This is a genomic window from Selenomonas sp. KH1T6 (genome assembly GCF_900108415.1).
GTDB classification, from domain to species: domain Bacteria; phylum Bacillota; class Negativicutes; order Selenomonadales; family Selenomonadaceae; genus Selenomonas_B; species Selenomonas_B ruminantium_A.
Window position 1 is genome coordinate 1 of sequence record NZ_FNWN01000024.1, and the last position, 46,787, is coordinate 46,787.

Annotated in this window: 59 protein-coding genes; 54 read left to right on the forward strand and 5 right to left on the reverse strand. The window is 55.0% G+C overall.

The annotated features are described in order from the left end of the window. From BLW59_RS12545 to BLW59_RS12555, 3 genes are all read left to right on the forward strand, one after another. Positions 1 to 567, forward strand: a 567-nt coding sequence (locus tag BLW59_RS12545) for a hypothetical protein (protein WP_217634619.1), incomplete at its 5' end; no start/stop codon positions are given. Positions 568 to 727: 160 nt separating this feature from the next. Beyond that, the gene (locus BLW59_RS12550; protein WP_175463437.1) at positions 728 to 2,392 is read left to right on the forward strand and encodes a ShlB/FhaC/HecB family hemolysin secretion/activation protein; all 1,665 of its coding nucleotides are present in this window, start codon (positions 728 to 730) and stop codon (positions 2,390 to 2,392) included. Positions 2,393 to 2,519: 127 nt separating this feature from the next. Next, the gene (locus BLW59_RS12555) at positions 2,520 to 2,906 is read left to right on the forward strand and encodes a desulfoferrodoxin family protein (protein ID WP_029540514.1); all 387 of its coding nucleotides are present in this window, start codon (positions 2,520 to 2,522) and stop codon (positions 2,904 to 2,906) included. A gap of 73 nt (positions 2,907 to 2,979) precedes the next feature. Here the strand turns inward: BLW59_RS12555 and BLW59_RS12560 are convergent, their stop codons facing one another. Continuing rightward, a complete protein-coding gene (locus BLW59_RS12560) occupies positions 2,980 to 4,038 on the reverse strand; it encodes an AI-2E family transporter (protein WP_074698076.1) in 1,059 nt (352 codons plus the stop codon). Between the two features lie 15 nt (positions 4,039 to 4,053). After that, a complete protein-coding gene (locus tag BLW59_RS12565) occupies positions 4,054 to 5,139 on the reverse strand; it encodes a M48 family metallopeptidase (RefSeq protein ID WP_413778193.1) in 1,086 nt (361 codons plus the stop codon). 131 nt (positions 5,140 to 5,270) lie between these two features. Between BLW59_RS12565 and BLW59_RS12570 the strand changes: the two genes are divergently transcribed. After that, positions 5,271 to 6,311 (forward strand): nucleoside/nucleotide kinase family protein, encoded by a 1,041-nt coding sequence (locus BLW59_RS12570; RefSeq protein WP_074698078.1) that lies wholly within the window; start codon positions 5,271 to 5,273, stop codon positions 6,309 to 6,311. Here the strand turns inward: BLW59_RS12570 and BLW59_RS12575 are convergent, their stop codons facing one another. Next, on the reverse strand, positions 6,312 to 6,602 hold the full coding sequence (locus BLW59_RS12575; protein ID WP_029540509.1) for a hypothetical protein: 291 nt from the start codon (positions 6,600 to 6,602) through the stop codon (positions 6,312 to 6,314). A gap of 236 nt (positions 6,603 to 6,838) precedes the next feature. Here BLW59_RS12575 and rny point away from each other — a divergent pair, with 236 nt between their 5' ends. The 49 genes from rny (at position 6,839) to glyS (ending at position 43,857) form a co-directional block, all read left to right on the forward strand. Beyond that, positions 6,839 to 8,383: a ribonuclease Y gene (rny, locus tag BLW59_RS12580; RefSeq protein WP_074698079.1), complete on the forward strand. Its 1,545-nt coding sequence runs from the start codon at positions 6,839 to 6,841 to the stop codon at positions 8,381 to 8,383. Positions 8,384 to 8,466: 83 nt separating this feature from the next. After that, positions 8,467 to 9,027, forward strand: a complete 561-nt coding sequence (locus BLW59_RS12585; RefSeq protein ID WP_139283671.1) for a hypothetical protein — start codon at positions 8,467 to 8,469, stop codon at positions 9,025 to 9,027. Positions 9,028 to 9,043: 16 nt separating this feature from the next. Next, the gene (locus BLW59_RS12590) at positions 9,044 to 9,823 is read left to right on the forward strand and encodes a TIGR00282 family metallophosphoesterase (protein WP_175463438.1); all 780 of its coding nucleotides are present in this window, start codon (positions 9,044 to 9,046) and stop codon (positions 9,821 to 9,823) included. Between the two features lie 129 nt (positions 9,824 to 9,952). Next, positions 9,953 to 10,213 (forward strand): stage V sporulation protein S, encoded by a 261-nt coding sequence (locus BLW59_RS12595; protein ID WP_029540503.1) that lies wholly within the window; start codon positions 9,953 to 9,955, stop codon positions 10,211 to 10,213. A gap of 29 nt (positions 10,214 to 10,242) precedes the next feature. Beyond that, positions 10,243 to 11,067 (forward strand): PHP domain-containing protein, encoded by an 825-nt coding sequence (locus tag BLW59_RS12600; RefSeq protein ID WP_029540502.1) that lies wholly within the window; start codon positions 10,243 to 10,245, stop codon positions 11,065 to 11,067. A gap of 14 nt (positions 11,068 to 11,081) precedes the next feature. Next, a complete protein-coding gene (locus tag BLW59_RS12605) occupies positions 11,082 to 11,912 on the forward strand; it encodes an Asp23/Gls24 family envelope stress response protein (protein ID WP_029540501.1) in 831 nt (276 codons plus the stop codon). Between the two features lie 91 nt (positions 11,913 to 12,003). Further along, complete coding sequence (locus BLW59_RS12610) at positions 12,004 to 13,248, forward strand: efflux RND transporter periplasmic adaptor subunit (protein WP_318258567.1); 1,245 nt, start codon at positions 12,004 to 12,006, stop codon at positions 13,246 to 13,248. After that, positions 13,245 to 16,343 carry an efflux RND transporter permease subunit gene (locus tag BLW59_RS12615; RefSeq protein WP_074698081.1) on the forward strand — a complete coding sequence of 1,033 codons (3,099 nt, stop codon included), beginning with the start codon at positions 13,245 to 13,247 and terminating at the stop codon, positions 16,341 to 16,343. Before BLW59_RS12610 ends, BLW59_RS12615 begins: the two co-directional genes overlap by 4 nt. Positions 16,344 to 16,649: 306 nt before the next feature. Further along, on the forward strand, positions 16,650 to 16,895 hold the full coding sequence (locus tag BLW59_RS12620; RefSeq protein WP_029540496.1) for a ribosomal L7Ae/L30e/S12e/Gadd45 family protein: 246 nt from the start codon (positions 16,650 to 16,652) through the stop codon (positions 16,893 to 16,895). A gap of 78 nt (positions 16,896 to 16,973) precedes the next feature. Then, entirely contained in the window at positions 16,974 to 17,351 is a 378-nt protein-coding gene (rpsL, locus tag BLW59_RS12625; protein WP_029540495.1) for a 30S ribosomal protein S12, read from the forward strand. 39 nt (positions 17,352 to 17,390) lie between these two features. After that, positions 17,391 to 17,861 (forward strand): 30S ribosomal protein S7, encoded by a 471-nt coding sequence (gene rpsG, locus BLW59_RS12630; protein WP_029540493.1) that lies wholly within the window; start codon positions 17,391 to 17,393, stop codon positions 17,859 to 17,861. A 39-nt stretch (positions 17,862 to 17,900) separates the two neighbouring features. Beyond that, entirely contained in the window at positions 17,901 to 19,979 is a 2,079-nt protein-coding gene (fusA, locus tag BLW59_RS12635; RefSeq protein ID WP_029540491.1) for an elongation factor G, read from the forward strand. Positions 19,980 to 19,994: 15 nt separating this feature from the next. Next, on the forward strand, positions 19,995 to 21,182 hold the full coding sequence (tuf, locus tag BLW59_RS12640) for an elongation factor Tu (protein ID WP_029540489.1): 1,188 nt from the start codon (positions 19,995 to 19,997) through the stop codon (positions 21,180 to 21,182). Between the two features lie 248 nt (positions 21,183 to 21,430). Continuing rightward, entirely contained in the window at positions 21,431 to 21,742 is a 312-nt protein-coding gene (gene rpsJ / locus BLW59_RS12645; protein ID WP_029540488.1) for a 30S ribosomal protein S10, read from the forward strand. A 20-nt stretch (positions 21,743 to 21,762) separates the two neighbouring features. Beyond that, complete coding sequence (rplC, locus tag BLW59_RS12650; protein ID WP_074698082.1) at positions 21,763 to 22,416, forward strand: 50S ribosomal protein L3; 654 nt, start codon at positions 21,763 to 21,765, stop codon at positions 22,414 to 22,416. 23 nt (positions 22,417 to 22,439) lie between these two features. Continuing rightward, a complete protein-coding gene (rplD, locus tag BLW59_RS12655; protein ID WP_029540486.1) occupies positions 22,440 to 23,063 on the forward strand; it encodes a 50S ribosomal protein L4 in 624 nt (207 codons plus the stop codon). Further along, positions 23,063 to 23,344: a 50S ribosomal protein L23 gene (rplW, locus tag BLW59_RS12660; protein ID WP_029540483.1), complete on the forward strand. Its 282-nt coding sequence runs from the start codon at positions 23,063 to 23,065 to the stop codon at positions 23,342 to 23,344. Before rplD ends, rplW begins: the two co-directional genes overlap by 1 nt. A gap of 25 nt (positions 23,345 to 23,369) precedes the next feature. Continuing rightward, the gene (rplB, locus tag BLW59_RS12665) at positions 23,370 to 24,200 is read left to right on the forward strand and encodes a 50S ribosomal protein L2 (RefSeq protein WP_029540482.1); all 831 of its coding nucleotides are present in this window, start codon (positions 23,370 to 23,372) and stop codon (positions 24,198 to 24,200) included. A gap of 16 nt (positions 24,201 to 24,216) precedes the next feature. Then, positions 24,217 to 24,498, forward strand: coding sequence for a 30S ribosomal protein S19 (gene rpsS / locus BLW59_RS12670; protein ID WP_029540481.1), 282 nt, complete (start codon positions 24,217 to 24,219; stop codon positions 24,496 to 24,498). A 17-nt stretch (positions 24,499 to 24,515) separates the two neighbouring features. Further along, positions 24,516 to 24,851 carry a 50S ribosomal protein L22 gene (gene rplV, locus BLW59_RS12675; RefSeq protein ID WP_029540479.1) on the forward strand — a complete coding sequence of 112 codons (336 nt, stop codon included), beginning with the start codon at positions 24,516 to 24,518 and terminating at the stop codon, positions 24,849 to 24,851. Positions 24,852 to 24,867: 16 nt separating this feature from the next. Then, positions 24,868 to 25,536, forward strand: coding sequence for a 30S ribosomal protein S3 (rpsC, locus tag BLW59_RS12680; RefSeq protein WP_029540477.1), 669 nt, complete (start codon positions 24,868 to 24,870; stop codon positions 25,534 to 25,536). Beyond that, on the forward strand, positions 25,536 to 25,970 hold the full coding sequence (gene rplP, locus BLW59_RS12685) for a 50S ribosomal protein L16 (protein ID WP_029540476.1): 435 nt from the start codon (positions 25,536 to 25,538) through the stop codon (positions 25,968 to 25,970). The genes rpsC and rplP overlap by 1 nt, the downstream gene beginning before the upstream one ends. Then, entirely contained in the window at positions 25,970 to 26,164 is a 195-nt protein-coding gene (rpmC, locus tag BLW59_RS12690) for a 50S ribosomal protein L29 (RefSeq protein ID WP_029540475.1), read from the forward strand. The genes rplP and rpmC overlap by 1 nt, the downstream gene beginning before the upstream one ends. A gap of 41 nt (positions 26,165 to 26,205) precedes the next feature. Then, on the forward strand, positions 26,206 to 26,463 hold the full coding sequence (gene rpsQ / locus BLW59_RS12695) for a 30S ribosomal protein S17 (RefSeq protein WP_029540474.1): 258 nt from the start codon (positions 26,206 to 26,208) through the stop codon (positions 26,461 to 26,463). A gap of 29 nt (positions 26,464 to 26,492) precedes the next feature. Continuing rightward, complete coding sequence (rplN, locus tag BLW59_RS12700) at positions 26,493 to 26,861, forward strand: 50S ribosomal protein L14 (RefSeq protein WP_029540473.1); 369 nt, start codon at positions 26,493 to 26,495, stop codon at positions 26,859 to 26,861. A gap of 19 nt (positions 26,862 to 26,880) precedes the next feature. Further along, positions 26,881 to 27,213 carry a 50S ribosomal protein L24 gene (gene rplX / locus BLW59_RS12705; protein ID WP_029540472.1) on the forward strand — a complete coding sequence of 111 codons (333 nt, stop codon included), beginning with the start codon at positions 26,881 to 26,883 and terminating at the stop codon, positions 27,211 to 27,213. A 21-nt stretch (positions 27,214 to 27,234) separates the two neighbouring features. After that, positions 27,235 to 27,774, forward strand: a complete 540-nt coding sequence (gene rplE / locus BLW59_RS12710; protein ID WP_029540471.1) for a 50S ribosomal protein L5 — start codon at positions 27,235 to 27,237, stop codon at positions 27,772 to 27,774. Positions 27,775 to 27,791: 17 nt separating this feature from the next. Next, positions 27,792 to 27,977, forward strand: coding sequence for a type Z 30S ribosomal protein S14 (locus BLW59_RS12715; RefSeq protein ID WP_029540469.1), 186 nt, complete (start codon positions 27,792 to 27,794; stop codon positions 27,975 to 27,977). 31 nt (positions 27,978 to 28,008) lie between these two features. Continuing rightward, complete coding sequence (gene rpsH / locus BLW59_RS12720; RefSeq protein WP_029540468.1) at positions 28,009 to 28,407, forward strand: 30S ribosomal protein S8; 399 nt, start codon at positions 28,009 to 28,011, stop codon at positions 28,405 to 28,407. 26 nt (positions 28,408 to 28,433) lie between these two features. After that, a complete protein-coding gene (gene rplF / locus BLW59_RS12725; protein WP_029540466.1) occupies positions 28,434 to 28,985 on the forward strand; it encodes a 50S ribosomal protein L6 in 552 nt (183 codons plus the stop codon). A gap of 30 nt (positions 28,986 to 29,015) precedes the next feature. Then, positions 29,016 to 29,375 carry a 50S ribosomal protein L18 gene (rplR, locus tag BLW59_RS12730; RefSeq protein WP_029540464.1) on the forward strand — a complete coding sequence of 120 codons (360 nt, stop codon included), beginning with the start codon at positions 29,016 to 29,018 and terminating at the stop codon, positions 29,373 to 29,375. Positions 29,376 to 29,395: 20 nt separating this feature from the next. Continuing rightward, positions 29,396 to 29,902 (forward strand): 30S ribosomal protein S5, encoded by a 507-nt coding sequence (gene rpsE / locus BLW59_RS12735; protein WP_029540463.1) that lies wholly within the window; start codon positions 29,396 to 29,398, stop codon positions 29,900 to 29,902. A 15-nt stretch (positions 29,903 to 29,917) separates the two neighbouring features. Further along, the gene (rpmD, locus tag BLW59_RS12740) at positions 29,918 to 30,103 is read left to right on the forward strand and encodes a 50S ribosomal protein L30 (RefSeq protein ID WP_029540462.1); all 186 of its coding nucleotides are present in this window, start codon (positions 29,918 to 29,920) and stop codon (positions 30,101 to 30,103) included. A 24-nt stretch (positions 30,104 to 30,127) separates the two neighbouring features. Further along, positions 30,128 to 30,577: a 50S ribosomal protein L15 gene (gene rplO, locus BLW59_RS12745; RefSeq protein ID WP_029540460.1), complete on the forward strand. Its 450-nt coding sequence runs from the start codon at positions 30,128 to 30,130 to the stop codon at positions 30,575 to 30,577. 1 nt (position 30,578) lies between these two features. Beyond that, complete coding sequence (gene secY, locus BLW59_RS12750; RefSeq protein WP_074698083.1) at positions 30,579 to 31,835, forward strand: preprotein translocase subunit SecY; 1,257 nt, start codon at positions 30,579 to 30,581, stop codon at positions 31,833 to 31,835. A gap of 27 nt (positions 31,836 to 31,862) precedes the next feature. Further along, a complete protein-coding gene (locus BLW59_RS12755) occupies positions 31,863 to 32,507 on the forward strand; it encodes an adenylate kinase (RefSeq protein ID WP_029540458.1) in 645 nt (214 codons plus the stop codon). A 182-nt stretch (positions 32,508 to 32,689) separates the two neighbouring features. Then, positions 32,690 to 32,908, forward strand: a complete 219-nt coding sequence (gene infA / locus BLW59_RS12760; RefSeq protein WP_009645081.1) for a translation initiation factor IF-1 — start codon at positions 32,690 to 32,692, stop codon at positions 32,906 to 32,908. 119 nt (positions 32,909 to 33,027) lie between these two features. Then, positions 33,028 to 33,141, forward strand: a complete 114-nt coding sequence (gene rpmJ, locus BLW59_RS12765; RefSeq protein ID WP_014423857.1) for a 50S ribosomal protein L36 — start codon at positions 33,028 to 33,030, stop codon at positions 33,139 to 33,141. A gap of 30 nt (positions 33,142 to 33,171) precedes the next feature. Next, positions 33,172 to 33,543, forward strand: coding sequence for a 30S ribosomal protein S13 (gene rpsM / locus BLW59_RS12770; RefSeq protein ID WP_029540456.1), 372 nt, complete (start codon positions 33,172 to 33,174; stop codon positions 33,541 to 33,543). A 17-nt stretch (positions 33,544 to 33,560) separates the two neighbouring features. Continuing rightward, the gene (gene rpsK / locus BLW59_RS12775; RefSeq protein ID WP_029540455.1) at positions 33,561 to 33,953 is read left to right on the forward strand and encodes a 30S ribosomal protein S11; all 393 of its coding nucleotides are present in this window, start codon (positions 33,561 to 33,563) and stop codon (positions 33,951 to 33,953) included. 19 nt (positions 33,954 to 33,972) lie between these two features. After that, a complete protein-coding gene (gene rpsD / locus BLW59_RS12780) occupies positions 33,973 to 34,566 on the forward strand; it encodes a 30S ribosomal protein S4 (protein WP_029540454.1) in 594 nt (197 codons plus the stop codon). A 56-nt stretch (positions 34,567 to 34,622) separates the two neighbouring features. Next, on the forward strand, positions 34,623 to 35,582 hold the full coding sequence (locus tag BLW59_RS12785; protein WP_029540452.1) for a DNA-directed RNA polymerase subunit alpha: 960 nt from the start codon (positions 34,623 to 34,625) through the stop codon (positions 35,580 to 35,582). Between the two features lie 18 nt (positions 35,583 to 35,600). Beyond that, entirely contained in the window at positions 35,601 to 35,939 is a 339-nt protein-coding gene (gene rplQ / locus BLW59_RS12790; protein WP_029540451.1) for a 50S ribosomal protein L17, read from the forward strand. A 137-nt stretch (positions 35,940 to 36,076) separates the two neighbouring features. Beyond that, positions 36,077 to 36,646 (forward strand): YSC84-related protein, encoded by a 570-nt coding sequence (locus BLW59_RS12795; RefSeq protein ID WP_074698084.1) that lies wholly within the window; start codon positions 36,077 to 36,079, stop codon positions 36,644 to 36,646. Positions 36,647 to 36,704: 58 nt separating this feature from the next. Continuing rightward, positions 36,705 to 37,301 (forward strand): hypothetical protein, encoded by a 597-nt coding sequence (locus tag BLW59_RS12800; RefSeq protein ID WP_074698085.1) that lies wholly within the window; start codon positions 36,705 to 36,707, stop codon positions 37,299 to 37,301. 281 nt (positions 37,302 to 37,582) lie between these two features. After that, complete coding sequence (locus BLW59_RS12805; protein WP_074698086.1) at positions 37,583 to 39,625, forward strand: clostripain-related cysteine peptidase; 2,043 nt, start codon at positions 37,583 to 37,585, stop codon at positions 39,623 to 39,625. A 73-nt stretch (positions 39,626 to 39,698) separates the two neighbouring features. After that, positions 39,699 to 40,646, forward strand: coding sequence for a hypothetical protein (locus tag BLW59_RS17790; protein WP_074698087.1), 948 nt, complete (start codon positions 39,699 to 39,701; stop codon positions 40,644 to 40,646). 263 nt (positions 40,647 to 40,909) lie between these two features. Beyond that, complete coding sequence (glyQ, locus tag BLW59_RS12815; RefSeq protein WP_029540411.1) at positions 40,910 to 41,794, forward strand: glycine--tRNA ligase subunit alpha; 885 nt, start codon at positions 40,910 to 40,912, stop codon at positions 41,792 to 41,794. Continuing rightward, positions 41,791 to 43,857, forward strand: coding sequence for a glycine--tRNA ligase subunit beta (glyS, locus tag BLW59_RS12820; RefSeq protein ID WP_074698088.1), 2,067 nt, complete (start codon positions 41,791 to 41,793; stop codon positions 43,855 to 43,857). The genes glyQ and glyS overlap by 4 nt, the downstream gene beginning before the upstream one ends. 84 nt (positions 43,858 to 43,941) lie before the next feature. Here the strand turns inward: glyS and BLW59_RS12825 are convergent, their stop codons facing one another. Continuing rightward, positions 43,942 to 44,484 carry a cytochrome c3 family protein gene (locus tag BLW59_RS12825; protein WP_074698089.1) on the reverse strand — a complete coding sequence of 181 codons (543 nt, stop codon included), beginning with the start codon at positions 44,482 to 44,484 and terminating at the stop codon, positions 43,942 to 43,944. A 219-nt stretch (positions 44,485 to 44,703) separates the two neighbouring features. Between BLW59_RS12825 and BLW59_RS12830 the strand changes: the two genes are divergently transcribed. Further along, a complete protein-coding gene (locus tag BLW59_RS12830) occupies positions 44,704 to 46,404 on the forward strand; it encodes an FAD-dependent oxidoreductase (RefSeq protein WP_074698090.1) in 1,701 nt (566 codons plus the stop codon). 136 nt (positions 46,405 to 46,540) lie between these two features. On the opposite strand, the gene BLW59_RS12835 is transcribed toward BLW59_RS12830, so the two are convergent. Next, on the reverse strand, positions 46,541 to 46,787 hold a 247-nt coding region (locus BLW59_RS12835), incomplete at its 5' end, for an IS3 family transposase (RefSeq protein ID WP_139283672.1).

The window sequence follows — 46,787 nt, forward strand, 5'->3', positions numbered from 1 at the left end:
CCAGAGCCGACGCCGACGCCAGAGCCGACGCCGACGCCAGAGCCGACTCCAACCCCAGAGCCGACTCCGACCCCTGAGCCGACCCCGACCCCTGAGCCTATGCCAAAACCAGAGCCAACCCCTGCAGATAAGCCAAAAGCTATTGAAAAGAAGTTGGAGGAAAGTGGCGTGACAACCCAGCAACTGGAAGCAGCCACTAACGCTACCACGCCCAATGTCCAGAGCAATGCCGCCTCGGCCACACCTGTCACCAATCCCCAGACGGAAAATCTGCAGCCCGCCGCCACGCCGGAGGCCCCGGCCAACGCCGGCCTCCCCATGGCCTTGTCTGGCAATGGCATGCTCACCATGGAAAACAAGGGCGTGAACGCACCTGTTTCCATGAACGCAGAGAATTTAGCCGCGCCGTCCCATAGCAATGCTTCAAGCGAGGCACCGGCTGCCAGCCCGCAGGGAACGCTGCAAAATGACAACAGCGCTGCAGGGGAGCAGGAAACTGCCCAGGGAGATAATGGCGAAAACGCCCAAGAAGACAATGAACGTCAGAACAACGAGGAAAACGAATAACTCACAGCAAAAGAACTCCCCCTGTCAGCTTCGCTGACACCCCCCTCCCGGAGGGGGGGCAAAAAAGCCTCCCTCCCAGAGGGAGGTGCCCCGAAGGGGCGGAAGGAGTTTGGCAGGGAAACTTAACGGATTCACTTCACAGAAATCGAGGTAGATGAATTTGAGGCAGACAAGAGCAAGACACATCAGAAAAAACCGCAGCAACCAAGTGGCAGCCTCCATCCTGGCCGCCGCCTTTATGAGCGTTCCCCTCACGGCTGGGGCGGCTCCTGCCGTCCCCAACCCCGGGGAGGAAATCCGCCAGCCGGCAGAGCAGGGCAGGACTGATATCGAAAGCAGCCTGCCCGATACGGAGGGAAGGCAGGCAGCGGCCAGCAGGTTTACCCTCACCGACATTCGTGTGGAACATGAGGGCATGAAGCTGGACGAAGCAGGACTTGCTTCCATCACCAAGCCCCTGCTGAAGCATGAAATCTCCGCCGCCGAGCTGAACGACGCCGTGGAGCAGCTGACCCAGTACGCAAGGCAAAAGGGCTACCCTGCCGCCATTGCCTATATCCCCGAGCAGACGGCCCAAAATGGGCAGCTGCTGATCCGCTTCGAGCCGGGCCGCTTTGACAATGTAAAAATAGGGGAGGGCAGCGCCCTCAAGGAACGCATTGCCAAACGTGCCGTGGCCGGGCTGAAAAATGGCGAAATCATCGAGGCCGGGAAGCTGGAGCAGTCCCTGAGAAATCTCCGGGACATTCCCGGTATTCAGGCCAATGCCGTCCTTTCCCCGGGCTCTGAGCAGGGCACCAGCGAACTCACCGTCAACATTAAAAAAGATGACCCTGCAACCTATGTGCTCTACGCCGAAAACTACGGCAGTAGAGCCGCAGGCCGCTACCGCTACGGCTTTCAGGGGGACTGGAAGAACCTGGGCGGCAATGGCAGCTGCCTGAATGTGGGGGCCCTGATTTCCAACGGCAAGCAGCACGGGGGCAATATCGCCTATGAGATGCCCGTAGGCCACAGCATGACCACTCTGGGCTTGGCCTACAGCCACTCCGACTACGAGTTGGGCAGCATCTGGAGCCAACTGGGGGTAGAGGGCAAATCCGACACCGTGAGCCTTTACGGCAGGACACCTCTGGTGAACCACTATGACAACGCCGTGAGCCTGACTTATGCGGTGAACTACCGCAAGCTGAAAGATGAATTCAATGGCATGGACATCGGCCACCGCCATTCCACTTCCTTCAGCATCGGTCTTGATGGCACCAAGCGGTCCTCCCGGAATGTCCTCCATTACAGCACCGCCTTCCATGCAGGCACCGTCAGCCCTGACTCTGAAATATCCCAGACCATGGCAGATTTGAATGGTACAAAAGGTTCCTTCAGCAAAGGCACCTTCGACCTCACCTCCGTCCAGCAACTGGGCGGTCCCTTCGATGTCATGCTGAAGCTCTCCGGCCAGATAGCTGGCAGCAATCTGGACAGCTCCGAGCATATCTATCTGGGTGGCGCCCGGGGTGTGCGGGCCTATCCTCAGGGCGAGGTCTCCGGTGACGAAGGTGTGCTGGGCACCCTGGAATTCCGCTACCACACCAAAGTCCCCGGCCTGAGCCTGAGCCTCTACTATGATGCCGGCACCGTAAGGCTGGAGAAAACCCGTGGCGGCAGCCAGACCCTTCAGGGCTGGGGTGTAGGCGTCACTTACACCAAGCCTGATGACTGGTTTGCCCGTCTTGACTACGCCAGGAGAATCGGCCTTGAAGACGGCCTCTCCGATGATGCCAATAGCAGGCAGAGGATGTGGTTTATGCTGGGGAAGGTATTCTAAATAGCAACATGCAAACGTTGCCCGGGGGAATTTCGTCCCTCGGGTACGTTTTACTTGTGTTTCACCTGGGTTTTAGGTACAATGGAGGTATGAATTTTCTGTGTGTTGTGAATACGGAGGGAGAGTTATGGCAAGCAGATTTTTCCGTTGCAGCCGTTGCGGCAATCTGGTGGGACTGATCAATGAGGGCAAGGGGACCATGATGTGCTGCGGAGAGGCCATGGCGGAGCTCACCGCCAATACCACCGATGCGGCCCAGGAAAAGCATGTACCGGTGGCTGAATTCGATGCCGGGACAGGGACTCTGAAGGTGGCGGTAGGATCGGTGTCTCATCCCATGACGCCTGAGCACCTGATTGAGTGGATTCATGTGCAGACGGAAAAAGGCGGCCTGATGTGCAAGCTGACGTCTGAGGACAAGCCTGAGGCGGTGTTCAGACTGGCCGAGGGAGACAAGCCTGTGGCGGTGTTTGAATACTGCAACCTGCATGGCTTGTGGAAGGCTGAACTCTGAAAATAGGCAGACGGCATAAATAAAAGCTGTGAAGCGATGGATGCTCAGATCCAATTGCTTCACAGCTTTTTTCTTATGGTCTGTCTTCCTCTGTTGGCTTGGAGAGCCAGCGGGAGGTCTTCATTTTTTCCTGTTCCTGCTGTCTGGCCAGATAGATGTCCTCTATCACCAGCTTGCAGATAACGATGACGGGCACCGCCAGGAACATGCCGGCGGCCCCCAGCAGTTCCCCGCCCAGCACCACCCCAAGAATGATGGCGATGGGGTGGAGGTTCAGGGATTTGCCTATGATATTTGGGGTTACCAGATTGTGGTTGATCTGGGTGAGCACCAGATAGAAGCCCGCCGTCTGGATGGCTGTCCAGGGGCTGGTGGTGGCGGTGAGCAGGACCCCGAAGGCAGAGGCTACCGTGGGGCCCAGCACGGGTATGAACTCGGCTACCCCGGACACCACGGCGAATACTGAGGCGTAAGGCAGATCCCGGATGGTGAAGTACAGGAACACCACCAGGGCCGTGATGCAGCAGATGATCATCTGCCCGCAGATGTAGATGCGCAGGGCAGAGAGAATCTTATTGAAGAGCTTTATGATGCGGCGGTTGTCCTGATGGGGAAAGAGCCCTGCCAGGTAGCCCTTGATGGTCTCTCCGTCCTTCAGCAGGTAGAAGGTCACGAAGAAGATGATGACCATGTCTATGAATTTGCTGAAGGCGGAAAACATAAGGGTCATGGAGGATTTCAGAGCCAGGACACTGGCATCTTTCATCCCCTCCCAGAGGGTGTCCATTTCCTCTTTCAGAAAGGAAGGCCCGGACAGCAGCCAGGTTTCCTGCATCCTGCCTGCAATGTGGGGGAACTCTCTGATAAAGCGGGTGAAGGTGGGCAGGAAATTGCTGGACACCAGGGTGAGAACCCCAAGGGAAACCAGCAGGAAAAGCACCATGACTATTGCAGCTGCCGCCCCCCGGGTCATTTTCTTTGCCAGCTTGTCCACCAGGGGATTCAGCAGCAGATTCAGCAGCAGGGACAGGAAGACGATGAAGGCCAGCTGCTGGGTATACCAGAAAGCGGACAGCAGCACCGCTGACACCAGCCCCAGGATGATGGAAGTCCGATAGGCACGAATCTGCATGGAAATGCTCCTTGTTTATTTTATGGCATTGAGCCTGTCTGCCAAAGCCTGGGCGCTTTCGTCCCCATTCAGGCACTGCATGATGGGCTGTGCGCCCAGCATGACTACATCGCCGTTTACGGCAGCGGCAGATTTGTTGTGGCCGTTATGGAAGGCGGCAGCGAGGTTGCCTGCTACGAAGTAGGAACGCTCGGCGCCGCTCATGCCAGCACCAGCGGCGGGAACGACAAAGTCCTTGCCGTTGATCTGCACCTTGCCGTCCTGCACAGTGACGTGCTTGTTGCTGTATTCATTGAGTTTCTTGGCATAATTGTCCCGACGGGAGGAATGGGAGGGATGGTCGGAACCGCCAGCCATGAAGCGGGCGAAGCCTCCGTTCTTGTTGTCGCCTCCCTTGTCGATGACCCGCTGCCAGACGGCGGCGCAGGCACCAGGGTTATAGGGGGAGTGGGTCATGTACTCAAAGGCCAGGTTGTCTGCTTCCCATTCCATGGGCTTGGTGATGCCCTGGTTGTTCCAGGTGTTGGCCAGGAGGTCTCCCAGGATGTTATTGGTGGCGCTGGCCAGAATCTGGGGGAGAATGGAGCGCTTGATGCCTTTGGCGGGATGGTCTTTCTGGCCGTGGCCCATTTCGTGGCCCAGCACCACGGCGATTTCATCGTCATTGGTGATGACGTTGAAGAGGCCGCTGTTGACGCTCATGTTGTGGCCCATGGCACAGAAAGCGTTGAAGCTCTGGTCATTGTTGATGAAATAATTATATGGTTTATCATAAACTGTGGAGTCAACTGAGCCGATGGCTTTGGTGAGGTTGGTCATAATGCCTGACAGGCGTTCATTGAGGTAAGAATCGTTGTTCACACCGTACTGCTGCTTCATGCCCTGGAAGTATTCCTGGCGTCCCTGCTCGGTGTTGTTGTAATACTTGATGTAACTGTTGGCCTGGGAAGCAGCTGCTGCTCCTCCGAGGACAGCTCCAATGACGGAGCCGGTGGACAAAGCTTCTGCTGAGGCCGGAAGCATAGCTCCCTGGAAGCCTGCGGCGAGGGTGCCTGCCAGGCAGGCTGCTGCGATTTTTGTTTTTAGTGTTTTCTTGTTCAAAGTAAATCCCTCCTTGTCTACCATGATACTCCTTGAAAGGAAAGCTGGCAATAGAAGCAGGATTATAGTACAATGAGAAATAAGAAAAAAACGGCTGAAATAAGTTGAATTGCGGCCAAGGAGGCTGAAATATGAAAGAGAAACAGTGGCGCAGCTGCCGCTTCATGATCAACGGCCTGGCTCATAAAGTGCAGTATAATGAGGCTGCCATACAAGAGCTTTTCCTGCCTTTCCTGAGGCAGATGTCGAGAAAACAGAAAGCGGTGGGAAGAAGGCTGATAGTTCTTCTGGCAGCTCCGCCGGGCACAGGAAAGTCCACCCTCTGCCTGCTGTTGGAGAAGCTGTCCCAATCAGTGGAGGGGCTGGTGTCCCTGCAGGCGCTGGGACTGGACGGCTTTCACCACACCGCAGCTTACCTGCGCACCCACAAGACAGAGCGGGAGGGCAGGATGGTACCCATGACCGCCATCAAGGGGGCGCCGGAGACTTTCAATCTGGAGCATCTAAAAGAAAAACTGGCCCAGGTGCGGACGGAAAACATCCGCTGGCCAGTCTACGACCGCAGCATTCACGATGTCATAGAGGATGTCATCACCGTCCGTCAGGACATTGTGCTCCTGGAGGGCAACTGGCTGCTTTTGGGCAGCGGCGGCTGGCAGGAACTGCGTGAATACGCGGATTATACGGTTTTCATCGAGGCCAGGGCAGAGGACCTGAAGGAGCGCCTGGTCAGCCGCAAGGTGCAGGGAGGCAAATCCCGGCAGGAGGCGGAGAAGTTCTATCAGCAGAGCGACAGGGTGAATGTGGAGCGGGTCCTGAATGACTCCTGGCCTGCCGATGAAACCTGGCAGATGCTGCCTGACGGGGACTACCGCCTGCTGAAGCGCACCCCCAAGGTGAAGATGGTGGACAGAGAGTCTCTCTGGAAGAAGCCTGATGTGATGCTGGGAGATTCGCCCCTCCTGAATTCACTGGCCCGCCGTATGTCCCAGCTTACCCCCCAGGAAAAGGCAGAAGGCAAAGGGGCCTATGAGAAGGGGTTCGTAGAAGGCCTTCTCATGGCCCGGGATGACATCATCCGCCGTCTTTACAAGGGGGGCATGGGAGAGGCGGAGCTCTGTGCCCGCTTTGACCTTAAGCCAGAAGCGGTGCGCCGGATACTTTCCCTGTGATTATTTTGCCTTGCTGGCGAAAATGTAGACTAAAATGGTAAGGATAATGCCCAGGCCTCCATACAGGGGGCCTTTTTCCATAAAGGCGTAGATGGTGGCCGCCAGGCAGAAGAGCACTGCAAAGAAGGTCTGCTTGGCGTTTTCCTTGCGGAAGGCAAAGGTCTGGTAGTCAACGCCGGTTGCCTCCTTGAAGCAGTCGTGGCAGATGATGTGCTGGTTGCCCTCGGGGTCCTTGTGCACCAGAGCATCTTTATCCTCTAAGGTTTTGCCGCATTTGCTGCATTTGAGCATATTGTGTTCCTCCAAATTACATAAGTCAACCAAATCCAAACATGTTACATTGTACCGCAAAGCGGGAATTTTTGCCACCCATCAGCGAGCATTAAATGAAATTCACATAGTGTTTTCTAAGACTCGCAGACGGTATGTTTCCTTGACAGAGACAGGGAAAAACATTAGAATATATACGTATGGGTGTGCCATACACACAGATGAAAATTAAAGCATGAAAAAAAAAGAAAAGGGGGGTGAGTATTATCGTTACAGTAATATTAGCGGTAATAGTTGCACTAGTTATCGGCGCAGCCGCAGGCTATACGGCTCGCAAACGCACCGCAGAAGCACAGATTGGCTCGGCAGAGACAGAAGCCCAGCGCATAGTGGCAGAAGCCAGGCAGCAGGGAGAGACCAAGAAGAAAGAAGCTTTGCTTGAGGCCAAAGAAGAGATACATCGCCAGCGTCAGGAACTTGACCGTGACACCAAGGAGCGCAGGAGTGAAATCCAGCGCCAGGAGCGGCGGATTGTCCAGAAGGAAGAGAATCTGGACAGGAAGCTGGAGTCCCTGGAGAAGAAGGAAAGCACTCTGTCCCGCAAGGAAGAGCGGCTGGACAAGACCCAGGCGGCGGTTGATGAACTCCATGCCCAGCAGAAAGCGGAGCTTGAGCGTATCTCAAGCCTGACAACTGAGGAAGCCCGCACCATGATCATGGCTGAGACGGAGGAAGAGCTCCAGCACGAAAAGGCCATGAAAATCAAGGAATACGAGCAGCAGACCCGGGATGAAGCAGACAAGAAGGCACGCGAAATCCTTTCCACTGCTATCCAGCGCTGCGCTGCAGACCATGTGGCTGAGACTACTGTTTCGGTAGTGGCTCTGCCTAACGATGAAATGAAAGGCCGCATCATCGGCCGCGAGGGTCGCAATATCCGTACCCTTGAGACCATGACGGGCATTGACCTCATCATCGATGATACGCCCGAGGCTGTGATTCTCTCCGGCTTTGACCCGGTGCGCCGTGAGATTGCCCGCATCGCTTTGGAGAAGCTCATCCAGGACGGCCGCATCCATCCTGCCCGCATTGAGGAAATGGTGGAGAAGGCCAAGCGGGAGGTTGACCAGCGCATCAAGGAGGCCGGCGAGCAGGCTACCTTCGATACTGGTGTCCACGGCATCCATCCGGAGCTGGTGAAGCTCCTGGGCCGTCTGCGCTACCGCACCAGCTATGGGCAGAACGTGCTGAATCACTCCATCGAGGTTTCTCATCTGGCTGGTGTCATGGCGGCAGAGCTGGGCTGTGACGTAATGCTGGCCAAGCGGGGAGGTCTCCTCCACGACATCGGCAAGGCCATTGACCACGAGGTGGAGGGTTCCCATACCGCCATCGGTGCAGACCTTGCCCGCAAGTTCCGCGAGTCCAAGGATATCATCAACGCCGTGGCTTCCCATCATGGGGACTGCGAGCCCACCTGCGTGGAATCCGTGCTGGTGGCAGCAGCTGACGCCGTGTCCGCTGCCCGTCCCGGTGCCCGCCGTGAGAGCCTTGAGTCTTACCTCAAGCGCCTCAAGAGCCTGGAGGAAATCGCTGAGTCCTTCGAGGGCGTGGAGCGTTGCTTCGCCATCCAGGCAGGCCGCGAGATCCGCGTCATGGTGAAGCCGGACAAGGTGGATGATGCCGAGGCTGCGGCTCTGGCTCACAATATCGTCAAGCGCATTGAAGATGAGCTTGAGTATCCTGGCCAGATCAAGGCTACGGTCATCCGCGAGACCCGCGTGGTGGATTACGCCAAGTAAGAATTCAGTAAATCATAAAAGGAGGGTGCAAGAGATTTTTCTCCGGCGCCCTCCTTTTGCTTTTGGAGAAGGGAGTGAGGCTCATGTTTGGATTTAAGCAGTTTTTCAAGCAGGAGGACAAGGGCAGGAACCCCCGACAGAACCAGATGCAGATAGGAGTCCAGCTTTTAGGCTCGCTCCTGGTCTGCTATCCCGAGATTGCGGCGGTCACTTATGACCCCGGGAGGGACAGGCTGGAACTCACCTTCATGGTGAAACAGCCCCTTCCTCCGGGCAGGGAAGTGGATAAATTTGCAAGTTTCCTGCAGGAAAGCCTGGATGCCTATCATGATATTGAGGAAGGCGTGTATGTCTGGTCTTCGGTAGAGTCAGAGGAGCAGGGAGACACCCTGCTTATCCATGTGTCCAGGAATCTCATAGACCTGTCCCGGGGCGAACTTGAGGTCATGGCAGAGCTCATGCTGGACAGATTCGGTGAGAGCCTGCTGGTGGACAGCCATACGGAAGCTAATCTGGAGCCGGACTTTGCCGCTATGCACAGCGAGCTTTTGGACCAGCTGCTGGATCAGGCTCCGGATATCATCATCAAGGAGCGCATGGCTGCCGTCCGGGAAAATGACCGGGTGGTGGTGTATAACAGGTAGTTTAAGGAGAAAGAATTTGCGAGTCATGTTAGTGGGGGACGTCATCGGCCGGCCGGGCCGCCGGGCGTTCCGTGAATATGTGCAGAAGCTGCGCAAGGAAAAAAGTGTAGATGTGGTCATTGTCAACGGGGAAAATTCTGCCTCCGGCAAAGGCCTTACCCGCACTTCCCTGGACGAGCTTTACAGCGGCGGGGCGGATATTGTCACCACCGGCAATCATGTCTGGGACAAGAAGGATGTGTTGGAGTTTATCGATAGCGAGCCCTTCCTCATCCGCCCTGCCAATTACCCTGAGGGGGCTCCGGGTAAGGGCTATTGCCTTTATCCCTTCAAGGCCAAGACCATCGGAGTAATGAATCTTTCAGGGCGGTCCTTCATGCCTGCCCTGGACTGCCCTTTCCAGAAGGTGGACGAGCTGCTGAAGGAAATGGCAGGCCAGTGCGACATCATCTTCCTGGATTTCCATGCTGAGACTACCTCGGAGAAGATGGCCATGGGCTGGTACCTGGACGGCAAGGTGAACGGAGTGGTGGGCACCCATACCCATATCCAGACCGCCGATGCCAGGATATTGCCCCAGGGCACTGCTTATATCACTGACCTTGGCATGGTTGGTCCCTGGAACTCCGTGCTGGGTGTCAAGACGGACAAGATCATCTACAAGTTCACCACAGGGCTCCCCGTGCGCTTTGAGGTGGAGGACCAGGGGCCCCAGGTTTTTTCTGCAGTGATAGTGGAGATTGACGATAAGACCAACAAGACCATGGGCATAGAGCCTATTCTCATCACGGAATAAATTTATTTTAGAAGGATTTTTTCAAAGCATGACGAATAGTAATGGCAGTAACAAGTGAACCAAGCTAGACAGGTAAACTGTACCAGCAATCGAAGCAGTTGCATTAACCAGAGAGGACGTGCTGAGAACATGGAAATCTTGAAAGTATCTGCTAAATCCAATCCTAATTCCGTGGCAGGAGCCCTGGCAGGTGTCCTGCGGGAGAACGGCAGTGCAGAGATGCAGGCCATCGGGGCAGGTGCCCTCAACCAGGCGGTCAAGGCAGTAGCAATTGCCCGCGGTTTTGTGGCTCCCCATGGGGTGGATCTTATCTGCATACCGGCTTTCACGGACATCAAGATTGAAGGCGAGGAGCGTACAGCCATCAAGTTGATAGTGGAACCCCGCTGAAGGAAACAGGAATAGGAGTTGATAGCAGGATGCCAAGCGATTTGCATGTCCACACGAGTTATTCCGATGGCAAACTGACCCCGGAGGAAGTTGTGGCGGCCGCAAAGGAAGCAGGACTGAATTATTTGGCCATCACCGACCACGATACGGTGGAGGGGGTGGGCCATCTGTATGAAAATGGCTTATTGCCTGTAAAGGGGCTGAAGATCATTCCTGGGATAGAATTCAGCGCCCATCATCCTGTGCATGAAATACATATCCTGGGATATAATGTGGATATCTACTACAGGGATCTCATAGACAAGCTCAACGATGTGACGGAGGCTCGCTGGACGCGTTTCAGCGAGATGGTGGAGAAGCTTTGCAGTCTGGGATACCAGATCACAGAGACAGAGGTACTGACCATTGCGGGGGACAGCAGGTCCATCAGCCGCTCCCACATAGCCCGCATACTGGTGAAGAAGGGGTACTTCGGTTCCATCCGGGAGGCCTTTGAAGCCCTGTTGCAAAAGGGTATGCCTGCTTATGTGCCACATTATCATCTGGAAACAGAGGAAATCATCGAGCTTATCAAGGCTGCAGGGGGAACTCCTGTGCTGGCTCACCCCAAACTGGTAGGGGATGATGAACTGGTGGAAAAGCTCTGCCAGTCTGGCATTGAGGGGCTGGAGGTCTTCTACCCCCAGCATGAGCCGGAGGATGTGGAGCGCTACAGGCTCATGGCAGAGAAGTACGGCCTGCTTATATCCGGGGGCTCGGACTTCCATGGCTATGCCACCCGCTTCCCCCAGAACCTGGGGATGTTTACCATTGAAGATGTGTGGGCGGAGAAGTTCTACCGTCCTGAAAGCTGACAGGAGAGAGACTTATGGACGTAATCGCCCTGGTGGGCCCCAGCGGCACAGGCAAGAGCCATCGGGCCCTGGTCATCGCCCACAAGCACAAGGCGGATGCCATCATTGATGACGGCATACTCATCAGCGACGGCAAGATCATCGCAGGCCACTCTGCCAAGCAGGAGGTCAGCAAGATCATGGCTGTGCGCAGGGCGATTTTCATCCTGCCGGGCCATGCTGAAGAGGTGCGCAAGGCCATAGGGAAGGTCAATCCTCACCGCATCCTGGTGCTGGGCACCTCGGAGAACATGGTGCACAAGATTGCCCGCGCCCTGAAGCTGCCAGCCATTTCTCAGATCATCAATATCGAGGATATTGCCAGCAAGTCGGATATTGAGAAGGCGCAGTTCTACCGGCTCAAGCAGGGCAAGCATATCATTCCCGTGCCCACCATCGAGCTGAAGCCGCATTTTTCCGGTTTCCTCATTGATCCGGTGCAATCATTTTTCAAGCGTTCTTCTAACAAGCGCAGGCGCCTGGGAGAGAAATCCATTGTGCGGCCTGTGTTCAGCTACTACGGCAAGCTCAGTATCGATGACCATGCCGTGGCGGCGATCGTGCGCAAGGTGGTGCTGGAGGGTGACATCAGTGAAATAGGCCACATCAATGTGAGCCATCTCTACCAGGGAGATGAGGACATGGGGTTGAAGGTGTCCTGCTCTGTGGTGCTTACCTACGGGAACCACATTCCCACGCTGATCACCAAGACCCAGCGGGCGGTGCGGCAGGCAGTGGAGTACATGACTGGCATGATGGTCCACGAGGTGGATATTGTGGTAAAGGCATTGTATGTCCAGGCATGAGGCTTGAGATTGAAATATGAATCCCTGAGGGGCATTTGCTGCTTCTCAGGGATTTTTCGTAGTTATTTTAGGGTACACAAAGGAGTTTGTCATGGGCAGAGAGGGATGCATGGGGATTTTGGAGCGTTGGCGGCATTTGGGCAAGGGGCGTTTTGTGCTGCTGGCAGCCCTGCTGGCAGCTTTTGCTGTCTACCTGTATGTTCAGCAGGAGGGCGGGGAAAAGCGGGGGGGCAGGGAGCATAAGCCGGTTGTGAAGACGGTGGTCCTGCAGCGCTCTGACCTCAACCGCCATATCCTGCTCTCCGGCCAGACTGTGGCAGAAGCTGATGTTGCCCTGGCGCCCAAATATACGGGCAGGGTCGCTGAGGTGCTGGTGCAGCTGGGAGATAAGGTGGAGGCGGGACAGGTGCTTCTGGTGCAGGATACCGCTGACCTTGATATCTCCATCCTGCAGCAGTCAGCAGCTGCAGGAGCAGCAGAGGCAGATGCCCGGGAGGCGGCGGCCTCCTACGAAGCCAACTATCTGAAGGCCCGCAATGATTATGAGCTGGAGGAGAGCAGATATGAGAGGAATGTCTATCTCTTCTCTATTGGCGCTATTTCCCAGGACAGGCTGGATGCAGTGAAGCAGGAGTATCTGGCCAGCCGGGCTGCTTTTGAGATTTTGGAAAATCAGGTGGAAGGCGGGGATGCAGCTTCTGTCCAGTCCAAGGCTTTCACGGCAGAAAAGGCCGGACATGGTGCAGAGGCCCTGCGGCAGCAGCGTGAGGATATGGTGCTTCGGGCTCCGCGTGCCGGCGTTATCGGCTACCGCAAGGCGGAGGCAGGTGAGATAATCTCTGCGGGGACCAAGGTCCTTAGCCTCGTGGACAACAGCCGCATGAAGGTGGACTGCACCTTGTCGGAAAATGATGCGGCGGTGCTGACTCCGGGCATGGAGGTTAGTGTTACCGTGGATGCTATGGGCAGGTCTTATCCGGGACGCATTGTCTACGTGAGCCCTGCCATGGACGAAGCGGCCAAGAGCTATCAGGTGCGCATCGAGCTTTTGGGGGAGGAGCTGGACATCAAGGCCGGGCTCTTTGCCCATACTGCCCTTGATGTGCTTCAGCGCAGGGACACCCTTTTCGTGCCCAAGGAGGCGGTGCTTTCCCGCAACGGCAGGCAGCTGGTCTATGTATTGGGGGCAGATGGCAAGGCGGAAACGAGAGAAGTGCGGCTGGGGTTGGAAAACGACCAGGAGGCGGAGATACTGGAGGGCCTTTCAGAAGGGGAGGAAGTCATCATTTCCAATCTTGACAGGCTGCAGCAGGGAACGGCGGTGGAAGTGCTATGAATATCACCCGTTTTTCCATCCAGCGGCCTGTGGGCATTTCCATGATCGTGGCCTTCTTCGTGGTGCTGGGGCTCTACAGCTATTACCGCATTGGGGTGGAACTCCTGCCGGATATCAACACCCCCTATGTCACTGTGCGGGTGAAGTACCCAGGGGCCAGCGCCGAGTCTGTGGAACAGGAAATCGTGCGGCCGGTGGAGGATGCCCTGTCCTCCGTGTCCGGTGTGAAGAAGATAACCTCTACTGCCAGCTACGAGCAGGCCCGAATCGGGCTGGAGCTGGAGTTTGATACAGATGCTGACCTGGCGGCTATCGAGGCCACCAAGAAAGTGGATTCCATCAAGAACAGGCTGCCGGATGAGGCTGATGCTCCCGTGGTCATCAAGCGGGATCTCAATGCCAAGCCCATTGTGGAGCTGGCGGTGCTGTCACCCTACGGCCTGGCAGATACCTACACCCAGACGGAGAATGTCTTCCAGGAGGTGCTGCAGCAGGCGGGCGGTGTGTCTGAGGTGGAACTCCACGGCGGCCGGGACAGGGAAGTGGCGGTGGAGGTGGACAGGGACAAGATGGCCGTTTACGGCCTGACCCTTGACAAGATTGCCTCAGCCATCAGGAAGGAAAACCAGCTGCTGCCCTCGGGCTCTGTCTATACGGAGGCCACCCAGTCGGATGTGCGGCTCATCGCCCAGTATCGTGATGTGGCAGAAATACAGCAGGTGCAGGTGGCAAATTCTGCAGGGAGCAAAGTGCCCCTGACTTCTGTGGCTGAGGTCAGGGAGCAGTCTGCCCGTGCTTCCCGCTACGGCAGGCTCAACGGGCAGGATGCCATCAATGTGCTGGTCTACAAGAACAGCGATGCCAATGTGGTGGAGACTGACAAGAACGTCCGGGAAAAACTGGAAAGGCTCAGGCGGGATTATCCGGAGTATGAGTTCGTACTGGTGTCCAGCGACGCGGATTATGTGGAAACCTCCCTGCACAACACGGTGATGACTCTGGTGGAAGGACTTTGCACCACGGGGCTGGTGCTGTTCTTCTTCCTGAGGGGCTGGCGTTCCACGGCGGCGGTGATGATTGCCATTCCCACCTCCCTTATCGCCACCTTCTTTGTCATGTATGTCTTCGGCTTCACCTTCAACATGATGTCCCTCATGGGCATGACCCTCTGCATCGGCATCCTGGTGGATGATGCCATCGTGGTGCTGGAAAACATCATCAGGCATCTGGGACTGGGGGAGGGGCCGGAGGAGGCGGCGGAAAACGGCCGCATGGAAATTGGCATGGCGGCGGTGGCCATCACTCTCTGCGATGCGGCGGTCTTCATGCCCATCGCCTTTATGGAGGGCATGACCGGGCAGTACTTCCGCCAGTTCGGCCTGACCATCGTCTTTGCAGGGGCGTTCTCCCTCTTTGTATCCTTCACCCTCACCCCCATGCTGGCTTCCAAATTCTACCGGCTGGGGTACAGGCCTGATGACAAGCCCCTCTGGCGTTTTATGGACAGGCTGGAGGAAAGGGCGCAGGCCCGCTATGAAAAGATGCTCCTCTGGAGCCTGACCAACAGGAAAAAGCTCTTGCTGGGCATACTGGGCATCTTCCTGGGAGTGCTGGCTTTGGTGCCCCTGGGGGCGGTGGGCTCGGAATTCATGCCCCGCACGGATGAATCCGCCTTTGTGGTGAGCATCCAGGCCCCTGTAGGTTCCTCGGCGGAGGAAACGGACAGAGTGGCCCGCAAGCTGGAAGAAAAACTCTCCCAGCTGCCTGAGGTGAAATACTATATGACCCAGGCGGGGGGCTCCACTGCCTATGAAGGCAGGATTAAGGTGCAGCTCTATGACCGGCGGGAGCGCGGCCGCTCTGTCTGGCAGGTGGCAGACGAGATAAGGGCCTTTGCCGCCGGCATCCATGAAGCAGATGTGCGGGTGGCAGAGTCCCAGACAAATGTGGCAGGCGTTTCCGGCAACGGCCCCAGGAACGGGGCAGGAGCCCTGCAGCTGGAGCTCAGGAGCAATCACAGCGACATCCTGGAGGAAGCTACGGAAAAGACCATAGCGATCCTGGAAGGGATTCCGGGGCTGACAGATGTGAACAGCACCTATCAGGAGGGGATGCCCGAGTTGCAGCTGAGAGTGGACAGGGAAAAGCTCAAGACTTACGGCACTTCCCTGGGAGAAGTGGAGACGGCCTTTGCCTCAGCCATTTCAGGCCTTTCCGCCGGTGAGCTGAAGAATGACCGCGCTAACGGCGGCAGGGACACGGATATCAAGGTGCGCTTTTTGGGGGCGGACGGCTACAAGGCTTCGGACGTGGCCCGCATACCCATCATTTCTTCCGGCAAACTCATTTATCTGGGAGATGTGGCGGAGATAAAGAGCGGCAGGGGCCCCGTCAGCATAAGGCGCATTGACAAGCAGAGGGCCTCTGCCATCGGTGCCAATCTCAGCGGCCGGCCCATAGGCGAGGTGACCAAGGATGTGAGGAAGGCTCTGGCCAAGGCAGATCTTGGGGAAGGCGTCACCTATAAATTCAGAGGGCAGGCTGACAGGATGGACGAGGCCTTCGGCGAGCTGCTGTCGGCACTGTTACTGGCGCTGGTGCTTATCTATATGCTGCTGGCAGTGCTCTATGAATCTACCATCACGCCTTTCATCAGGATGTTTTCCCTGCCCCTGGGGCTGATTGGTTCCATCTTGCTGCTGCTGCTGACCCGCAATACATTGAACCTCTACTCGCTGATAGGCATTCTGGTGATGGACGGCATTGTGGCCAAGAACGGCACTTTGCTCATAGACTACAGCCTGACCCTGATGGACAGGGGCAGGACTGCCATGGAAGCTATCATGGAAGCCGGGAGGGTGCGCCTGCGCCCCATCATGATGACCACCATCACCATGATGGCGGGCATGCTGCCCACGGCCCTGTCGCTTACGGCGGGCAGCGAGACACGCTCCTCTATGGCCTGGGTCATCATAGGCGGCCTTCTGACTTCCACGGTCTTTACTTTGCTGGTGATTCCCATCATCTTTTTGTTTTTCTATGAAAGGAAAGAGGGGCAGAGGGAGACAGGTACTGCTCTTGATAAGAGCCTTTGAAGGAAACGCCTTCCGGTACAAGAATTTGAGTATCGGGAGGCGTTTTATGAGTTTAATATGGAAAGAAAAAAATTTTCGTGAGAAAATTATCCTGTTTGGGCGTGATTTGCGTGTATACAGTGGACAAAAAGGGGCTTTTTGATGAAACAAGAGGGAGTTTTTGTCCTGTTTTTTCATTATGACACGCTAGGGCACGTGGACACAAAAAACTTTGTAAATAAAGTGTTGACAAGGATTTTAGGGGGTGCTAATATATAGAAGTGCTCCGGGAGGGGCGCAAGGAAAGTGTACAGGGGAGTGCAAACGATGAATCTGGAAACACTTAAGGATGCCAAAAAGGTGATCGGCCTCAAGCAGGTCACCAAGGCTGTGAAACGCCACAGCGCAGGGCAGGTCCTGCTGGCCGGCGATGCTGATGAACGCATCGCAGAGCCGTTGAAGGAGCTCTGCCGGGCGGAGGGCATAGAGGTTCTGGAAACAGAATCCATGAAGGCCCTGGGCGCGGCCTGCGGCATCGAAGTCGGCGCGGCAGCAATTGCCGTACTCAGGTAAGCTTATTTGTTAATAAGCGGCCTAACCGCTGCTTATAATAAATAATAAATTCTCAATATGAAGGAAGGAGGTGCATGTATGCCAACTATCAACCAGTTAGTTCGTAAGAGCAGGAAGAGCATGCAGGAGAAGTCCAAAGCACCAGCACTGAAGAATTGCCCGCAGAAGCGCGGCGTCTGCACTCGTGTTTATACCAGCACGCCGAAGAAGCCGAACTCTGCACTGCGTAAGGTGGCTCGTGTTCGTCTGACGAACAGCATCGAGGTCACTGCATACATTCCGGGCATTGGTCATAATCTTCAGGAGCACAGCGTTGTTCTGATTCGTGGCGGCCGTGTTAAGGATCTGCCGGGTGTTCGTTACCACATCATTCGTGGTTCCCTCGATACTGCAGGTGTGCAGGATCGTGGTCAGGCCCGCAGCAAGTACGGTGCTAAGAAAGCGAAGAAGAAATAAGCTGACGGCTTAAAAAGATTATGATAAGGAGGTAAAACAATGCCAAGAAAAGGTTCCGTACCGAAGCGCGATGTACTGCCGGATCCGGTGTACCACAGCAAGACGGTTACGAAATTCATCAACAAGGTAATGCTCTCCGGCAAGAAGAGCGTTGCTGAGCGTGTCGTTTACGATGCATTCGAGACGATCCGTGCCAAGACCGGCAAGGATCCCCTGGAAGTCTTCGAGACTGCCCTGAAGAATGTCATGCCGGTTCTTGAGGTCCGTGCCCGCCGCGTGGGTGGTGCGAACTATCAGGTTCCTGTGGAGGTTCGTCCGGACCGCCGCATGACTCTCGGTATCCGCTGGCTCGTAAACTATGCTCGTCTCCGTGGTGAGAAGACCATGGATGCTCGTCTTTCCGGTGAGCTGATGGATGCGGCCAACAACACGGGCGCAGCGATCAAGAAGAAGGAAGATACGCACAAGATGGCAGAAGCCAACAAGGCGTTCGCACATTATCGCTGGTAATTCCCAGACCGTATCTATATATAAGGAGAGAAATAAAAAGTGGCAAGAGAGTTTTCCCTTGAAAAAACTCGTAATATCGGTATCATGGCTCACATCGATGCTGGTAAGACGACCACCACGGAACGTATCCTCTTCTACACGGGTGTAAACCACAAGATCGGTGAGGTTCATGATGGCGCTGCTACCATGGACTGGATGGTTCAGGAGCAGGAGCGCGGTATAACCATTACTTCCGCAGCTACCACCTGCCACTGGAAGAACCATCGTATCAACATCATTGATACGCCGGGCCACGTGGACTTCACGGTAGAGGTTGAGCGTTCCCTGCGCGTGCTTGACGGCGCTGTGGCAGTCCTGACTGCCCGCGGTGGTGTTGAGCCTCAGACTGAGACCGTTTGGCGCCAGGCTGAGAAATACCAGGTTCCCCGCATGGCTTATGTCAACAAGATGGACATTACCGGTGCGGACTTCTTCAACGTCATCAAGATGATGGAGGAGCGCCTCAATGCCAATGCAGTTGCTATCCAGCTGCCCATCGGCGCAGAGGACAGCTTCCAGGGTATCATCGACCTCGTGAAGATGGAAGCCATCGTTTATGAAGACGATCTTGGCAAAGTCGCGGATGAGGTTGCCATTCCCGATGACATGAAGGATATGGCTGAAGAATATCGCGAGAAGCTGCTCGAAGCTTGCTCCGAGCAGGATGACGAGTTCATGGAGAAGTACCTCGGCGGTGAGGATATCACCGAAGAGGATATCAAGAAGGTTATCCGCAAGGCTACCGTTACCTGCAACATGGTGCCTGTTGTCTGCGGTACTTCTTATCGCAACAAGGGTGTTCAGCCTCTGCTGGATGCTGTGGTTGACTACATGCCCGCTCCGACGGACATTCCTCCCATCAAGGGTGTGAATCCCGACAGCGGTGAGGAAGACCACCGTCCTTCCAGCGATGAGGAGCCCTTCTCCGCTTTGGCATTCAAGATCATGACTGATCCCTATGTCGGTAAGCTGGCATTCTTCCGTGTATACTCCGGTGTGCTTGAGTCTGGTTCTTATGTGTACAACTCCACTAAGGGCAAGAAAGAGCGTATCGGCCGTATCCTCCAGATGCACGCTAACAACCGTAAGGAAATCGACAGGGTTTACAGCGGCGATATCGCAGCAGCTGTGGGCCTGAAGGATACCACCACTGGTGATACCCTTTGCGACGAGGCAAATCAGATTATCCTTGAGTCCATGGTCTTCCCGGATCCGGTTATCTCCGTTGCGGTTGAGCCGGCTACCAAGAACGACCAGGAGAAGATGGGCGTTGCTCTCCAGAAGCTGGCAGAAGAGGATCCGACCTTCCGGGTCCACACCGACCAGGAGACTGGCCAGTGCATCATCTCCGGCATGGGTGAGCTTCACCTGCAGATCATCGTTGACCGTATGCTCCGCGAATTCAAAGTGGACTGCAAGGTCGGCGAGCCCCAGGTTGCTTATCGCGAGACCATCCGCAAGACCGTCGAGGCAGAAGGCAAGTTCGTTCGCCAGTCCGGTGGTCACGGTCAGTATGGTCACTGCTGGCTCAAGCTGGAGCCCCAGGAAGCTGGCGCAGGCTTCAGCTTCGAGAATAAGGTTGTGGGCGGTGCTATTCCCAAGGAATTCATCAAGCCCATCGAGGAAGGTGTCAAGCAGGCTATGGAGTCTGGCGTCGTAGCCGGTTATCCGGTGGTCGATGTGAAGGCTACTGTCTACGATGGTTCTTTCCACGAAGTCGACTCTTCCGAGGCTGCGTTCAAGATTGCCGGTTCCATGGCATTCAAGAACGGTGCCGAGAAGGCCAACCCGGTTCTCCTCGAGCCGTATGTTAAGGTTGAGGTCATCGTTCCTGAGGATTACATGGGCGATGTCATTGGCGACCTTAACTCCCGCCGCGGCCGCATCGACGGCATGGAGCCGCGCAATGGTGCACAGGTCATCAATGCGTTCGTTCCTCTGTCCGAGATGTTCGGTTACTCGACGGATCTGCGTTCCAAGACACAGGGTCGCGGGAACTACTCCATGGAGGTTTCCTACTATGATGAGGTTCCCAAGAATATAGCCGACGCTGTAACTGCCAAGAATAAGGGCGAATAAGGGAGGAAAAAATCAATGGCAAAAGAAAAGTTTGAGAGAACTAAGCCGCATGTCAACATCGGCACCATCGGTCACGTTGACCATGGCAAGACTACTCTGACTGCTGCAATCACGAAGTGCCTGTCCGAGAAGGGCATGGCTAAGTTCGAGGATTACGCTGATATCGATAAGGCTCCTGAGGAGCGCGAGCGCGGTATCACCATCAACACCGCTCACGTTGAGTATGAGACCGAGAAGCGTCACTATGCTCACGTTGACTGCCCGGGCCATGCTGACTATGTCAAGAACATGATCACCGGCGCTGCTCAGATGGACGGTGCAATCCTGGTTGTTTCCGCAGCTGATGGCCCCATGCCTCAGACCCGTGAGCACATCCTGCTCGCTCGTCAGGTGGGCGTGCCCGCTATCGTTGTCTTCCTGAACAAGGTTGACCAGGTTGACGATCCCGAGCTCCTCGAGCTCGTTGAGATGGAAGTTCGCGAGCTGCTCTCCAGCTACGAGTTCCCCGGCGATGACATCCCCGTTGTTTCCGGCTCCGCTCTGAAGGCTCTCGAGGGTGACGATGCCATGAAGGCTAAGATCTACGAGCTCATGGATGCTGTTGACGAGTACATCCCGACTCCGACCCGTGACACCGACAAGCCCTTCCTCATGCCTGTTGAGGACGTGTTCACCATCACCGGCCGCGGCACCGTTGCTACCGGCCGTGTGGAGCGTGGCGAGCTGAAGCTGAACGATACTGTTGAGATCGTCGGCCTGCAGGATGAGCCGAAGTCCACCGTTGTTACCGGCATCGAGATGTTCCGCAAGATGCTCGACAGCGCTGTGGCTGGCGATAACATCGGTGCTCTGCTCCGCGGTGTTGACCGTAAGGAGATCGAGCGCGGCCAGGTTCTGGCTAAGCCCGGCACCATCAACCCCCACACCAAGTTCAAGGCTCAGGTTTACGTCCTGACCAAGGAAGAGGGCGGCCGTCACACTCCGTTCTTCACCAACTACCGTCCTCAGTTCTACTTCCGTACGACTGACGTTACCGGTGTTGTCCGTCTGCCCGAGGGCACTGAGATGGTTATGCCTGGCGATAACGTCGAGATGGACGTTGAGCTCATCACCCCGATCGCTATCGAGAAGGGTCTCCGCTTCGCTATCCGCGAGGGTGGCCACACTGTTGGCGCCGGCCGCGTGACCGAGGTTGAAGCTTAAGTTTTAACGACATTCAAATCCCTTTGTAAGAGCGGCGCTCGCGTCGCTCTTATTTAGAGGGTTGAAACAAACAGGTACACCCCCATGCGATGACGTGGCAGATGGCTTGGCCTGGTTCCAAGGGAACTGCTACGGAGAAATGTTTGGGCCATGGGGATGTCCTGTCCATGCAAGACTGAAAGTCTTTCAGCCCTGCATGGACAGGACATCTTCATTGCAAGAGCCTGGACGATAAGGAGGAAAACACATTGTCTAAGCAACAGAAAATCAGAATCCGTTTGAAGGCTTATGATCATAAAGCCCTCGATCAGAGTGCAGTAAAGATTGTGGATACTGCAAAGAAGACCGGCGCTATGGTGTCCGGCCCGATTCCCCTCCCGACGGAGAAAAACATCTACACGATTCTGCGTTCCCCGCATGTCAACAAGGACTCCCGTGAGCAGTTCGAGATGCGCACCCATAAGCGCCTTATTGACATCCTGCAGCCGACCAACAAGACCGTTGATGCTCTCATGCGTCTCGACCTTCCGGCTGGCGTGGACATTGAAATCAAACTTTAATCCCAGGGGAGGTGGAATGAATGTCTAAAGCAATTTTAGGTAGAAAACTTGGCATGACCCAGATCTTCACGGAAGAAGGCAAGGTCGTTCCCGTAACTGTTGTGGAGGCCGGTGGCAACATCGTCATTCAGAACAAGACTGTTGAGACCGACGGCTACAACGCAGTGCAGCTCGGCTTTGGCGAAATCAAGGAGAACAAGGTCAACAAGCCAATGAAAGGCCATTTCGACAAGGCTGGTGTGAAGCCGGTCAAGTTCATTCGCGAGATGCGCCTTCAGGATCCTTCTGAATATAAAGTCGGTGATTCCATCGGCGTTGATATATTCGCTGCAGGTGAGTTAGTTGATGTAACGGGTACCTCCAAGGGCAAGGGCTTTGCCGGCGGTATCAAGCGTCACAACTTCGCACGCGGCCCCATGGGACATGGTTCCAAGTCTCATCGTGAGCCCGGTTCCACTGGTGCTATGATTTCCGGCCCCGGCGGACGCGTGCTGAAGGGCAAGAAGCTCCCTGGCCGCATGGGTGGCGAGCGCGTTACGGTGCAGCGCCTCACGGTTGTCCGTGTGGATACTGACCGCAACCTCATCCTCATCAAGGGTGCTATCCCGGGCCCCAAGAAGAGCTTTGTTGTGATCAAAGACACTGTCAAGCCCGCAAAGCAGGCTAAAAACTAATTGGAAGGAGGATACCCCAAATTATGGCTAACGTAGCAGTTTATGACATCGCTAACAAGCAGGTTGGCGATATCGAGCTCAATGACAACATTTTCGGCGTAGAGATGAACGCAGGTCTTCTCCATCAGGCCGTTATCATGCAGCTTGCCGCTCAGCGCCTCGGCACTCATGCCACCAAGACTCGTGGCTTCGTTCGTGGCGGCGGCCGCAAGCCCTGGAAGCAGAAGGGCACGGGCCGCGCTCGCAGCGGTTCCACCCGCAGCCCGTTGTGGGTTGGCGGCGGTACGGTTTTCGGACCCCATCCCCGCAAGTACGCTTTCACCATGCCTCGCAAGCAGCGCCGTCTGGCACTCAAGTGCGCTCTTTCCGACAAGGTTAAGAGCGGCGACCTCATCGTTCTCGACAAGCTCGCTTTCGATGCTCCCAAGACCAAGCAGATGGTCGAGGTGCTGAAGAGCTTCAGCGTCGAGAAGAAGGCTCTCTTCATCACTGCTGATGAAGCTGAGGCTGTTGAGAAGTCCGCACGCAACATTCCGGGCGTGAAGGCCATCACGGCTCTGGGCCTCAATGTCCATGACATCCTGAACCATGGCAAGCTCTTTGTCACCAAGGATGCCGTCGCCCGTATCGAGGAGGTATTCGCATAATGGAAGCACGTGAAATCCTGATCCGTCCGCTCATCACCGAGCGTACGACCCAGCTGATGGCTGAGGGCAAATACGTCTTCGTTGTGGCGAAGGCCGCCAACAAGATCGAGATTGCCAAGGCTGTGGCCGAGGTATTCAATGTCAAGGTTGAGAAGGTCAACACCGTGAATGTTCTCGGCAAGACCAAGCGCATGGGCCGCACCATCGGCAAGCGCCCTGACTATAAAAAGGCTATTGTGAAGCTCGCTGCTGGCGAAAGCATCGAGTTCTTCCAGGCCTAATCTTAGAAGAAGGAGGTAAATACAAGTGGCAGTAAAATCCTTTAAACCCTATTCTGCAGGCCGTCGTTTCATGACCGTCGCTTCTTTCGACGAGATCACCACCGACAAGCCTGAGAAATCCCTGACTGAGCGCCTGAAGAAGAACGGCGGCCGCAATCAGCAGGGTCGCCTGACCGTTCGCCATCAGGGCGGCGGCCACAAGCGCCTCTATCGTATCATCGACTTCAAGCGCACTAAGGACGGCATCCCCGCTCGCGTGGCTACCATCGAGTACGATCCGAACCGCAGCGCCCGCATCGCTCTCCTCAACTACGTTGACGGCGAGAAGCGCTACATCCTGGCTCCCAATGGCCTCAAGGTAGGCGATATGGTTGAGTCCGGCCCCGAGGCCGACATCAAGGTGGGCAATGCCCTCCCCTTGAAGAACATCCCGGTAGGTACTACCGTTCACGCTGTCGAGCTGAAGATCGGCAAGGGTGCACAGCTCGTTCGTTCCGCTGGCACCAGCGCACAGCTCATGGCAAAAGAGGGCAACTATGCTCTGCTCCGTATGCCGTCTGGCGAGCTCCGCAAGGTTCACATCAACTGCCGTGCTACCATCGGTGAAGTTGGCAACCTGGAGCATGAGAACATCACTCTCGGTAAGGCAGGCCGCAGCCGTTGGCTCGGTATCCGTCCGGAGAACCGCGGCGTTGCCATGAACCCGAATGACCATCCGCACGGCGGTGGTGAGGGCCGTTCCCCTGTTGGCCGCAAGAACCCTGTTACCAAGTGGGGCAAGTGCGCTATGGGTACGAAGACCCGTCGCAAGAACAAGGCTTCCGAAAGCCTCATAGTGAAGCACCGCACGAAGTAAGAGAGGGGGATAAACTTTGTCAAGATCCATTAAGAAGGGCCCTTTCGTTGAAGAAAGCCTCATGAAGAAGATCACGGCTCTCAACGAAGCTAACGATAAAAAGGTTGTCAAGACTTGGTCCAGAAGCTCCACGATTTTCCCGGACTTCGTCGGTCATACCATTGCTGTCCATGATGGACGCAAGCATGTGCCTGTCTATGTCACTGAGGACATGGTCGGCCATAAGCTGGGTGAGTTCGCACCGACGCGCACTTTCAAAGGCCATGCCGGCGAAGAGCGCAAGACCTCACTGAAGTAAGCGAAAGGAGAATCGTTGTGGAATCAAAAGCAGTAGCTAAATACGTTCGCATCGCTCCGCGCAAGGTTCGTGTGGTCATGGATCTCATCCGTGGCAAGAACGTCGCTGAAGCATTTGCGATTTTGAAGTTCACGCCGAAGGTTGGCGCTGAAGTTGTCGAGAAGGTTCTGCGCAGCGCTGTTGCCAACGCTGAGAACAACTTCGACATGGACGTGGACAAGCTCTACGTTTCCTCCGCCTTCGTTGATCAGGGTCCCACCCTCAAGCGCATCCATCCGCGTTCCCGCGGTCAGGCTTTCAAGATCCTGAAGCGCACGAGCCATGTGACCATCGTCGTCAACGAGAAGAACTAAGAAGGAGGGAAACGGATTGGGTCAGAAAGTTAATCCGCATGGTATTCGCCTTGGCATTGTCAAGCAGTGGGATGCCAAGTGGTATGCAGATAAAGATTTTGCAGAGAACCTGCATGAAGATATCAAGATTCGTGATTACCTGAAGAAGAGCCTCCTGGCAGCAGGAATCTCCAGGATTGAGACGGAGCGCACCAAGAACCGCCTCAAGATCACCATCCACACCGCAAAGCCGGGCATGGTTATCGGCCGCGGTGGTTCCGGCATCGAGCAGATCAAGGAAGGCCTCAAGAGCTACACCGAGAAGCGCGTTGACATCAACATCGCTGAGATCAAGCAGCCGGATATGGATGCAACTCTGGTGGCTGAGAACATCGCTTCCCAGCTGGAGCGCCGCATCGCTTTCCGCCGTGCCATGAAGCAGTCCGTGGGCCGCACCATGCGCCTGGGCGCCAAGGGCATCAAGATCACCTGCGCAGGCCGTCTCGGCGGTGCAGAGATCGCTCGCAGCGAAAGCTATCGTGAGGGCAGCATTCCCCTTCACACACTCCGTGCAGACATCGATTACGGCACGGCTGAGGCTCATACCACGTATGGCCGCATCGGTATCAAGGTTTGGATCTTCAAGGGCGAAGTCCTTCCGGAGAGAAAGCAGCGTAAAGTTGCCAGCGAAGGGAGCGAAGCTTAATGTTACTTCCTAAGAGAGTTAAATATCGCAAGCAGTTCCGTGGCCGCATGAAGGGCAAGGCTCATCGCGGCAACACTGTGAGCCATGGTGAGTTCGGTCTGGTGGCTCTTGAGCCCGCCTGGATCACCAACCGTCAGATCGAGGCAGCCCGTATCGCTATGACCCGTTACATCAAGCGTGGCGGCCAGGTCTGGATCAAGATTTTCCCGGACAAGCCCGTAACCGCAAAGCCGGCTGAGACCCGCATGGGTTCCGGTAAGGGCTCCCCCGAGTACTGGGTAGCAGTTGTGAAGCCGGGCCGCGTCCTCTTCGAGATGGACGGCGTGTCCAAGGAAGTTGCCCGTGAGGCAATGCGCCTTGCAGGCCACAAGCTGCCCATCAAGACCAAGTTCGTGACTAAGGAAGACACTGTTGCAGAGGGTGGTGAAGCATAATGAAGGTTAATGAGATTCGCGAGATGAACGCAGACGAACTGAACCAGAAGCTTGCTTCGCTCAAAGAGGAGCTCTTCAACCTCCGTTTCCAGCTCGCCACCGGCCAGCTTGACAACCCGATGCGTATCAAAGATGTGAAGAAGACGATCGCCCGCATCAAGACGATCCAGCGCGAGCAGGCTGCCAAGGCCTAAGGCGCAAAACAAGTGATATGCAGAAGGAAGGAGGCTCCCTAATGAGCGAGAGAAACGTACGTAAGACTAAGGTCGGCAAGGTTATTTCCGACAAGATGGACAAGACCGTTGTGGTTGCTATCGAGGAGATCGAGCAGCACAAGCTTTACAAGAAGCCGGTCAAGAGGACTGTGAAATTCCATGCGCATGACGAGAAGAACGATGCGCATGTTGGCGATAAGGTGTCCCTGATGGAGACCCGTCCCCTTTCCAAGACCAAGCGTTGGAGAGTGGTCGAGGTTATCGAGCGCGCTAAGTAAGCCAAATACACGAAGAAGGAGGTTACATAATGATTCAGCAGCAAACTATCCTGAATGTTGGCGACAACACGGGCGCGAAAGAAATCATGTGCATCCGCGTGCTTGGCGGCTCTTACCGCAAGTACGCTAACATCGGCGACATCATCGTCGCAGCCGTGAAATCCGCAGCTCCTGGCGGTCAGGTGAAGAAGGGCGACGTGGTCAAGGCTGTGGTTGTCCGCAGCGTGAAGGGCCTGCGCCGTGCTGACGGTTCCTACATCCGTTTCGACGAGAATGCAGCCGTCATCATCAAGGAAGACAAGACTCCGAAGGGCACTCGTATTTTCGGACCGGTAGCTAGAGAGCTTCGCGACAAAGACTTCATGAAGATCGTCTCCCTGGCTCCTGAAGTACTTTAATTCGTGAGGAGGTGCTATTTTGTCACTCGTTAAACTGAACGTGAAGAAGGGCGACACGGTTGTCGTGCTGTCCGGCAAAGATAAGGGCAAGCAGGGCAAGGTTGTGGCTGCTATGCCGAAGAAGGGCAAGGTTGTCGTTGAGGGCGTGAACAAGGTTAAGCGTCACACGAAGCCGAACGTGAAGGCTCCTCAGGGCGGTATCCTGGTGAAGGAAGCTCCCATGCATGCCTGCAAGGTCATGCTGGTCTGCCCCGCCTGCTCCAAGGCTACCCGCGTAGCTCACAAGGAAGTCAATGGCAAGAACGTCCGCGTCTGCAAGAAGTGCGGCGAAGTCATCGACCAGACCAAATAATTGAAGGAAGGAGGAAATACATTGGATAGATTACAGGAAAAGTACCAGAAGGAAGTTGTGCCGGCACTCACTGAGAAGTTCGGCTACAAGAACGTGATGCAGCTTCCTAAGGTTGAGAAGGTCATCATCAACATGGGCGTTGGCGAGGCTGTGGGCAACCCCAAGGCTCTCGACTCCGCTGTGAGCGACCTCACCATCATCGCCGGCCAGAAGCCACTCCTCACCCGCGCCAAGAAGTCCCTGGCTGCCTGGAAGCTCCGTGAGGGCATGCCCATCGGCTGCAAGGTGACCCTGCGCGGCGAGCGCATGTACCAGTTCCTCGACAAGTTCATGAACGTGGCTCTGCCCCGCGTCCGTGACTTCCGTGGTGTGTCCGGCACTGCCTTCGACGGCCGTGGCAACTACGCTGTCGGTCTCAAAGAACAGCTCATTTTCCCGGAAATCGAGTACGATAAGATCGACAAGATCCGTGGCATGAACATTGTTATCGTTACGACGGCACAGACGGATGAGGAAGCCAGAGAGCTCCTGAAACTCATGGGTATGCCGTTCAAAGCATAAGAGGAGGAAAGAAGCTCATGGCAAAGAAGTCTATGGTAGAGAAGTGGAGCAAAGAGCCAAAGTTCTCTACTCGTCAGTACAACCGTTGCAAGATCTGCGGCCGTCCCCATGGCTACATGCGCAAGTTTGACATGTGCCGCATCTGCTTCCGCGAGCAGAGCTACGCGGGCGCTATTCCTGGCGTGACCAAGGCTAGCTGGTAATTCTTATTATTTGAAAGGAGGATATCGATTCATGGTAATGACTGATCCTATTGCAGATATGCTGACCCGTTTGCGCAATGCAAACTCTGTATTCCACGAGACGGTGGATGTCCCCGGTTCCAAGATCAAGACCGCTATCGCAGAGGTCCTGAAGGAAGAGGGCTTCATCAAGGACTATTCTTTCAACGAGGACAACAAGCAGGGTGTCATCACGATTTCCCTGAAGTATGGCCCGAACCGCGAGAAGGTTATCTCCGGTATCAAGCGTATTTCCAAGCCTGGTCTTCGCCAGTATGCAAAGCACGATGAGCTGCCCCGCGTGCTGGGCGGCCTCGGCATCGCCATCATCTCCACTTCCAAGGGGATCATGAGCGACAAGCAGGCTCGCAAGGCCGGTCTCGGCGGCGAAGTCATCGCATACGTTTGGTAATTGAAAAATAGTCAGGAGGTGTACAGATGTCAAGAATTGGTAGAGCACCGATTGAGATCCCCGCAGGCGTAACCGTTACGGTCGGCGAGGACAATCTGGTGAAAGTCAAAGGCCCGAAAGGTGAACTTTCCCGCCAGATCAGCCCGGAAATGAAAGTAACCATCGACAATGGCGTTCTCACTGTGGAGCGTCCGTCTGATGATAAAATGCACAGGTCTCTCCATGGCCTCTCCCGTACCCTCATCAACAACATGGTTGTTGGTGTGACGGAAGGCTATCAGAAGAACCTCGAGATCGCAGGTGTTGGTTATCGTGCCCAGAAGCAGGGCAAGAACCTGAACCTGTCCCTTGGTTTCTCCCACCCGGTTGTGGTTGAGCCCCCCGAAGGCATCACCTTCGATGTGCCCACCGCTACCTCCATCACGGTTTCCGGCATCGACAAGGAAGTTGTCGGCCAGATCGCTGCAGAGATCCGCAGCTTCCGTGAGCCTGAGCCTTACAAGGGCAAGGGTATCAAGTACGCTGGCGAGCATATCCGTCGCAAAGAGGGTAAAGCCGGCGCTAAGGGCAAGAAATAAGGAACTGACTCGAGAAAGGAGTGAATCTCTGTGCTTATTAAGGCAGATAAGAACAAGGCACGTCAGAAGCGTCACCTGCGTGTCCGCAACCATATCGCTGGCACTGCGGCTCGTCCGCGCCTCAATGTTTACAGGAGCCTTGCCAACATCTATGCTCAGATCATCGACGATGAGAAGGGCATGACCCTGGTTTCCGCCAGCACTCAGGACAAGGGCTTCGAGAATTACGGCGGCAACATCGAGGCCGCCAAGGCTATCGGTGCCGAGATTGCCAAGCGTGCTCTGGAGAAGGGCATCAGCGAGGTAGTCTTCGACCGTGGCGGTTATGTGTACCACGGCCGCGTGGCAGCACTGGCTGAGGCCGCTCGTGAAGCTGGCCTGAAATTCTAAAAAACAAAGGAGGTAAATGAATGGCTAGAAATATGGACAACGAAACTCCGGAGTTCGAGGAGAAAGTTGTATACATTAACCGAGTTGCGAAAGTCGTCAAGGGCGGCCGCCGCTTCTCCTTCAGCGCCCTGGTTGTGGTCGGCAACAAGAAGGGCAAGGTCGGTGTAGGTCTCGGCAAGGCTGCTGAGGTTCCCGAGGCTATCCGCAAGGGTGTCGAGGATGCAAAGAAGAACCTCATCACTGTTGCCCTGAAGGACAACCGTACCATTCCCCACGAGATGCTGGGCATCTTCGGTGCAGGCCAGGTTATGATGAAGCCGGCTGCCAAAGGTACCGGTGTTATCGCCGGCGGCCCCGTGCGTGCCGTACTGGAGCTGGCAGGCGTTCATGACATCCTGACCAAGTCCCTGGGTTCTTCCAACCCCAACAACATGGTGCGTGCAGCCATGGAGGGCCTCAAGGCTCTCAAGCAGCCCGAGATTGTGGCTGAGCTCCGTGGCAAGACTGTCGCTGAGATTTTAGGTTAAGGAGGCTCTTACGCAATGGCAAAAGTGAAAGTTACGCTCAAGAGGAGCCTCATTGGCCGTCCTGAGACCCAGCGCCGCACTGTCCGCGCTCTCGGCCTGCGCAAGGTGAACTCTGTTTCCATCCTGCCGGACAATCCGGCTGTGCGTGGCCAGCTCCACAAGGTTGAGCATTTGATCTCTGTGGAAGAGATTGCAGAATAATTCTAGAGGACAGGAGGTGCAAGCATGAAGTTACATGAATTACAGCCCGCAGAAGGCTCCCGTAAGGAGCGCAATCGCGTTGGCCGCGGCCTCGGCTCCGGCAACGGCAAGACTTCCGGCCGCGGCATGAAGGGCCAGAACTCCCGTAGCGGCGGCGGTGTCCGCACCGGCTTCGAGGGTGGCCAGATGCCCATCTATCGTCGTCTGCCGAAGCGCGGCTTCAAGAATATCTGGGCCAAGACCTTTGCAGAGGTCAACGTTGAGAGCCTGAACCGTTTTGAGGATGGCGCAGTGGTTGATCCCGTAGCTCTGGTTGAGAGCGGCATCCTGAAGAATGTCCGTGACGGCATCCGCATCCTTGGCAAGGGCGAGCTCACCAAGAAGCTCACCGTCCGTGCCAACGGTTTCACCAAGTCCGCAGAGGAGAAGATCACCGCTGCTGGCGGTCAGATCGAAAAAATTGAGGTGAAGTAAGGTGCTCGCAGCCCTTGGCAACATCTTCAAGATTCCCGAACTGCGAGATAAGATCATCTTCACTCTCATCATGTTCGCGATCTTCCGGATGGGGACTCACATCCCCGTCCCCGGGGTTGACCCAGCGGCGATCGAGCAACTTTTTGCCAATGGCAGCCTCTTCGGTCTCCTTGACCTCTTCTCCGGTGGTGCTTTCAGCAAGTTCTCTATCTTTGCCATGAGCATCACCCCCTACATCAACGCGGCCATCATCATCCAGCTGCTGAATGTTGTCATTCCCACGCTGGAACAGTGGTCCAAAGAAGGGGCAGAGGGGCACAAGAAGACTACGAAAGTCACCCGCTACCTCACGGTAGTGCTGGCTTTCCTCCAGGCTATCGGCATGTCCATCGGACTCAAAGCCGCTATCCTGAATCCCAGCCCGGTGAACATCCTCATCATTGCGATTACACTTACGGCTGGTACGGTATTCCTGATGTGGCTGGGTGAGCAGATCACAGCCCAGGGAGTTGGTAACGGCATATCCCTTATCATCTTTGCCGGCATCGTGGCGGCGCTCCCCAAGAACATCGGAACCATTTACCATTACGTCCAGGCAGGCACCATCAGTTACTTCAGTGTGTTTATGTTCATGGTCATCGCAGTAGCGATGATCGTGTTCGTAATCCACGTGGAAACCGGCTTCCGCCATATACCCATTTCCTATGCGAAGCGGGTGGGGAGCCAGCGGGCCTATGGCGGTCATTCCAGCCATATCCCCCTGAAGGTGAACCAGGCAGGCGTGATTCCCATCATCTTTGCGTCATCCGTGCTGATGTTTCCAGTGACCATTGCCCAGTTCATTGAAGTGCCCTGGGTAAAGACCGTTGCCAGTTATTTGCAGTGGGGAACACCATTGCAGACGGCACTATACGTCCTGCTCATCGTGTTCTTTACTTACTTCTATACTGCGGTTACTGTAAAGATATCGGATATGGCAGAGAACCTCAAGAAATACGGCGGCTTCATCCCTGGCATCCGCCCGGGCCAGCCGACGGCAGACTATCTTGACCATGTCATGACCCGCATCACTCTGGCCGGCTCCATTTTCCTGGCTTTCATTGCAGTACTGCCCAATATGATTGCGGCAGCCACTCACATTGAAGGCGTGTACTTTGGCGGTACGGCACTGCTGATTGTGGTGGGCGTTGCCCTCCAGACCATGAAGCAGATTGAGTCTATGGTGGTTATGCGCCACTACGAAGGGTTCATGAAGTAAGGGGTCATAAAATAAGGAGGCATAAACATGCATATCTTGTTAATGGGCCCCCCGGGTGCCGGCAAGGGCACGCAGGCGGCTGCACTGGTAAAGGAACTGGGTGTTCCTCATATCTCCACTGGGGATATGTTCCGGGCCGCCATCAAGGAAGGTACAGAGATGGGCAAGCAGGCGAAAGCCTTCATCGATGCCGGAAATCTCGTGCCTGATGAAGTCACCATCGGCATTGTCCGCGACAGGCTTGCCAAGGACGATTGCAAGAAGGGCTTCATCCTGGATGGGTTCCCCCGTACAGTGGGACAGGCCGATGCACTGAAGGGCATCCTTCAGGACCTGGGCCTGGCGCTTGACAAGGTGCTGAACATCAGCGTTCCGTCAAGCGAGCTCATCGAGCGTGCTGTAGGCCGCCGCATCTGCAAAGCTTGTGGTGCAACCTACCACCTGAAATTCAACCCGACTAAGGCTGAGGGCAAGTGCGATGAATGCGGCGGCGAGCTTTATCAGCGCGCCGATGATACCGCCGAGACCATGGGCAATCGTCTGAAGAAGTACGAAGAGTCCACGAAGCCTCTCATCGATTACTACACAGCAGCAGGCATCTATGCCGAAGTTGATGGCCGTCAGGAAATCAGCAAGGTGACAGAAAGCCTGGTTGCAGTCCTCAAGGGCTGAAGGGAAGCTTAAAAACTTCCATGTATTGTTGCGAGGGCGGCCTATATGGCCGCCCCCTTGCAATGATACGAATGATATAATTATGAATTTAATAATGTTCTGTTGTTGGGCATGGCATTAGAAATGAAAAAGCTCCTTTGGAATGACTTTGGCCCAACCAAGTTAAGGTAAAGGGGAAGAACATGTCAAAACAAGATGTTATTGAAGTAGAAGGCAAAGTCCTGGAAGCACTGCCCAACGCAATGTTTCAGGTCGAGCTTGAAAATGGTCATGTTGTACTGGCTCATGTATCCGGCAAGATCCGCATGAACTTCATCCGTATCCTGCCAGGGGACAAAGTCACCATTGAGCTTACGCCCTATGACTTGACCCGTGGCCGTATAACCTACCGATTCAAATAAGGTCAGCTGCCCTCGAAAAAATTTTTGCATTTCCTGCAAAAAATGCTTTGCAGGGGGGCAAAAAGATGATATACTCGAGAAATGACAGACTGACAATAAGGAAAAGGAGGCATACTTTAATGAAGGTTAAGCCGTCAGTGAAGCGTATCTGTGAAAAATGCAAAGTCATCAAGCGCAAGGGCCGTGTCATGGTCATCTGCGAGAATCCTAAGCATAAACAGAGACAAGGTTGATTATTTGATTTATAAGGAGGTGCTTTATTAATGGCACGTATTGCCGGTGTAGATTTGCCCCGTGACAAGAGAATTGAAATTGCTTTGACTTACATCTATGGTATTGGTCTTACGACTTCCAAGAAGTTGCTCGCCATGACTGGCGTTAACGCTGATACCCGTACTCGTGACCTCACGGAGGACGAAGTGGTTAAGCTTCGTGATGCTATCGATAAGAACGTGGTGGTTGAAGGTGACCTTCGCCGCGAGCGTCAGATGGACATCAAGAGACTCGTTGATATCGGCTGCTACCGTGGCCGCCGCCACCGTCTCGGCCTTCCTGTCCGTGGACAGAACACCAAAAACAATGCCCGCACCCGTAAAGGCCCGAAAAAGGCCGTTGCAGGCAAGAAGAAAGACTAATGAAGGAGGGTTAACTGGTGGCAGTTAAGAAAGCAGTCCGCACGAAGAAAAAAGTTCGCAAGAACGTCGAATATGGCGTAGCGCACATCAGCTCTACGTTCAACAACACCATTGTCACGCTCACTGACAGGAGCGGCAATGCACTTTCCTGGGCAAGCGCTGGCGGCCTCGGTTTCCGTGGTTCCCGCAAGAGCACTCCGTTCGCTGCTCAGATGGCAGCCGAGACGGCAGCCAAGGCAGCTATGGAGCACGGTCTGAAGCAGGTCGAGGTCTATGTAAAGGGCCCCGGTGCCGGCCGTGAGGCAGCAATCCGTTCCCTGCAGGCTACGGGCCTTGAGGTCAGCATGATCAAGGACGTTACCCCGATCCCGCACAACGGCTGCCGTCCGCCGAAGCGTAGAAGAGTTTAATAGGAGGTGCATTTTTCTAATGGCAATTGATAGAGTTCCCGCCATTAAGCGTTGCCGTGCCCTCGGCCTCGAGCCCGCGGTAATCGGCCGTTCCAAGGAATCCAAGCGTCAGCCGCGCCGTACCAACCGCAAGGTGTCCGAGTATGGCCTCCAGCTGAAAGAGAAGCAGAAGGCAAAGTTCATCTACGGTGTGCTGGAGAAGCAGTTCCGTGGATATTATGATAAGGCAAAGAAGATGCAGGGCGTTACCGGTGAGAACCTCCTCGGTCTCCTGGAGCGCCGCCTTGACAACGTGGTTTTCCGTCTTGGCCTCGCCAACACCCGTCGTCAGGCTCGTCAGCTGGTGAACCACGGTCACTTCACTGTGAACGGCAAGCGCGTGGATATCCCCTCCGCTCTGGTTTCCGTTGGCGACGTCATCGCTGTGTCTGAGAAGAGCCAGCAGGGCGCCTTCTTCAAGGAGCTCAAGGAGAGCAGCAACCATCTGTCCGCTCCCGCATGGCTCGAGGCTGACCAGGCTGGTCTCACCGGCAAGGTCACCCGTTTCCCGAACCGTGACGAGATTGATGTTCCTGTCAATGAGCAGGCTATCGTCGAGTTGTACTCCAAATAATGATCTTTTGTGCCTTTGTGCATAGCGTTATTGTTATTTGAGGAGGTTACTTCAAGATGATTGACATCGAGAAACCGAAAATTGAAATTGCGGAGATCAGTGAGGATAACCGCTACGGCAAGTTCATCTGTGAGCCTTTGGAGCGTGGCTACGGCACCACCTTTGGCAACAGCCTGCGCCGTATGCTCCTGTCCTCCCTGGAAGGTGCTGCAATTACCTCCATCAGAATCGATGGTGTGCTCCATGAGTTCTCCACCATCCCCGGAGTACGCGACGATGTGACCAACATCGTGCTGAACCTGAAGCAGCTCTGCCTCAAGATGCAGGGCAGCGAGCCTCGTACCATCCGCATCGATGTGGAGGGTGAGAAAGAGGTCACTGGTGCTGACGTCATCTGTGACGAAGACATCGAAGTCCTCAATCCTGACCTGCACATTGCCACGGTGAACGAGTCCGGCAAGCTCAAGATTGAAATGATTGTTGAGCGTGGCCGTGGATATGCTCCGGCTGACAAGAACAAGAAGCCGGATGACGTCATCGGCGTCATTCCCATCGATTCCATTTTCTCCCCGGTGCAGCGCGTGAACTACACGGTGCAGGACACCCGCGTGGGCAATGTCACGGACTATGACAAGCTCATACTGGAAGTCTGGACCGACGGTTCCCTGCGTCCCGAGGAAGCTGTCAGCAAGGCTGCCGGCATCCTGGTCATGCACCTGAAGCTGTTCCAGAACATGGACGGCCTCACGGAGGAGGAGATCGAGGAGGAGGCAACCTTCCCGGAGGAGGAAGTGGATACTTCCTCCAAGGTCCTGGAAATGACCATCGAGGATCTGGACCTCTCCGTGCGTTCCTTCAACTGCCTCAAGCGTGCTGATATCAACACCGTGGCAGATCTGGCCGAGAAATCGGAAGATGACATGATGAAGGTCCGCAATCTGGGACGCAAGTCCCTGGAGGAAGTCAAGAAGAAGCTCGAGGAGCTGGGACTTTCGCTCAAGCAGAACAACGATTGATAGGAAAGAGGGAAATAAATGAGACACAGTAAACTTAGCCGTAACGGTGCTGCTCGTAAGGCACTGCTGCGCAGCATTCTCACTTCCTTCTTCAGATATGGCCGCATCGAGACGACCCAGGCAAAGGCTCGCGAACTTAAGAGCCTGGCTGAGAAGCTCATCACCCTCGCTAAGCGCGGTGACCTCAGCGCCCGTCGTCAGGCTATTGCCAGCCTTTCTGATGAAGATGTCGTGAGGAAGCTTTTCGATGAGATCGCAGGCAAGTACGCAGACCGCCAGGGCGGCTACACCCGCATCCTGAAGCTCGGCGTGCGTCGCGGCGACGCTGCACCCATGTGCATCATCGAGCTGGTGTAATTCCGACATAATGAGAAGTCCGCTATCCGCAAAGGATGGCGGGCTTTTTTGATGCCTGGAATGCAAGATGAAGCAGGGATTAGGGGGACGCATGGAGAAATTACCATCAGTTGGTTTTGTACAAGGAGGATGTTCTCATGAAGAAAAATTTTTTCCAACTGATTTTATTCATGCTGGTCTTAACGATGGCAAGCACTGTATTTGCCGCTAAGGCTACCCCTGACCAGCAGCGTGCCGAACTTAATGAGATGAGCGGGAAGGTCCTGGAGCGCATGTATCAGAAGTATCCGTCAGCACAGGAGGCGGTGCAGGATGCCTATGCTTATTGCACTATCAGCGCCTCTAGTGTCAAATGGGGATTTTGGGGCGATGATCACGGGCGCGGGGTGGCCGTAAACAACCATACCGGCGAAAGAATCTATGTTAAGATGAAGGAAGTGAGCCTGGGCATAAATTTTGGCGCTAAGGAATACGACTTGCTTTTCATCATTGCGAATAAAACAGCTTGGGATAAATTAGTTTCTGGCAAGATCAACTTTGGCTCTGAAACTTCAGCTGATGCTACTGACGGCGTCAACGGTGTGACCTATGCAGGTGCAACAATCACCGCTGAGGGCGTGCAGGTCTATCAGCTTGACAAAAAAGGCCTGGCTGTGGAAGCTACTTTCAAAGGGGGAAGGATTTCTCCTTACAGGACGCTTAATTGAGGAAACGTTGTATGATGCAAGTGGCAGATCAACAGAGATTGTTTAGGGAGGAAGGACAATGAAAAAATGTATTGCATTCCTATTAGGCCTGATGATTATGGCGTTTGCTACGGTATGTCTTGCCGCTGAATCTTACCAAATGACTTATGAGGCAAAAAATTTCACTGAAGGATTGAAAAATGACCAGGCGTTGACGGAAACCTTCACTACTCCTTACGGGCCACTCAAGTTCCAGATGCGGAAACTTTGGCAGGCCAGCAGCGACAACAGGCTGCATCTGAAGGTATGGCTGAATGACAAGAAAATTGCCGATGAGCACTTTCCAAAAGTGGAATACGGTTATACCTTCCGCGTGCTGAAAAACACCAGCAACAGCGAGCAGTTTTATGTTTTGCAGTCAATTGAACGCGCCTGCCTTTTCGGATACTCGCCCAATGCTCAGAAGCTGGAGGTCTACATTGACAGCCAGAATTATGCCCACGAAGCCGGGGCATATCCTTATATTGTGGCATTGAAAAACGGGAATCTGGTGTTGGCTTTCGAGAAGGGCAATAATCGTAAACGCTATCAGTTTAATTGGGATGCCAATGCGAATTGGTTCGGTTATTCCGACATTGGTGCAGGCTGGGGTTCTGTAAGTTCAGATAAGCAATAACGAAACACGCTGCTTTGCATTTAAACGTTGACAGCAATAGTCCTGTTTTAATAAGGGGCCAGTCGCAAATCGGTTATTTCTGGTTTGTGACTGGCCTTTTTTAGTGGCATGGGGAGAGTGACATTCTGAAACTCCTGTTTTTCTTCGAAATTGCTTGTTATATTATAAGGAAAAAGCAGGAAATCAGAAAATTGCATAGAATTATTCAGAAGTCGAGGGGTGTTAGGACCCTCAGTGAAAGGAAAAGGGTGGACTTGCCTGTTTTATAGGAGGAATTTTCTATGACAAGAGCCGCACTTAGGGGAATTCTAATTATGGTCCTGCTGACAGCATTTGCTTTCCTTAGCGGATGCTCGGAGGACAAGCCATCGGGCAAGGCCACGGTGGCAGAGTTCAAGGATACTTACGGCAAGGACGATACCTGGGTTATCCACTGGTATCTCTGCGGTACGGACCTTGAGTCCAGGTTCGGGGCAGCCTCTGCAGATTTGGCAGAGCTGGAGAAGGTGAAGCTGCCGTCCAATGTGAAGGTGCTCATTGAGGCCGGCGGTGCCAAGAAATGGCACAGCGAAATCGGCGCCAAGGGCAAGACAGCGGTACGGCTGCTCTACGACAGCGAAGGCTTCCATGAACTGGGGAAAGTGAAGGGAGCCGATATGGGAGATCCTGCCACGCTGGCGGATTTTCTGAAGTTTGGCAAGGAAAACTACACAGCTGACCACCATATCTTCGTCTTTTGGGATCATGGCGGCGGCAGCATGAGCGGGGTCTGCTATGACGAATTTTCAGAGCGCCCCCTGAGCCTCAACGATATTCGTCAGGCCTTTGACTCGGTGTATGAGTCCTCAAAGGACAAGCCGCCCTTCGAGCTGATCGGCTTCGATGCCTGCCTGATGGCTACTTATGAAACGGCCCATATGCTGGAGGGCCTGACCAAGTACATGGTTGGTTCTGAGGAAGTGGAGCCTGGCTGCGGCTGGTACTATACCGGCTGGGTAGGAGCACTGGCCAAGAATCCGGCACTGGGGGGCAACGGCATTGGCAAGGCCATCTGTGACACTTATGTGAAGGGTTGCGAGCAGGAGGATGTGGAGGATTCCATCACCCTTTCCGTCATTGACATGGCGAAGATGCCTGCCCTGAAAGTGGCTTATGATGCCTTTGGCCTTGAGGCGCTGGAAGCGGCGGCCAAGAACCCCAAGAAATTCTTCTCTGCCTATGCCCGTGAGGCTAAGACGGCTGAGAACTACGGCGGCAATACCCGCAAGCAGGGCTTTACCAACATGGTAGACCTGGCGGATCTGGCCAAGGAGTCCAAGGCGCAGCTGCCCAATTCCTACCAGCAGCTGGTTAAGGCTGTGGACGATGCGGTGGTCTACAAGGTGAACGGCTACTGCCGTGACCAGGGCAGCGGCATTTCCGGCTTCCACTCTTATGACGGCGACAAGGATCACTTCGCCATGTACGCCAATCAGAATTCTGCTTCGCTTCCCCATAAGTATCTGTACCAGTATCTTATCTATGGCAAACTGCCCAACGGGGCTATAGATAACCTGAAGAAGCAGCTGGCAGATGACAAGAAGGAACTGGAGGCCCAGCAGCAGATTGCCCAGCAGGCCGTCCAGGAGAAGGAAAAACCTGCCAGCGGAGTCTTTGATATCAAGGCACTGGAAGATATTTCAGTGGAGGTTGACAAAGACGGCGATGCTGTAGTCAAGCTGGACAAGGAAAAGCTGGACCTGGTGTCCGCTATCCACTGCAATCTGGTGCGTGTGGACCTGCAGAACGATTTGATTCTCTACCTTGGCAGCGATGGGGATATCAAGGCTGACTGGGACAAGGGGATTTTCAAGGACAACTTCCAGGGTACCTGGCCTATGCTGGACGGCCATCCCGTATATGTGGAAATCACTGCCATGGAGGATGATTACAACCTTTACTCCATTCCCATCAAGCTGAACGGGCAGGAGTGCAATCTGCAGGTGACCTACAGCTTCAAGGATAATGCTTACAAGATCCTGGGGGCCCGCCAGGGCCTGGACAGTCATGGCATGGCTGACAGGAATCTGCAGAAGCTCAAGAAGGGCGACAAGATCACTACCATCCACTACGCCATGACCATCAGCGGTGACGATGAAGACTTCACCCCTGTGGAAGTGGAGACTTTCACCCTGGGAGATAAGCCGCAGGTGAAGGATGAGAAACTGGGGGACGGCAGCTATGGCTACCTCTTCGAGTTCATATCCCCCGGCGGTGACAGCGCCTTGTCCAAGATGGTAGAGTTCGTACTGGAGAAGGGGCAGATTACCACTAATGTGGAGTGAGTATGCTGTGATTGCCGATGTGGCGATTCAGATAAATGTGTAGGATAAGGATAAATGAAGGGAGTAATCTGATATGGCATCCATGAAAGACGTGGCTAAGAAAGCAAAAGAATTCGCACAGAAGAAAACCGCCAAGCTCTCCGAGTATGTGGCACCCAACGGCAAATACTATGAACAGAATGATATTGATTATCTGATGAATAATGGCTACAGCCTGCAGAACGCGTTGGATGCCCTGGCCCAGAGTGAGAAATACGCCAAGAAGGCTGCTTCTGGCCATAAGCCTTCCGGACACGGCAAGAAGGAATCCAGCCATGGCGGAGGCAAAGGTTCTGGCAAGGGCTCTGGCAGGGGTTCTGGCGGCGGCAAGGGCGGCAGCCGCATGGGACGCGGCGCCAAACTGGCAGCCCTCACCGCTGCAGGTGGAGCTTCAGCGGCAGCAGCCAGGAACGCCTATGCCAAGTATCAGGAAACCGGTGATGTAACGTATATCGATGAAGTTATCGAGGAATATGAAGAGATAATCGAGTACGAAGAATACGAGTACGAGGATTATGAGGACGAGTTCGAGCTCGATGACGATGACGAGTACGACGACGATGACGATGATGACGATGACGATGATGACGACGACGATGATGACGATGACGATGATGACGACGATGATGACGACGATGATGATGACGACGACGATGATGATGACGACGACGATGACGACGACGATGACGACGACGATGATGATGAAGATGATGATGACGACGATGACGATGATGATGACGACGAGGAAGATGACGACGAGGAAGATGACGACGAGGATGATGACGATGAGGAAGATGTAGACGAAGAAGAAGACGAAGAAGAAGACGAGGAAGAGGAAGAGGAAGAGGAAGAAGAGGAAGAAGAGGAAGAAGACTACGAAGAGGAAGAGGAGGATTACGAAGAAGAGGACGACGGGGACTACGAGGAAGATGACGGTGATTATGATGACGACGATGGCGGCTATGATGATGACGATGAGTAATTGTGATTGACAGATAACCCCTGATTTGCTAGACTTTAGGAAGCGATGAAAAAGAAGAGTAGCACTGGTTCCAGCGAGCGGTGAGGGTGTGAGACCGCAAGAGTGTGAAGGGCGCTTTGGAGCTGCACAAAATTATAGCTTGAGGTGGGTGCACGAGGTGCGCCAATCAGGGTGGAACCGCGGGATTTTAGTCTCGTCCCTGTAACATACAGTTGCAGGGGCGGGGCTTTTTTGCGTCCCTGCAGACAGAAGGAGTTGTAGATATGAAATTTCAGGAAATCATCCTGGCCCTGCAGAAGTTCTGGTCGGAGCAGGGCTGCATCCTGGCCGAGCCCTATGATGTGGAAAAGGGCGCCGGCACCATGAATCCCTCCACTTTCCTGCGTGTCTTGGGCCCTGAGCCTTGGAATGTGGCCTATGTGGAGCCTTCCCGTCGCCCGGCTGACGGCCGCTATGGCGACAACCCGAACCGCCTTTACCAGCATCATCAGTTCCAGGTCATCATGAAGCCCTCCCCGGACAATATCCAGGAGCTTTATCTGGAGAGCCTGGAGCGCCTGGGCATCAATCCTGCCGAGCACGATATCCGCTTCGTAGAGGATAACTGGGAATCCCCCACCCTGGGGGCCTGGGGCCTGGGCTGGGAGGTCTGGCTGGATGGCATGGAAATCACTCAGTTCACCTATTTCCAGCAGGTAGGCAGCCAGGATGTGAAGCCCGTGGCTTCTGAGATCACCTACGGACTGGAGCGTCTGGCCATGTACATTCAGGGCGTGGATAATGTCTATGATGTGCAGTGGACTGACGACTACACCTACGGCGATGTGTTCCATCAGAACGAGTATGAGCAGTCTGCCTATGCCTTTGACCTTTCCGATGAGGACCTGCTCTTTGAGCTCTTTGACAAGTACGAGGCTGAGGCTGTGCGTGTCATCGAGAAGGGCTATGTGCACCCGGCCTATGACTATGTGCTGAAGTGCTCCCATACCTTCAACCTGCTGGATGCCCGGGGTGCCATCTCCGTGTCCCAGCGCACGGCCTTCATCGGCCGCGTACGCAAGCTGGCCCGCATGTGCGCAGAGTGTTACCTGAAGCAGCGTGAGGAGCTTGGCTATCCCATGCTGAACAGAGGAGGGAAAAAGGCATGAGCAAGAACTTACTTTTGGAAATCGGTACTGAGGAAGTCCCGGCTCATGTGATGCCGGGCATCCTGAAGGAGCTGAAGGAAAAGGCAGAAAAGGCCCTGCAGGAAAACCGCGTGGCTTTCGAGAATGTCCGCACCATCGGCACGCCCCGCCGCACGGCTCTCCTGGTAACGGGCCTTGCTGAGAGCCAGGAGGACGTGGAAAGCGAGAACCGCGGCCCCTCCGTGCAGATTGCTTTCGATGCTGACGGCAATCCTACCAAGGCTGCCCAGGGCTTTGCCCGGGGCCAGAAGGTGGACCCCAAGGATTTGGTGGTGAAGGACGGCTATGTGTACGCCATGGTACATGAGAAGGGCCAGGCTACGGCAGAGCTTCTGAAGACCATCCTGCCGGAGCTCATTTCCTCCCTGTCCTTCCCCAACAATATGCGTTGGCGTGACCTTGATTTCAAGTTTATCCGTCCCCTCAGGTGGATTGTAGCTCTCCTTGGCTCTGAGGTCATTCCCTTCGAGGTGGCTGAGGTGCAGTCCGGCCGCGTGAGCCGCGGTCATCGTTTCCTTTCTCCCACCAAGGACAAGAACGGCGAGTTCGAGATTGCTGATGCAGACAGCTATGAGCAGGCCTGCGAGGCACAGTTCATCATCGTGGACCAGGAGCGCCGCAAGGCCATGATCCGTGAGCAGATTGTGGAAACAGCCAAGGCAAACGGCGGCCAGGCAGAGATTTCCGAAGACCTGCTGGAAGAAGTGCTGTACCTGGTGGAATATCCCACGGCCCTCTGCGGCAAGTTCGATGACAAGTATCTGGCCCTGCCTCCCGAGACGGTCATCACTCCCATGCGTGACCATCAGCGCTACTTCCCGGTGAAGAGCGCCGAGGGCAAGCTCCTGCCCCTCTTTATCACTGTCCGCAACGGCGGCAAGGAGCATCTGGAGACTGTCCAGCACGGCAACGAGCGCGTGCTCCGCGCCCGTCTGGAGGATGCCCAGTTCTTCTTCGATGAGGACCGCAAGAAGAGCCTGGAGGAGCATCGGGAGAAGCTCAAGACCGTTGTGTTCCAGCAGGGGCTGGGCAATATGTATGAGAAGTCAGAGCGTCTGGCTGAGCTCTCTGATTTCATCGCTGCCGAGCTCAAGGCTGACGAGAAGACCGCAAAGCACGCTCATCGCGCCGCCATCCTCTGCAAGGCTGACCTGGTCACCGGCATGGTGACGGAGTTTACCGAGCTGCAGGGCATTATGGGCCGTGAGTATGCCAAGCTGGATGGGGAGTGCGAGAAAGTGGCTGTAGCCATTGACGAGCATTATATGCCCCGCTTCGCAGGTGACAGCCAGCCCCAGTCCGAGGCAGGCCGCATTGTCAGCACTGCCGACAAGATTGACACCATCGTGGGCACCTTCTCTCGTGGCAAGATTCCCACGGGCTCCCAGGATCCCTTTGCCCTGCGCCGTCAGGCTCTTGGCCTGGTGAACATGATGATTGAGGCCAAATGGCAGCTGAGCCTGTCCAAAGTGGTGGCCAAGTCCATGGACCTCTATGGAATTACCGACGAGGCTGCCCGCCAGAAGATGCAGCAGGATGTGGCTGACTTCATGCGCCTGCGCCTGAAGAACGTGCTGGAAGAAGTGCGCTACGATGTGGTGGATGCAGTGCTGGCCGATGTGGATGACCTCTACGCCGTGAGCCTCCGCGCCCAGGCTGTGCAGAAGTTCGTCTCCGGCGACGCTGTGGCTCATATCCAGGCTCTGGTCCGCGCTTCCAACCTGGCTGCCAAGGCTGAGAAAGAAGGCTTTGAAGAAAGCCTCTTCCAGGTGGAGGCAGAGAAGACACTGGGCCAGGTTTGCAAGGCTACGGCATCTTCCGTGGAGAGCCTCATTGCCGGCCAGGACTACGTGGGTGCCATCGATGCCCTCACGGAGCTCACCCAGCCCATTGACAAGTTCTTCGAGGACGTCATGGTCATGGACAAGGACGAGGCCATCAGGAACAACCGCCTGGGCCTGCTGAAGTCCATTGATATGCTGGCAGGCAGGGTTGCTGATTTCAGCAAGATTGTACTGGCGTAAAATCTCATAAATATACACACAAGACACCCCCCGGAAATTTCCGGGGGGTGTCTTGCGATGTGTGTAGCTTTGGAGGGTAAGAAATTACTTCTGCTCGCCTTTCTTGGCCCATTCAGGAGGCAGGTTCTGCAGGAATTCGAAATTGTGGCATTCCATGCATTTAGCCTTGGATTTCTCATGGCTGTAGTGGCAGTCAGAGCAGACCAGGTCGCCCAGGTGTGAATCGTGGGGATTCTTGCCATCGTAGTTGGTCTTGGCGACGATGTCCTCAACCTTGTGGCACTTGGTGCACATTTCATTGTCAAAGGCACGCTGCTGAGGGGGATTGTCGAAATCATCTGTGACGTACCAGTAGGTTTCGTTCAGCTTGTCAATCATGCCGTTGTCGTGGCAGTCGATGCAGGCTACCCCTGCTTCCATGTGGGAGTGGGACATGAGGTCATCATGATAATAGCCATCAACATAAGTCTCCATGCCATGGCAGGGTGAGCAGGACATTTCCGGGAAATGGGCCTCCACCACGTGCATGGCAGCCATGCTGATGCAGCCCATGAGGAAAATTCCCACCAGACAGGCCAGAGGACGCTGTTTGGCAAAGTCCAGGGCCTTCAGGATAAGATCTTTCATAAGGCAGTTCCTCCTTTCTTAGGAAGTTGAGGGCAAATATACTTTGCTTGCTTTCCATTATATAAGCCAGAGGACAAAACAGCCTTAAGGGAATAGATGAAAATAAGGAGCTTTCTTTTGTGCATTCCTACAAAGGCAAATACTCACCCCTAATTTATAATAAACAAAGATATTATTTTCAGTTCATATAGCACATTGATTAATCAGGGGGAGAGAAATATGGAGCAGAAACAGGGAATGACGCGAAGGAACTTCCTGAAGGTCGGTGCTCTGGCTGCGGTGGGCACCATGGCCTCCGGGCTCTTGGCTGGCTGTGGCAATGGCCGCACCGACCATGTGAGGAAGGACAAGAGCGGTGCAGGCGTCGGCGCAGAGCCGGAATTCATGAAGGCGCCGGCTCCCATTGCGGACAGCAGCATCAAGGAAACAAAGGAAGCTGATGTCATCGTGGTGGGGGCGGGCATGAGCGGCCTTTGCGCTGCCGCTTCCGCTGCCGAGTCAGGTGCCAAGGTTATTGTCATCGAGAAAGGGCCTACCATCAACTTCCGCAGCTTCGACTACGGCGCCGTCAACTCCAAGGTGCAGCTTTCTGTGGGGAACCAGCTGAATCCCTTGGATGTGACCCGGGAAATCATGCGCTGGGGCGGCTACAAGGCTGATCAGCGGGTGGTGAAACTTTTCTCCGAGAAGAGCGGCATGGTGAATGACTGGATTGTGGACAAGGCTCAGGGCCTGGGGTGCAAGGTGAAGTCCATCTGGACGAAGGAAGACCAGATGTCTCCCAATGCCACCATTCCCAATATCCCCACCCTGTCCTTCGTGCTGGAGCCCCCCGAGGGGGCAGCCGAGTCTACGCCGAAAGGCATGATTGGCGGCAATGCGGTCATCGCCATGGCCTACACTCTGAAGACCACCGCCGAGAAGCTGGGAGCGGAAATCATCTATGAGACTCCCGGCGTGCAGCTGGTGCGTCCCAACAACGAGGGCCGGGTTACCGGCGTCATCGCCAAGAACGCTGCCGGGGAATACATCAAGTTCAATGCCAGGAAGGGGGTTATCCTCTGCTCCGGTGACTACGGCCATGACGAGGAAATGCTGAACTACTATATTCCCTGCGCCAAGAAGGTGCAGAAAATCCTCTATCCCAACAGCTTCAACACCGGCGACGGCCAGAAGATGGGGCTCTGGGTGGGAGCGGGCATTGACGAGGGTCCCCATGCCCCCATGCTCTTTGACAATGCCCTGCTGGACCCTGACGGGAACCCCGGAGGCCGCATGGATGCCATTCCCCGCCAGCCCTGGCTGGCAGTAAATAAGAATGGCGAGCGCTATGCCAACGAGGATCTGCCTTTTGCTTACATATCCAACGCCGTGCGCCAGCAGGTGGGACTTACCCGCTGGACCATCTGGGATGCCAAGTGGCCTGAGGAGGCACCCCGCTTCAAGCAGAGTGCCTGCAAGAAGCTCCAATTCCATCATCGTCTCAATGAGTTCAACGATTTGGTGGAAAAGGGCGTCATCGTCAAGGCCGATACCCTTGAGGAACTGGCCCAGAAGGCCCACCTGCCCCTGGAGAACCTCAAGGCCAGCGTGGAGCGCTACAACGAGCTGGCCAGGAAGGGCGTGGATGAGGATTTCGGCAAGGATGCAGTCTATCTCACCACGGTGGAGAAGGCTCCCTTCTACGCCGGACACATCGGCACGTCCCTGCTGGTGACCCTGGGAGGCCTCACCATCAATGACAAGCTCCAGGTACTGGACAAGGAGCGCAAGGTCATTCCGGGCCTTTACGCCGCAGGCAATGCCTCCGGCAGCTTCTTTGCCACGGACTATCCCATCGTTGTCACCGGGTGCAGCCATGGCCGCGCCTATACTTTCGGCTATTTGGCAGGCAAGAGTGTGGTGGAGGAGAAAGCGTGATTATGTTATTCGCTCTCTGAAGCAGGCAATGACTCTCCCCGGCAGCTTCGCTGCCACCCCCTGAACTGCTCCCCGTCAAGAGGACAATAAAAAAATATAAGAATTCTTTGGTCGGCAGATTCGTCTGCCGGCCTTTTTATGCGACTAAATACAAGGTGTGTTTCTCTATTGGTGTCAAGATACCAAGGTTACGTTGAACACGTTTGTGGTTGTAATAATGAATGTATGCTTCTATCGAATGTATAAGTTCACGCTGGCTGGTAAAACGTCTGCCATAGTACATCTCCCGCTTAAGTATGCCCCAAAATCCTTCCATGGGCCCGTTATCAATGCAGTGGGCTACACGAGACATGCTTTGCGTCATTCCCTGTTTTTCTAATTTG

Coding starts and splice junctions, on each gene's coding strand:
- rpsL (WP_029540495.1), top strand. CDS start 16,974: ATGCCAACTATCAACCAGTTAGTTCGTAAGAGCAGGAAGAGCATGCAG.
- BLW59_RS12615 (WP_074698081.1), top strand. CDS start 13,245: ATGAATATCACCCGTTTTTCCATCCAGCGGCCTGTGGGCATTTCCATG.
- rplO (WP_029540460.1), top strand. CDS start 30,128: ATGAAGTTACATGAATTACAGCCCGCAGAAGGCTCCCGTAAGGAGCGC.
- rpsG (WP_029540493.1), top strand. CDS start 17,391: ATGCCAAGAAAAGGTTCCGTACCGAAGCGCGATGTACTGCCGGATCCG.
- BLW59_RS12560 (WP_074698076.1), bottom strand. CDS start 4,038: ATGCAGATTCGTGCCTATCGGACTTCCATCATCCTGGGGCTGGTGTCA.
- rpsH (WP_029540468.1), top strand. CDS start 28,009: ATGGTAATGACTGATCCTATTGCAGATATGCTGACCCGTTTGCGCAAT.
- rplW (WP_029540483.1), top strand. CDS start 23,063: ATGGAAGCACGTGAAATCCTGATCCGTCCGCTCATCACCGAGCGTACG.
- BLW59_RS12800 (WP_074698085.1), top strand. CDS start 36,705: ATGAAAAAATGTATTGCATTCCTATTAGGCCTGATGATTATGGCGTTT.
- BLW59_RS12555 (WP_029540514.1), top strand. CDS start 2,520: ATGGCAAGCAGATTTTTCCGTTGCAGCCGTTGCGGCAATCTGGTGGGA.
- BLW59_RS12600 (WP_029540502.1), top strand. CDS start 10,243: ATGCCAAGCGATTTGCATGTCCACACGAGTTATTCCGATGGCAAACTG.
- glyS (WP_074698088.1), top strand. CDS start 41,791: ATGAGCAAGAACTTACTTTTGGAAATCGGTACTGAGGAAGTCCCGGCT.
- rpmD (WP_029540462.1), top strand. CDS start 29,918: ATGGCAAAAGTGAAAGTTACGCTCAAGAGGAGCCTCATTGGCCGTCCT.
- BLW59_RS12570 (WP_074698078.1), top strand. CDS start 5,271: ATGAAAGAGAAACAGTGGCGCAGCTGCCGCTTCATGATCAACGGCCTG.
- rplQ (WP_029540451.1), top strand. CDS start 35,601: ATGAGACACAGTAAACTTAGCCGTAACGGTGCTGCTCGTAAGGCACTG.
- glyQ (WP_029540411.1), top strand. CDS start 40,910: ATGAAATTTCAGGAAATCATCCTGGCCCTGCAGAAGTTCTGGTCGGAG.
- rplC (WP_074698082.1), top strand. CDS start 21,763: ATGTCTAAAGCAATTTTAGGTAGAAAACTTGGCATGACCCAGATCTTC.
- BLW59_RS12620 (WP_029540496.1), top strand. CDS start 16,650: ATGAATCTGGAAACACTTAAGGATGCCAAAAAGGTGATCGGCCTCAAG.
- rplP (WP_029540476.1), top strand. CDS start 25,536: ATGTTACTTCCTAAGAGAGTTAAATATCGCAAGCAGTTCCGTGGCCGC.
- rplF (WP_029540466.1), top strand. CDS start 28,434: ATGTCAAGAATTGGTAGAGCACCGATTGAGATCCCCGCAGGCGTAACC.
- BLW59_RS12610 (WP_318258567.1), top strand. CDS start 12,004: ATGGGCAGAGAGGGATGCATGGGGATTTTGGAGCGTTGGCGGCATTTG.
- BLW59_RS12805 (WP_074698086.1), top strand. CDS start 37,583: ATGACAAGAGCCGCACTTAGGGGAATTCTAATTATGGTCCTGCTGACA.
- tuf (WP_029540489.1), top strand. CDS start 19,995: ATGGCAAAAGAAAAGTTTGAGAGAACTAAGCCGCATGTCAACATCGGC.
- BLW59_RS17790 (WP_074698087.1), top strand. CDS start 39,699: ATGGCATCCATGAAAGACGTGGCTAAGAAAGCAAAAGAATTCGCACAG.
- rplN (WP_029540473.1), top strand. CDS start 26,493: ATGATTCAGCAGCAAACTATCCTGAATGTTGGCGACAACACGGGCGCG.
- BLW59_RS12825 (WP_074698089.1), bottom strand. CDS start 44,484: ATGAAAGATCTTATCCTGAAGGCCCTGGACTTTGCCAAACAGCGTCCT.
- BLW59_RS12575 (WP_029540509.1), bottom strand. CDS start 6,602: ATGCTCAAATGCAGCAAATGCGGCAAAACCTTAGAGGATAAAGATGCT.
- BLW59_RS12795 (WP_074698084.1), top strand. CDS start 36,077: ATGAAGAAAAATTTTTTCCAACTGATTTTATTCATGCTGGTCTTAACG.
- BLW59_RS12785 (WP_029540452.1), top strand. CDS start 34,623: ATGATTGACATCGAGAAACCGAAAATTGAAATTGCGGAGATCAGTGAG.
- rpsQ (WP_029540474.1), top strand. CDS start 26,206: ATGAGCGAGAGAAACGTACGTAAGACTAAGGTCGGCAAGGTTATTTCC.
- BLW59_RS12755 (WP_029540458.1), top strand. CDS start 31,863: ATGCATATCTTGTTAATGGGCCCCCCGGGTGCCGGCAAGGGCACGCAG.
- BLW59_RS12605 (WP_029540501.1), top strand. CDS start 11,082: ATGGACGTAATCGCCCTGGTGGGCCCCAGCGGCACAGGCAAGAGCCAT.
- rpsM (WP_029540456.1), top strand. CDS start 33,172: ATGGCACGTATTGCCGGTGTAGATTTGCCCCGTGACAAGAGAATTGAA.
- rpmJ (WP_014423857.1), top strand. CDS start 33,028: ATGAAGGTTAAGCCGTCAGTGAAGCGTATCTGTGAAAAATGCAAAGTC.
- rpmC (WP_029540475.1), top strand. CDS start 25,970: ATGAAGGTTAATGAGATTCGCGAGATGAACGCAGACGAACTGAACCAG.
- rplD (WP_029540486.1), top strand. CDS start 22,440: ATGGCTAACGTAGCAGTTTATGACATCGCTAACAAGCAGGTTGGCGAT.
- rpsE (WP_029540463.1), top strand. CDS start 29,396: ATGGCTAGAAATATGGACAACGAAACTCCGGAGTTCGAGGAGAAAGTT.
- rpsD (WP_029540454.1), top strand. CDS start 33,973: ATGGCAATTGATAGAGTTCCCGCCATTAAGCGTTGCCGTGCCCTCGGC.
- BLW59_RS12595 (WP_029540503.1), top strand. CDS start 9,953: ATGGAAATCTTGAAAGTATCTGCTAAATCCAATCCTAATTCCGTGGCA.
- BLW59_RS12830 (WP_074698090.1), top strand. CDS start 44,704: ATGGAGCAGAAACAGGGAATGACGCGAAGGAACTTCCTGAAGGTCGGT.
- BLW59_RS12715 (WP_029540469.1), top strand. CDS start 27,792: ATGGCAAAGAAGTCTATGGTAGAGAAGTGGAGCAAAGAGCCAAAGTTC.
- infA (WP_009645081.1), top strand. CDS start 32,690: ATGTCAAAACAAGATGTTATTGAAGTAGAAGGCAAAGTCCTGGAAGCA.
- BLW59_RS12585 (WP_139283671.1), top strand. CDS start 8,467: ATGTTTGGATTTAAGCAGTTTTTCAAGCAGGAGGACAAGGGCAGGAAC.